The organism is Yersinia rohdei ATCC 43380 (assembly GCF_000173775.1).
Classification (GTDB): Bacteria; Pseudomonadota; Gammaproteobacteria; order Enterobacterales; family Enterobacteriaceae; genus Yersinia; species Yersinia rohdei.
The window spans coordinates 1-56747 of the sequence record NZ_ACCD01000022.1 but is presented as its reverse complement, the minus strand read 5'-3'; the positions used below and the strand labels follow the sequence as shown (position 1 = coordinate 56747).

Sequence of the window (56747 nt, the reverse complement as noted above, 5' to 3'; positions counted from 1 at the left end):
GGAGTAATAAGATGCAAAAGCTAGCTGAGTTGTATCGTGGCAAGGCGAAAACCGTCTATACCACCGAAAATCCTGACCTATTGGTATTGGAGTTCCGCAACGATACGTCAGCACTGGATGGTCAGCGCATTGAGCAGTTCGATCGTAAAGGCATGGTAAACAACAAATTTAACCATTTCATTATGGCTAAATTGGAAGAAGCCGGCATTCCTACTCAGATGGAACGTTTGTTGTCAGACACCGAAGTGCTAGTGAAAAAGCTGGATATGATCCCAGTGGAGTGTGTTATTCGTAACCGTGCTGCGGGCTCTTTGGTAAAACGCCTCGGTATCGAAGAAGGTTTGCAACTGAACCCACCGCTGTTTGATTTGTTTTTGAAAAATGACGCCATGCATGACCCGATGGTTAATGAGTCATATTGCAAAACGTTTGGCTGGGCGACAGAAGCACAATTAGCACGGATGAAAGAGCTGAGCTATTTGGCCAATGACGTACTGAGCAAGCTGTTTGATGATGCTGGTTTAATCTTGGTGGACTTCAAACTGGAATTCGGCCTGTTTAATGGTGAAGTGGTATTGGGTGATGAATTCTCTCCTGATGGCAGCCGTTTGTGGGATAAGCAAACCTTGAACAAAATGGATAAAGACCGTTACCGCCAAAGTTTGGGTGGTTTGATTGAAGCCTACGAAGAAGTTGCACACCGTATTGGCGTAAAATTAGACTAACCGCGCAATCGATTACGTTTTTGTCGTAACTGCCCGAAGGGGAGATAGCCTCTATCTCCCCTGTGTTTTCGCAGCCATGCGGTTCAAATCAGTTCCCGCCCAATTTGTCCGTCACTTGCCGTCTGGCTGCATCGCAACCGGGCCTTGAGTGCGCATCTGAAAGCAATCTCCCCAACAGTGCCAATCATTTTCGCTTTTAATGGTATTAGCCTCGCGGATTTCCTACGATAATATGTAAAGAATAATTCTGGGAGCAAAGCTATGCGTTGGCAAGGTCGTCGTGAAAGTGACAATGTAGAAGACAGACGTGGTGATTCATCCGGGGGCGGGGGGGGATTTCGCCCGCCGATCGGGGGCAAAGGTGGTCTGGTCATCTTGATTGTGGTGCTGGTGGCTGGCTACTATGGCGTTGACCTGACCCCGCTATTAAATGGCAGTGATCCAATACCACAAACCCAGACACGGCAGGGCTCACCACATTCTATTAGTGCGAAAGATGACCAAGATGCCAAATTTACTTCGGTCATTTTGGCGGATACCGAAGACACCTGGAAACCTATCTTTCAAAAGATGGGGCGTGCCTATCAGGAACCTAAATTGGTGATGTACCGTGGTGCCACCCGCACGGGCTGTGGTACGGGGCAGTCGGTAATGGGGCCGTTTTATTGCCCGGCAGACAGCACGGTTTATATCGACCTCTCTTTTTATGATGATATGAAAACGAAGCTGGGTGCTGGGGGCGATTTTGCTCAAGCCTATGTTATTGCGCACGAAGTTGGGCACCATGTGCAGCATTTAATGGGGATTGATACCCAAGTGCGCCAGCAACAGCAAGGTGCCTCTCAGGCCCAAGCCAACCGCTTATCAGTCAAGATGGAATTACAGGCGGACTGCTTTGCCGGTGTGTGGGGCAAAGCGATGGAAGAGCAAAATGTGCTGGAAGTCGGTGATTTACAAGAAGCTTTAAATGCCGCACAGGCCATTGGTGATGACCGATTACAGCAACAAAGCCAAGGGCGTGTGGTGCCGGATAGCTTCACTCACGGCACTTCGGCGCAGCGCTACACCTGGTTTAAACGCGGTTTCGACAGTGGTGATCCTAATAGCTGCAACACCTTTGCCAACCGCTAATAGCGCTAGAAGCACCGCTAAGCAGAGACTATCATAAGACCACTTTCTTTTTACCGGCGCGCTCGGTGCCGGTATTTTATTGCAAGGCAGGGATAACCATGGCCGCTCTTGATCCAACTTTATTAATCCTGTTAGTCCTGGCTGGACTGGGTATTATCAGCCACAACATGACAGTGACATTAGCTCTTCTGGCACTTATCGCCGTTCGTATTACTCCCCTAAATCAGTTTTTCCCTTGGATTGAAAAATACGGCTTAACCATCGGGATATTAATCCTGACCATTGGTGTGATGACGCCGATTGCCAGTGGGAAAATCAGCGCCAGTGAGGTATTGCACTCCTTTGTTCAGTGGAAGTCGATATTAGCTATTGTGGTCGGGGTCGCGGTTTCTTGGCTTGGCGGGCGCGGAGTCTCTTTGATGACACACCAGCCGTCAGTGGTTGCGGGCTTATTGGTCGGGACAGTCTTGGGCGTGGCGCTGTTTCGCGGGGTACCGGTCGGGCCATTGATTGCCGCCGGGTTGCTTTCGTTAGTCATCGGCAAATCCTAACGTGATGAAGGCGATGATTGCCGGCCAATCGGTGCTGGCACAGCAGGGCATTCGGCGCTTATTGGTGCTCAGTGGTGGGGCTGATTGGGCGCGGCAACAGGCGCAGATTTTGCGCCAGCAATTAGCGGGGGATTGGTTGTGGATAGGGGAAAGTTTACCGCCAGACACCACAGGTATTCTCCCGACGGCGGCCAAAACCTTGCTGGGGCAAGAAGGGTTACACGGGGTTTTTGACGCAACTGAAGGCCTGAATACTGAAGCCTTGGCGATACTGGCTGGAACATTACAGGCTGGGAGCTGGCTGGTGCTGTTAGTGCCCGAGTGGGATTGTTGGCCTCATTTGCCCGATAACGACAGTTTGCGCTGGAGTGAGCAAAGTGTGCCAATCATAACGCCGAACTTTATTCACCATTTACAGCGCCAGCTACTGGCGGATCCCGATGTTATTTTATGGCGACAGGGGCAGCCGTGCCCTCAGCCAATATGGCCTTCCCACCCCAACTGGCAGCCACCTGATGGCACTCCTACCTTGGAACAACAGGCGATTCTTCAACAGCTTATGCAGGCGAGGAAAGGCGCTTGGGTGCTGACGGCTGCCCGTGGGCGGGGTAAATCCACCCTTGCCGGAATGTTGGTGGCATCCTGGCCGGGTAACTGCTGGGTCACTGGGCCTGGCAAAGCGGCGACACAGGTTTTGAGTCAGCAAGCTGGGGAGCAAGCCCAATTTTGGGCGCCAGATGCGCTATTGGATTATTGCCGAGTAAATGATGTCAGTGATGTCGACTGGTTATTGATTGATGAGGCTGCGGCTATCCCCACCGCATTAGTTTCGGCGCTTCTGGCCTACTTCCCTCGGGCATTATTAACCACCACGGTGCAGGGTTACGAAGGTACGGGGCGCGGCTTTCTATTGAAGTTTTGCGCCACTTTGAGTGATTGGCATCATTTAACACTGACAGACCCCATTCGCTGGGCTAGTAATGATCCACTGGAGCGGGTAGTGGATGACATCATGTTGTTTAATGAACAACGCCCTGCGGCCCAGCTTCCTGGTGCCAATATCGAAATTATGGCCTGCGAGCAGCGCGATTGGTTGGAGCAACCGGCATTACTGCGGTGTTTCTATGGTTTGCTCTCCAGCGCCCACTACCGCACCACCCCCCTTGATTTACGGCGTTTATTGGATGCGCCGGGCATGCATTTTTTGCAAGCGAATGCGGCGGGTGCAGTCATTGGTGCATTGTGGCTGGTGGATGAGGGCGGCCTGAATAGCGCATTAGCTCAGGATGTGTGGGCTGGCAGGCGGCGGCCGAAAGGCAGCTTAGTGGCGCAATCGCTGGCAGCTCACAGTGGGCAATGGCAAGCGCCAACCTTACTGTCGCGACGAATTAGTCGGATAGCGGTAGCGCCATCATGGCGACGACAAGGTATTGCCCGCCAAATGATTGGCGCTGAACAGGCCCGTGCACGTCAGGATAATCTTGATTTTCTTTCCGTTAGCTTTGGTTATACCGCAGAGTTAGAGGCATTTTGGCTCGCCTGTGGGTTTCATCTGGTGCGCATTGGCAGCCATAGAGAAGCCAGTAGCGGCTGTTATGCTGCTATGGCGATATTACCCTTGAGTTGTGATGGGCATGCGCTGTGCGACTCAGCACGGCAGCAATTAGCGCGCGATTGGTATTGGTTGCAGCAATGGATTGATTTGGCTACGCCATCTTCGCTAGCCCCACCGGAATCTATCGATAGCGGCCTAAATGACGATGACTGGCGGGAACTGAGCGGATTTGCGAGTTATTTTCGCCCAATAGAGGCCAGTTTACCGGCATTGCAGCGGCTATTATTGCAGACTGAGTTACCTCTGCCAGCATTGCGGCAATATTTGCAGCAGGGTATTTCGCCAGCAGAAATTGTTGATAATCTTAGATTAACTGGGCGCAAAGCGCTGGTCACACAGTGGCGGCAGGAAGCCGCACAGGGGATGGCGGCGGTTGATGTTATTAAGGCGGAGTTAATGAAAACCTTGGCTAGCCAGTAGTTTAAGTTTTCTGGTTTGGGGGCAAACTGCATCATCAAAAATACCCACTAACTTTATCAATAAAACCCAATATCTCTATCAAACCAACCGCGTATAGTAATTTTATAGTGACTTGACGAATAAAGGTTCCCCAATGAGTCAGCAGAATATTGTGGTGCAGCAACCGGTAAAACCAGAGCACTTAATTTTATTGTTTCATGGCGTTGGTGACAGCGCCGCAGGAATGGCACCGGTCGGTAGCCATTTTGCGCAGGCTTTTCCTCTGGCCTTGGTGGTCAGTATTGATGGGCCTTTTGCCAGCGGCATGGGTAATGGCCGGCAGTGGTTTTCAGTTCAAGGGATTACTGAGCAGAGCCGTCAGGGGCGTATTGATGATGTGATGCCACAATTTATTGCGACTGTGCGCCATTGGCAGCAGCAAAGTGGTCTTGATGCAGCGCAGACCACATTAGTGGGTTTCTCACAGGGCACTATCATGGCATTGGAGGGCGTGAAGGCGCAGCCACAATTAGCTCGGCAGGTCATCGGGTTCAGTGGGCGTTTTGCCACTTTGCCACAAAAACCGCTATCTGATGTGGTGATTCATCTGATTCATGGCGAACAAGATGGGGTTATTGGGGTCGAGCATGCCAAAGCCGCAGCCAGCAGTTTACTGGCTTTAGGTAACCAGGTCACTCTAGACTTGGCAGCCCATACCGGGCACGGCATTAATCAGCCCATGTTGGAATGGGCTATCGGGCATCTGCGTCAGGATATTTCAGTCAGATAATTAGCCCTAGCGAAGGGGGATGGCCCCCTTCGTCTGATGCGACGCTACACCGACTTACTTTTTCTTGTTCTTATCCGGCCAATCTTCGTCATCATCCCATTGCGCATTATTGTCGCGATGAGGAGGTAACTCCGGCTTATTGTTCAAAAAACGTTTATGATCAAGACGGCGTAACTCTTTGACGCCGTTTAAGATAATACCCGCCAACAGGATAAGAAAAATCCACCAGTAATCTGCTAACCAATGCATAGTAAAATTCCTTTTCCCCGCCTTAATTCAAATCACAGTCATATTGACTACCGCTTGAAATCTATTGGGATATGGCTATAAATCGTGAAAAAATCATAGGTAAATGGCATGTAAGCCACTCACTGCCCGCCACATCTTGTGACTGCCAAGCTTCCAGTAGGATGGCGGGTGTCAGCAAATGTTCTGCTGTTGCTGCCAGTGGGCGGTAACTTAGATGCCAAGGCTCGGCGGCGACACCACCAGTATCCTGACTGAAGGGCCGGTAAAAACCGAATTCAGCCATATTGGCATCAAGCCATTGGGTTAGTGGATAAAAATACCCGCCAGAGAGATATTCCCAGGGTTCCAGTTGTAATTTTGCCTGCGCGGGCAGCAGTGATGGGTCGTAAATATCTAAATCACTGCCCCAATGGTGACGGCTGGCCCCCGGCAGGGCAGACCAGCGCAAAATAGCTTCACAGCGCGCGCCAGCATCTAACTGAGAAATATCTATCGGCTGACTGTCCTTATCTAATACTGGTCGCTCGCCGCGAAATTTACCATTCCAGATCGCTAATTGGCGGTCAAAATCGCGAAAAGTGCTGGCGGGCTGTAAATCAAAACCGGCCATTTTAGCCGCTTGCTGCATGGCCTGAAAGGCCGCGACGGCTTGCGGTTGCATCCGGTGGTTACCGGATAACAGGACTAAATGTTCCGTCGAGCGCCCGGTCAGCATTTGTGACGTTATCATGCAATGAGTTGCTCCATGACCCGCTGATACATCCGGCTAAGCAGTTGTAAATCAGCCGCATGAACGCATTCATTCACTTTATGGATAGTGGCATTCACGGGCCCCAGTTCAACCACTTGCGCGCCCATTAAGGCGATAAACCGGCCATCCGAGGTGCCACCGGTAGTCAGTAACTGTGGGGTGATTTCGGTGTAATGCTCAACAGCATTCACCACGGCATCAACCAGTTTGCCACGCGCGGTGAGGAAAGGTTGGCCAGAGAGCACCCAGTCTAAAGTGTAATTGAGTTGATGGCGTTCCAATAAAGCCTCAACCCGCTGTTTAATCATGCTGTCGGTCAGCTCAGTGCTAAAGCGGAAGTTGAACTGCACATAGAATTCACCGGGGATCACGTTATTGCTGCCAGTTCCGGCGTGCAAGTTGGCTATCTGCATGCTGGTGGCGGGGAAGAATTCATTGCCCTCATCCCATTGGGTGGCAACCAGTTCATTCAGGGCAGGTATTGCGCGGTGAACCGGGTTGTCAGCCAGATGAGGATAGGCCACATGTCCTTGAATACCATGAATATGTAAGTTGGCGGTAATGGAGCCGCGGCGGCCATTTTTCACCACATCGCCGACGCGGTCAGTACTGGATGGTTCACCGACCAGACAATAATCCAGCCGCTCATTGCGCGCCATCAAAGCATTAACCACTTTTACCGTGCCATTAATCGCCTTGGCTTCTTCATCCGAAGTTATCATAAATGCCAAGCGGCCTTTATGGTCAGGATGCGCGGCAACAAAGCGCTCTGCGGCAACCACCATCGCGGCCAGGGAGCCTTTCATATCGGCAGCACCACGGCCATATAGCATGCCATCGCGGATAGTTGGCTCAAATGGTGGGCTATGCCAATGGCTTTCATCACCGGTCGGCACCACATCAGTATGGCCAGCAAATGCGAGTGTTTCACCTTCACCACGCCATGCCCAGAAATTGAGGGTATCGCCAAAATTCATGGGTTCGATAACAAAACCTATCGCTTCCAGGCGCTGAATGATTATCTCCTGGCATCCCGCATCATTAGGGCTGAGCGATGGGCGCTTAATCAGTTGTTGGGCCAGGTCGATTACCGGACAAGTCATGTTATTGCACCTCAGTAGCGATTTGATTTTGTTGAATAAAATTTTGGTAAGTTTCAATACTGAAGCCCAGTAACATCGCGCCATTGGCGGCTTCCAGCAGCGGGCGTTTGATTATCGCCGGCTGTTCAAGCATCAGCACTTTAGCGGTTTGAGCATCAATAATGGCCTCACGTTGGGCTGGCGGTAATTTACGCCAGGTGGTGCCACGGGTATTCAACAGCGGCTCCCATCCCAGTTTATTGATAAAACCTTGCAGGAGATCGTCACTCAATCCATCCACGCGATAGTCGTGAAATTGATAGGCAATACCTTGTTCTTCCAGCCAGCGGCGGGCCTTTTTTATGGTGTCACAATTTTTAATGCCATAAAGGCGCAATGATGGGGTTGCTGGGTTATCAGACATGGAAAAATAATACCTCGGCTAGAATGACAAATCAGGACAGCCACTTATGCGACTGCCCAGCTCAAGGGGAGCGATTTGCCCATAATGCGGGAAAATGAGGTTTTGATCCAGACGGCGATGGGCAGATTAGTGGGTAAATAGGTAACTGCGGCCCAAGGGTTTAGCCAATGCGGTCAAGGTCAGCCGCATATTGGCGGATGGCTTTTTGGTAGAGGCTGATGTCCTGATGATTTGAGGTCTCCGCCAGCAGTAACAATAATGCCGCGACCGCTTCTTTGGATTCGCCGAGATTGTACAGCGTCATGGCCCGAAATAAGGTTATTTCTTTTGCTTGTGGGAAACAGGCCAATGCAGCATCAAAAGTATCTAAGGATGCCTGATATAAGCCCAACGCCCGGTAGGTGCTGCCCAATCCCAGATAGGCTTCCTGTAACTCCTGACCCGCTAGATTATGCTCTATAGCTGCCCGGTAAAATGGAATTGCTTGTAACTCAAGCCCTTGCACATCATAAAGGGAGGCGATTTTATACAGCAGGCTGGGGTTATCCGGTGAGCTGCGCAGTAACTTTTGCGCCATGGCCACCGCATCATCATAGCGACCCAGCTCTTTTAGCGAATCAATTGAGTGTTTCATGGTTTTGCTCTGTATGTTGCCAATAACGGGCGGGTCAAAAAATCGCATTCGCCCCTATTTATCTCAGCACGCTACTCCGTAAATCATCCAATTTCAATATTTCTGCAAGAGATCTCACTTTGATTATTAAATAGTCGGTCGCCTATTTTGAATGATCAAAAAATAGGCGTATAATTATTCGCGTTTATTAGAGAGGACGTTATGGTTGATTTCGAGTTAGGCACGTGGAAAGAGTTTATCGATGCTATGCTGCGTAAGGCATAAGTAAATAAACCAGCAGTAAGAATTATTATCTTTTTGTTGTTTTATTGATAAATATCCAGGGGGCGAGTTATCGCTCGCAGAAAGGCAGAGCTTCTAAAGTTTCTGCCTTTTTTATATCCTTCGTCCTTGAAACCACAGGGGTGTTAGCTGCGCGCACGCACCCGAATTACTGACTTGAGTCAGCTCATCGGGATGCGTTTACTTGCCGCCTACCTGTGATTCCAATGACTTTGGCTATTGTCTTTTCCCTTGAAACCACAGAGTGTTAGCTGCGCGCGCGCACCCGAATCACTGACTTGAGTCAGCTCATCGGGATGCGTTTACTTGCGTCTTTCCCTTGAAACCGCGATTTATTCTTGCTCTTTAGCCCGTGGTGGTTTGCCCGGGAAGCGGCGGCGCACCAAGACAAAGAACAGCGGGACAAAGAAAATGGCCAGCACGGTCGCAGAAATCATCCCGCCCATCACCCCGGTACCTACGGCATGCTGGCTGCCAGACCCCGCCCCCTGACTGATCGCCATTGGCAATACACCAAAGATAAATGCCAATGATGTCATCAGGATAGGTCTTAATCGCTGGCGGGAAGCTTCTAATGTCGCCTCCACCAAATCTTTGCCTTTATTGTTCAATTCACTGGCAAACTCGACAATTAAGATGGCATTTTTGGCTGATAACCCGATGATGGTCAGTAAACCCACCTGGAAATAAACGTCATTCTCCAGACCGCGCATCCAGGTGGCGGCAACCGCCCCAATCACCCCGAGTGGCACCACTAACATCACCGAGAATGGGATTGACCAACTCTCATATAATGCGGCCAAACACAAGAACACCACCAACAGCGAAATAGCATAGAGGGCAGGGGCTTGTGAGCCGGATAACCGCTCTTGATAAGACATGCCAGTCCATTCCAGACCAAACCCGGCCGGCAGTTTTTGGACCAAATCTTCCATTACATTCATGGCGGTGCCGGTACTGACGCCCGGAGCGGCTTCGCCGACGATTTCGAGTGCGGAATAGCCATTGTAGCGCTCCAGCCGTGGTGAACCATATTCCCAGCGGGTGGTAGAGAATGCGGAGAAAGGCACCATGCTGCCGTTATTATTGCGCACATACCATTTGTTGACGTCTTCCGGCAACATGCGGGCGGTGGCTTCTGATTGCACATAGACTTTTTTCACCCGACCGCGATCAACAAAGTCATTAACGTAAGTCGACCCCCACGCAGTTTTAAGTGTGTTGTTAATATCATCCAATGACACCCCCAGAGCGCGTGCTTTGTGTTGGTCAATATCGATTTGCAATTGTGGGCTATCGTCCAGGCCATTATGCCGCACCCGGGTTAGGGCCGGGTCTTGCGATGCCATTTGCAGCAGTTGGTCACGGGCGGCCATCAGTTTTTCGTGGCCCAAACCGCCGTGGTCTTGTAGCTCCATATCAAAACCGGAGGAGCCACCCAAGCCAGAAATGGCCGGTGGGCTACTGACTGAGACTCTGGCTTCGGCAATTTTATTAAAGACTTTGGTCGCGCGTTCAATAATGGCAAAGGAAGAGTCTTGGCTGTTTTTGCGCTGTTCCCAGTCGGTCAGACGAATAAACAAACGCGCCACATTTTGGCCGTTACCGCCGGGGCCAGAACCCACAGTAGCAAACACCGACAGCACGTTATCTTTCTCTGCTGTCAGGAAATAGTTTTCTACTTTCTCGACCACTCGCAGTGTTTGTTGCTGGGTTGAGCCGACGGGAAGCTGTACCTGCGCCATAAAGACACCACGGTCTTCCAAGGGTAAGAAAGAGGTTGGTAACTTGAGAAATAATAGCGCTAATCCACCTAACAGCAGTAAATACAACAGCATATAACGCAAGCTGTGGTGTAAAACACGTGCGACACCACGTTCGTAACTGCGAGCGCTGCGGTCAAATGTGCGGTTAAACCAGCCAAAGAAACCGCCTTTGGCCTGATGGTGCCCGGCTTTGATGGGCTTGAGCATAGTGGCGCAAAGTGCTGGGGTGAGAATCAATGCCACCAATACCGAGAGCACCATAGCTGAGACGATAGTAATCGAAAACTGGCGATAAATAGCGCCGGTGGTTCCCCCGAAGAAGGCCATCGGAATAAATACCGCTGACAATACCAAGGCGATACCGACCAGTGCGCCCTGAATTTGCCCCATAGATTTTCGAGTCGCTTCTCGCGGATCAAGGCCTTCCTCGCTCATGACTCGCTCGACGTTTTCGACCACCACGATGGCATCGTCGACCAGCAAACCTATCGCGAGCACAATGGCGAACAAGGTGAGGGTATTGATGCTGAATCCAAATATGGACAGGATTGCAAACGTCCCCAACAGCACTACTGGCACCGCGATGGTTGGAATTAATGTGGCGCGGAAATTCTGTAAAAACAAATACATAACAAAGAAAACCAATAAGATGGCTTCCAATAATGTTTTTACCACGTCCTTGATAGAGGCTTTTACAAAGGGTGTGGTTTCATAAGCAATTTTTGCTTCCAGGCCGTGCGGGAAAAAGGGGGTCAGCTCGGCAATGCGCGCTTTAACTAATTCATCCGTCTGCAACTCATTGGCACCGGATGCCAGCTTGATGCTCATGCCTGATGCGGCTTGCCCATTAAAGCGGCTCAGATAGTCATATTTCTCGGCCCCCATCTCGACTTTTGCCACCTCCCCCAGAGTGACCAATGAGCCGTCCTGATTGACTCGCAGGGTTATGTCTCTGAACTGTTCTGGTGTCTGTAATTGAGATTGAGCATTAATGGTGGCGTTCAGGGCCTGGTTATCAACAGAAGGTGTTCCGCCCAATTGCCCTACGGCTATCTGGCTATTTTGCGATTGAATTGCAGTGACGACATCTTGCGTAGTGAGTTGATAATTATTGAGTTTATTAGGATCAAGCCAAATACGCATGGCATATTGCGAGCCAAAGGCGTCGATACTGCCAACCCCTTCAATGCGGCTCAGTGGGTCTTGCAGATTACTGGCGACGTAGTCGGCAATATCTTGTTTATCCATGCTGCCATCGGTAGAGACAAATGCTACCATCATCAAGGTGTTATCACCTGATTTAGAAACTGAAACCCCTTGTTGTTGTACATCTTGGGGCAGTTTTTTAATGGCAGATTGCAACTGATTCTGAACCTGCTGCATGGCTTCATTAGGGTTGGTGCCCGCCTGGAAGGTCAGGGTGATTGATGCACTACCGGAGTTGCTGCTTTGCGATGACATATACAGCAGGTTATCCAGGCCAGTCATACTTTGCTCTATGACCTGGGTGACGGTATTTTCCAATGTCTGAGCAGACGCGCCAGGATATGAAGCACTGATGCGCACATTGGGGGGAGCCAGGTTCGGGTATTGCTCAACAGGCAAGGTTGAGATTGCCAATGCCCCGGTAAGACACAAAATTATCGCCAATACCCAGGCAAAAATCGGGCGGTCGATGAAAAAATTTGCCATGCAGTGCCAGCCTCTAAATATATAAAAAAATCATACGCTGCGTGCGTGAAGTTACAGGCGTGTTAGCTGTGCGCGCACACCGAAACCACTGACGTGAGTAAGCCCAGCAGGATATGTGTGCTGGCCGCTTACCTGCAACGCCAATGACGTTGGGTCAATACAGCGAAATCAACAGTGCACTTTACGCGGGAATGCGGAGGAAAACGTGAAGAAAATAAGGAGAACCTGTAAAAAACATCGATATAACTGAGTTAATTCATTTGTCGGGAGAAAAGAGGGATTAGCAGGTGTTTTTTCTGGCATCAAGTACACTGATTATACCCAACATGTTTGGCGCGAGAGCCAGTCTGTCGGCCAGCATGATTGCAATATGAAGTAGCAAAAGGATCGCCGTCATTTAACTGAGGAAAATTTTATGGAACTCAACCCGGTAATTGCCCGTCGCCTCTATATTTGCTGGTTAATCAGCCGTGGTGACGCGCTGAATGTGCCGCGTTTGATGGAATTGACTGGCTGGCCGCGGCGAACGATACAGGATGTTCTGAAAGCACTGCCCGGTTTGGGTATTTCTCTGAAGTTTGTACAACAGGGCGTGCGAAATAATGCAGGTTTTTACCAGTTAGATAACTGGGGGCCACTGAATAAAAAATGGATTTATGATAACCATGATTTTATTTTAGCGGCCATCGAGCAACCTAATCATTCAGTTGCCATTAAATAACAGTCGAAGACTAATATTTTTTATTTTCTAAAAACATAATGGTTGCCGCTACACGAGACCGCACATTCAACTTACGCAATAAATTACGGATGTGCACTTTTACGGTTTCCTCTGAAATGTGTAACTCAAAGGCCACTTGTTTATTGGACATCCCCCGCGCCACCTCTTGCAGCACATCTAACTCGCGCTCGGTTAATTCAGCAAAAGGATTAACCTGCTCGTGACGAGAGGATAAATATATCACGACCTCATTACTGAATACTTTTTCACCTTTTGCGGCATGGCGGATATTATCCAGTAATATTTCCGGTTCGCTGTCTTTGAGCAGATACCCATCAGCGCCAGCATCTATCATGGCGTATACATCACTGCGCGCATCGGAGACAGTTAGAATAATAACGCGTGCATCAATACCTTCATTGCGTAAGGCTTTCAAAGTATCCAGCCCGGTCATTCCTTTCATATTCAGGTCGAGCAGAATGACATCCGGCTGATATTGGGCTGCTTTGACAATAGCGTCACTGCCACTGTTGGCTTCAGCAACAACAGTAAAACTGCTATCAAGCTCCAGTAATTGTCTGATACCCCGACGCATTAGGGGATGATCGTCGACGATCATAATAGTGTGACTGTTGGTCATGAGTAATGTCCCTGTAACCGATAAAATTATATCCGCCATCTTTCTAGATGCGGGTTGTTGGCTGCCATTGCTCACCCAACTCATTGAGTTATCTCAACACCTTGGCGTCAATTTGTTACAGCCGACCTGCAACTCGAAATCTATTAGGTATATGTCTGGCTGTTGAACGTGGATTATTTCTGGTCTTTAATTTAGCTGACCATTTTATCCATCATTGTTAGTTAACCACGATCAAAGTGTACCTCAGTCTTACTGATTTCCTGCTGTAATTCTCCCGCATAGTATAAAAATGTTGCTGTTCGATCTTTATTTATACCCGCGAAAATAGGCGTGCTGAGTTTAAAATTCAGTCCAAAGTCATTCAACTGCAACATTTTTTCTGGAAAAATAATCACCTCTCCCTTGTTTCTTTTTGATAGTTATTCTCATTAAGAAAATCGTTGTATAAAAAAATAAATAACGCAAATAGATTTAACTGTGAGAAATCGGCTAAATAACCACTAAATTAATTGATCTTGCTCAATATCTACCCCCAATTAACCCTAAAGAGTAATTATTTTATTACTCATTATTCTGTATTTAATCTCTAAACACTGGGGAATTTTTTTATTTAAAACAAATAAGAATCATTATCATTATTCCGATGTAAATATTCGGCTTTCAAATGAACGGGTATAATAAGTACATGCGGGCGCGCCAGCAGATGTTAAGGATATCAGTATGACTGATTTATCACGGCGTAAATTGCTGACTGGCTTTTGGCAAGCAGGTAAACAACTCCCCTCAGCCACTCGACCCCCTTGGTCGGTAATGGAAGCTGATTTTGTCGCGGGTTGCACTCGCTGTCATGACTGTGTTGCCGCATGTGAAACTGGCGTATTGATTGCTGGTAGCGGCGGATTCCCCGAAATAGATTTCCAACGTGCTGAGTGCAGTTTTTGCCAGGCATGTGTACAGGTGTGTAAGGCCGAGGTTTTTACCTCAACGGCGCTGCCTGCCTGGTCACTGAAAATCAACATCTCAGAGCGCTGTTTACCTTTTCACAATATTGAATGCCGAAGCTGTCAGGACAGTTGTGAAACCCGAGCGATTACATTTCGCCCACGTCACAACGGCATTGCTCAACCCGAATTAGACCTTCCTGCCTGTAATGGCTGCGGTGCCTGCGTATCCAGTTGCCCTGTACAGGCAGTAACCCTCACCCGGAGTGAAGATGGAAGATAAAGAATGGCATGTCTGTGGATTAGTGCTGCAAGCCAAACCTGCGCGAATTGCACAGCTAATCGACAGCCTGCTGGCTATCCCGGGAACAGAAATACCCACCAGTGATGCCGCTCTGGGTAAGTTGGTGGTGGTTATGCAGGCGGCGCGCTCAGACGTGCTCCTGGATTATATTGAGTCAGCACGAAACCTGGATGGTGTGCTGGCGGTATCGCTGGTTTATCACCAGCAGGATAAGCAAGGTGAGGAAATGCCATGAAACTCAGTCGCCGGGATTTTATGAAGGCCAATGCCGCCGTTGCCGCAGCCGCCGCAGCCGGATTGACCATTCCCACAGTGGCCAAGGCTGTTGTGGGCGAGACAAGCAATGCAATCAAATGGGATAAAGCACCTTGCCGATTCTGTGGTACTGGCTGTGGTGTACTCGTCGGAACACAAAATGGCCGGATTGTGGCATCACAAGGTGACCCGGACTCACCCGTCAACCGCGGGTTGAACTGTGTGAAAGGCTATTTCCTACCGAAAATCATGTACGGCAAAGACCGCCTGACTCAGCCGCTGCTGCGAATGAAAGACGGTCAATATGATAAAGAAGGCGATTTTACCCCAATAAGTTGGGAAAAAGCCTTTGATATCATGGAACTGAAATTCAAAAATGCGCTGAAAGAAAAAGGCCCGACGGCCGTGGGCATGTTCGGTTCCGGCCAATGGACCGTGTGGGAAGGCTACGCGGCCTCTAAATTACTGAAAGCCGGTTTCCGTTCCAATAACCTTGACCCAAATGCCCGCCATTGCATGGCGTCTTCCGTGGTTGGCTTCATGCGCACCTTTGGCATGGATGAGCCAATGGGTTGTTATGATGATATTGAAGAAGCAGATGCCTTCGTGCTCTGGGGCTCTAATATGGCGGAAATGCACCCCATTTTATGGTCGCGCATGACCAGCCGCCGCCTGACGAATGAACATGTCAGGATTGCCGTGCTCTCTACATTTGAACACCGCAGCTTTGAATTGGCCGATAACCCGATAGTCTTTACCCCACAGACTGATTTGGTGATCATGAATTACATCGCCAATTACATTATTCAAAATAATGCTGTTGATCAGGATTTTCTTAACCGCCATGTGAATTTCCGCCTTGGGGCAACTGACATCGGTTATGGTTTACGCCCGACGCATCCGCTGGAAAAAGCAGCTAAAAACCCTGGTAGCGATGCCTCTGAGCCCATGAGTTTTGATGATTTCAAGGCCTTTGTTGCAGAGTACACCTTGGAAAAAGCCTCAAAAATGAGCGGCGTGCCAGAAGACCAATTGGAATCTCTGGCGCAGCTCTATGCTGACCCGAAAGTGAAATTGGTCTCCTACTGGACGATGGGCTTTAACCAGCACACCCGTGGGGTTTGGGCTAATAACATGTGCTACAACTTGCACCTGTTAACCGGCAAAATTTCTAAACCGGGTTCTGGGCCTTTCTCTCTGACCGGTCAACCTTCTGCTTGCGGTACTGCGCGCGAAGTAGGGACATTCTCCCACCGCCTGCCAGCTGACATGGTGGTGACCAATGAAAAACACCGCCAAATTGCCGAAACCAAATGGCAGTTGCCTGCTGGCACCATCCCAGAAAAAGTCGGTTTACATGCGGTGGCACAAGACCGGGCGCTGAAAGACGGCACCCTCAATGCCTATTGGGTGATGTGTAACAACAATATGCAGGCGGGGCCAAATATCAATGAAGAGCGCATGCCGGGCTGGCGTGATCCGCGCAACTTTATTGTGGTTTCCGACCCCTATCCGACCATTAGTGCACTGGCTGCTGACCTTATCTTACCCACCGCCATGTGGGTGGAAAAAGAAGGCGCTTATGGCAATGCCGAACGTCGCACCCAATTTTGGCGTCAGCAAGTCTCTGCTCCCGGTGAAGCCAAATCAGATTTGTGGCAGATAGTTGAGTTTGCCAAGCGCTTCAAAGTTGAAGAAGTGTGGCCAGCCGAGCTGATTAACCAGAAACCGGAATACCGTGGCAAAACACTGTATGACGTGCTATTTGCCAACGATGTGGTAAGCAAATACCCATTAAGTGAAATCCCTGCGGATCAACTGAATGACGAAGCTCGTGATTTTGGTTTCTATCTGCAAAAAGGGTTATTTGAAGAATATGCCGACTTTGGGCGGGGCCACGGTCATGATCTGGCACCTTTTGATGTTTACCATCAAGAGCGCGGCCTGCGCTGGCCGGTGGTGAATGGCAAAGAAACACTCTGGCGTTACCGTGAAGGTTTTGACCCCTTCGTGCCGAAAGGTGAGGAAGTGCGTTTCTATGGCAAACCTGATGGTAAAGCGGTGATATTTGCACTGCCATACGAACCCGCCGCCGAAAGTCCGGATAATGAATATGACCTGTGGCTTTCCACTGGGCGTGTGTTGGAGCATTGGCATACCGGTTCCATGACTCGCCGTGTGCCGGAACTGCATCGTGCTTTCCCAGAAGCCGTCGTATTTATTCATCCTCTGGATGCTAAAGCCCGTGATTTGCGACGCGGTGACAAAGTGAAGGTGATTTCGCGCCGTGGCGAAGTCATTTCTCTGGTGGAAACCCGTGGACGTAACCGTCCGCCACAAGGGCTGGTATTTATGCCATTTTTCGATGCCGCCCAGTTGGTGAATAACCTGACACTGGATGCCACCGATCCGTTATCCAAAGAAACTGACTACAAAAAGTGTGCAGTAAAATTGGCTCGGGTTGTCGCGTAATACGGGAGCCTGCCCTTAGGGGCAGGTTTTGCCCGTTGTTATAAAAATCATCCAGGGATACTCAGGAAAAGACGGTGTCTTTCAGGAGAGAAGAATGAATAAGCAGATAATTAAATCATTAAACCGCCGGTTTTTATCCGTAATATCGCTACTGGCGATATTGGTGATGGCGGGTGTTGCCACTGCGGCCAGCAATGTCGAGATGGATTTAAGTCAATCACCGGAAGTTTCCGCGACTGCGGAAGGCAAGGTGAAAATGCCAAAACAGCAACAGCGGATGGCACTGAATTATGTTAACCAGCCACCGCTAATCCCGCACAGTGTAGAAGGCTATCAAATCAGTAAAAACACCAACCGCTGCCTGCAATGTCACGGTGTCGAACATTACCGCACCACCGGTGCGCCGCGCGTTAGCCCGACTCACTTTATTGATCGTGATGGCAAAGTGTCGAGCGAAGTATCGCCACGCCGCTATTTCTGCTTGCAATGCCATGTGCCACAAACCGATGCTGCGCCAATTGTGGGCAACAGCTTCCAGCCAGCGCCTGGCTTTGGTCAATAAGCGAGATGGTTACTGTGAGAATAAATTATGAATGAGACTAAAAAACCCGGCGTTATTCGAAGGATATGGCAGTGGTGGCGTCGGCCTAGCCGACTGGCGCTCGGGACTTTACTGCTGATTGGCTTTGTCAGTGGCATCATTTTCTGGGGCGGCTTCAACACCGGCATGGAGATGGCGAATACGGAGAAATTCTGTATTAGTTGCCATGAAATGAAAGACAATGTTTATCAGGAATATATGGGCACCATCCACTACAGCAACCGCAGTGGAGTGAAGGCGACGTGCCCAGATTGCCATGTGCCCCACGAGTGGGGGCCAAAAATGTTGCGAAAAATCAAGGCCAGTAAAGAACTGTATGCCAAAACATTTGGTTTAATTGATACGCCACAAAAATTTGAAGCACATCGCCTGACGATGGCTGAAAATGAGTGGGCGCGCATGAAAGCCAATGGTTCGCAAGAGTGCCGTAACTGCCATAATTTCGACAATATGGATTTCACGGCACAAAAAACCGTGGCAACGAAAATGCATAATAAGGCCATTGCCGAAGGCAAAACCTGTATTGATTGCCATAAAGGTATTGCCCATAAGTTGCCAGATATGAAGGATGTGCCAACCGGTTTCTAAAATCCTTCTCCCTTGGCGCTATCGCCGCCAGCCTCCTGCCTCAAACGCTCTGTGGACATGACGTCTACAGAGCGTTTTTTAATTGCAAAATTAGCCTGCTTATTCATAATAAGACCTATTAACAGGTCTTGTTGGGGAGGTTTATGCCAAGTATCATTTTGACTGATACCAGTGCGAGTGTGAGTGAATTGAAGAAAAACCCAATGGCAACAGTCAATGCCGGGGCTGGATTTCCCGTTGCTATACTCAATCGCAATCAACCCGTCTTTTATTGCGTCCCAGCAGAACTTTATGAGCAAATAATGGGTGCACTTGATGATCATGAATTAGCTAAATTGGTTAATGAGCGCCGTCATCAACCATTGCTGGATGCAGACTTGGATAGCGAACTATGATTTATACCGTTAAGTTCAGAGAAGAAGCGCTAAAGGAATGGCACAACCTGGATAAGACGATACAACAACAGTTCGCCAATAAATTAAAGAAATGTACTGATAATCCGCATATTGAAAGCGCCAGACTGCGGGGAATGAAAGATTGCTACAATATTAAATTAGGTTCCTCTGGCTTTCGATTAGTGTATGAAGTTATCGATGATGTTTTGATCATTGCAGTGGTTGCGGTTGGAAAAAGAGATCGTAAGGCAGTTTATACACTCGCAAGTGATAGATTGCGCTAATTGTTATTAGTCAGATAAATATTTGCCAGATCAAGAAGGCCCTATGTCAGTCAAAATTGAAAATATCCAAAGCGAATTGTTATCTAAAAACTGGTTTAAACTCCACAAATATACCTTTGATTTGAAAACTGATCATGGCGTATCAGTACAACAAATTCGCGAAGTTTATGACCGAGGTAACGGCGCGACTATTCTGCTGTATAACCGCGATAATGGTACTGTCGTGCTCACCAGGCAATTTCGTATGCCAACCTATGTGAATGGTAATCCTGACGGTATGTTGCTGGAGGCCTGTGCGGGCTTGCTGGACAATGATTCACCAGAAGAATGTATTCGCCGCGAAGCTATGGAAGAAACCGGCTATCAGGTTGATAACGTACAGAAATTATTTGAAGCTTATATGTCGCCGGGGGGCGTGACTGAAATTATCCATTTCTTTGCCGCCGAATATCAGCAAGACCAGAAAATGACTGAGGATGTCGGCGTCGAAGATGAAGTCATCGAGGTGGTTGAGTTACCTTTCACCGAAGCTGTGGCGATGATGGCCGATGGCCGAATTAAAGACGGCAAGACGATTATGTTGCTGCAATATGCTCAGATCCAGAATTGGTTTAATTAGCTTTCGTCCGTAATGCCCTAGCGGCGTTAGCTTACTGTTGTTTATTTATTTCAACGCCAATACTCATTTCAACGTCGATATTCATTTCAACGCCAATGTTTACGGAGCATATATTCATTGGCGTTATTCCTAGAATAGTTAATTCCTCTGTTTTATAAGTAAATTTCTCTATTGATGCAAAAATGTTGCGCAGAGTATGGCCTGCTTCATAGATTGTGATAAATCACTCACTATACTGGTCATTCCACCTCAAAGCATAAAAGCAAAGGAAACCTACAATGGACGAACAATTAAAACAGAGCGCACTTGATTTTCACCAATATCCAACGCCTGGAAAAATTCAAGTATCGCCAACTAAGCCGCTAGCAACCCAACGGGATTTGGCACTGGCTTATTCACCAGGGGTTGCTGCGCCGTGTTTGGAAATTGCAGCAGACCCATTGGCGGCTTATAAATATACCGCTCGTGGCAATTTGGTCGCTGTTATTTCAAACGGCACTGCGGTATTAGGGCTGGGTAATATTGGTGCATTAGCGGGTAAGCCGGTAATGGAGGGGAAGGGCGTTCTATTTAAGAAATTCTCTGGTATTGATGTATTTGATATTGAAGTCGATGAGCTTAATCCGGATAAGCTGATTGATATTATCGCCTCGCTGGAGCCCACCTTTGGTGGCATCAATCTGGAGGATATCAAAGCCCCGGAATGCTTCTATATTGAGAAGAAATTACGTGAGCGCATGAAGATCCCGGTATTCCATGATGATCAGCATGGCACGGCAATTATCTGTACCGCTGCGGTGCTTAATGGCCTGCGGGTCGTGAAGAAAAACATCAGTGATGTGAAGCTGGTGGTTTCAGGAGCCGGAGCCGCCTCTATTGCTTGCTTGAACTTGTTGGTCGCGTTGGGATTAAAGCATCAAAATATCACTGTGTGTGATTCCAAGGGCGTGATTTATAAAGACCGTGAAGCCAATATGGAGCAGACCAAAGCCGCTTATGCCATTGAAGATAATGGCCAGCGCACATTGGGCGACGCTATACCTGATGCCGATATCTTCCTTGGCTGCTCTGGCCCCGGCGTGTTAACACCAGACATGGTGAAAACCATGGCGCCTCATCCGCTGATTCTGGCCCTGGCCAACCCAGAACCGGAAATTTTGCCACCCCTGGCGAAAGCGGTGCGCCCGGATGCGATAATCTGCACCGGTCGTTCGGATTATCCGAACCAGGTTAATAATGTGCTGTGCTTCCCGTTTATTTTCCGTGGCGCACTGGATGTGGGTGCAACCACAATAAATGAAGAAATGAAACTGGCTTGTGTGCATGCGATTGCTGATTTGGCGCTGGCTGAACAGAGCGATGTGGTGGCATCCGCCTATGGTGAGCAAGATCTTTCATTCGGCCCAGAATACATTATTCCTAAGCCATTCGACCCGCGTTTGATTGTGAAGATAGCGCCCGCAGTAGCGAAAGCGGCGATGGATTCCGGTGTGGCCACTCGGCCAATTGCTGATTTCAGTGCTTACATCGAAAAGCTGACGGAATTTGTCTACAAAACTAACCTGTTTATGAAGCCTATCTTCTCACAGGCGAAAAAAGAGATGAAGCGGGTGGTGCTGGCGGAAGGGGAAGAAGAGCGCGTCTTGCATGCCACTCAAGAGCTGGTTTCTCAAGGGCTGGCTTATCCCATCTTAATTGGCCGTCCAAGTGTGATTGAGACTCGTTTGAAGAAACTTGGCCTGCATATCACGGCTGGAAAAGACTTCGAAGTGGTTAATAATGAGTCTGATCCGCGCTTTAATGAATATTGGCATGAATACTATCAAATCATGAAACGCCGTGGTGTCTCACAGGAACAGGCGCGCCGTGCGGTGATTGGCAACCCAACCCTGATTGGCTCCATTATGGTGCACCGGGGCGAAGCAGATGCCCTGATTTGCGGGACAATCGGCTCTTACCATGAGCATTATGATGTGGTAGAGAAAGTGTTTGGTTTCCGCGAGGGTGCGCATGTGGCTGGCGCGATGAATGCCCTCTTGCTACCCACCGGGAATACCTTTATTGCCGATACCTATGTTAACGATGACCCCACTCCCGAGCAATTGGCCGAGATTACCTTGATGGCTGCCGAAACGGTGCGGCGCTTTGGCATTGAACCGAAAGTGGCATTATTATCCCATTCAAGTTTCGGCTCATCAGATTGCCCGGCAGCACGTAAAATGCGGCGGACTTTAGCACTGGTTAATCAGATGGCACCTGAGCTGGAAATCGACGGAGAAATGCACGGCGATGCTGCGTTAGTCCCCAGCATTCGCCATGATTTAATGCCGGATAGCCCACTGAAAGGTGCCGCTAACATACTGATTATGCCCAATATGGAAGCTGCACGAATCAGCTATAACCTGCTGCGAGTGACTTCATCTGAAGGTGTGACTGTTGGGCCGGTGCTGATGGGCGTTGCCAAACCCGTTCACATTCTGACGGCGATCGCTTCAGTTCGTCGTATTGTGAATATGGTGGCGTTAGCGGTGGTGGAAGCACAAACCCAGCCGTTGTAAACCTTCGCTCAAAAACCTCAACCGGCCTGTGCGGGTTGAGGTTGCGAGCAAATTTCACTCAGTCGAGCTAATAAGGTGAGGGCAGGTAGCAGAGTAAAACGTCCGCAAGTATTTACCGCGTCTTTACGGCCGACCTGTTCTTTCTGTTGCAGATACTTTCCGGGCTTGCTGTAGCCACTTATCCAGCTCATTGGCAAATTGCTGGCGATCGCGCTGATTTAAGGTATTGGGGCCACCGGTCTGAATGCCACTGGCGCGCATGGTATCCATAAAGTCGCGCATATTCAGGCGCTCACGGATAGTATCCGGCGTATAGCGCTCCCCACGGGGATTCAGCGCGATGCCACCTTTCTCAATTACCTCTGCCGCCAAGGGGATATCGGCGGTAATAACCAGATCGTTTTTCTCGACTCGCTGTACTATTTCGTTATCGGCGACATCAAAACCGGACGCCACTTGCACTGTGCGAATGAACTTCGACGGCGGCGTTTTCAATGGCTGATTAGCCACCAATGTCACCATTATGCCGGTGCGGTCGGCGGCACGGAATAACACGTCCTTAATAACATTCGGACAGGCGTCCGCATCAACCCAAATTTGCATCAGTGTTGTTCTCCTGCGGCAAGCCAGTCTTTTACTGGCAGAAAATCACGGTACAGTGCGGCTTCCGCGCTATCAGGTGCCGGTTGATAGTTATATTCCCAGCGCACCATTGGCGGCAGAGACATTAAAATAGACTCGGTGCGCCCACCGGTTTGCAAACCGAATAAAGTGCCACGATCCCAGACCAAATTAAATTCCACATAGCGGCCACGGCGATAAAGCTGGAACTGACGTTCGCGCTCACCCCAACTCAGTGCTTTACGCCGGGCGACAATGGGCAAGTAGGCATCAAGAAAACCATCACCCACGGCCTGTGTAAACTTAAAGCAGGTATCAAAATCCGGGCTATTAAAATCATCAAAAAACAGGCCGCCAATACCTCGGGCTTCATTACGGTGCTTGATATAAAAATAGTCATCGCACCATTTTTTATACTGTGGATAAAGATGCTCGCCAAATGGCTGGCATAACTGATAAGCGGTTTGATGCCAGTGAATGGCATCTTCGGCAAAACCATAGAAAGGCGTTAAATCAAAGCCACCACCAAACCACCACACCGGATCTTCACCGGGTTTTTCTGCAATAAAGAAACGAACATTGGCATGGCTGGTGGGCAGATAGGGGCTAAGTGGATGAATAACCAGCGATACTCCCAGCGCCTGAAAACTGCGGCCTGCTAATTCGGGACGATGTGCCGTGGCAGAGGCCGGCAGGGTAGCACCTGAAACATGTGAAAAATTCACCCCCGCTTGCTCGAATACTGCCCCGTTGGTCAATACCCGACTGCGGCCACCGCCGCCCTCTTCACGGGCCCAGTTTTCTTCCGTGAACTCAGCGCTGCCATCAGCTTCGCTCAGTGCAGCACAGATTTTATCCTGCAAATCCAGCAGGTAGGTTTTGATTTGGGCTATATCGGGTAAATTCATCAGAAGGGTTCTAGTTGCCGGGAAATTTTCAGGGGCCAAGTATACCCCGATTTACTGCCATTATTGTACTCTTAGTGCGGGCAACTATTTATATCTGGCGGGTATGGCTCAAGAATTATCTGGTTATTTTTACTGGTAAATATCACTTTTCTATTGCGTGATATAATATTGCCTAATAATCAGAATATCCATTTGACACAAAGGTTCGTAACTCCATGGAAATCCGCGTATTTCAGCAAGACGATTTTGAAGAAGTAATTCTGCTGTGGGAGCATTGCGATTTGCTGCGGCCCTGGAATGATCCGGAAATGGATATTGAACGTAAACTTAATCATGATCCGGAATTATTTTTAGTTGCAGAAGTCAGCGGCGCGATTGTCGGTTCAGTGATGGGTGGTTATGACGGTCACCGAGGTTCGGCTTATTATTTGGGCGTCCACCCAGACTTTCGCGGTCGTGGCTTTGCCAATGCGCTGATCAGCCGCCTTGAGAAGAAACTCATTGCCCGTGGCTGTCCGAAGCTCAATATCATGGTGCGTGAAGACAATGACGCGGTAATTGGCATGTATGAAAAGCTGGATTACGAAACCCAAGACACGATTATGCTGGGCAAACGGCTGATTGTGGATCAGGAGTATTGATGGTTTATCTAGTTGAATTTAAAAGAAATTAAACTGATACGCTATCGCCATAACTTTCTTCCATTATATTAATTATCTTTCATTGTATTAATATAGTTTACGTGGCGTTGAGTGTGCAAAATAGAGACGAAAGGGGTTTCAAGGGCGTATTTAAGCTATTAGAGGAAAAGGGCAGATAAAAAAACGACTAAGAAAATCAATATCGGGTGCTGAAGTTATACAGCACCCGAGAGTAGCCCAAAATTAATTAATCTTGGTTATGTTTTTCACATCAATTTCCACAGAGTTCCAGTCTTTATCAACTTTCCCTTCGATTTGCACTTTATCTTGTGGAGTAATGGTTTGGCCTTTCCAACGTTTGTTATCAATATCAACCGTAATGGTGCCGGTGCTATCGCGGAAAGTATAGGTATCGTGACCTAAGCGCTCAGTAATATTCCCTTGCAAAGTAACATGGGCATCATCGCGCATGGTTTTAACTTTATCTACTGTGGTATTGCTGGTACTAGGGCCAGAAAACCCGCCTTGGGTTGCCGGTTGAGTCTGCGTCGTTGCCGGGCCATTAAAGCCACCTTGTGCAGTATCTGTTGCACTTTGCGCCAGGAATGGTGTGCTGCATAACATAACCAAGGTGGCTGCTAAGGTGAGTTTCTTCATTTTATTGCTCCTTCAATGAATGAATCATGACATCTGAACTAGAAGCCAAATAAGCTTCGCGTTATCCAATACTAGACCAAAATGGCGTTAAACCTTGCTTAATTCTAGGATTATCAACTGTAGAATATCGCTATTTTACTCCTATATATGGGGATAAAGTCTATATTATCAACCCTGTTAGGCGTTTTTTAGCCGGCTACTTTAGTTGATTAAGTGCCCCAATTGTGGGCCTAATGATTAAAGCCTGGCGGGTTACGGCACTTTTTCATCAGTGCGGACTCCAATCACTGATTATCTTTTTTTAGCTGCCCCTTTCTGGCTTCTGCCACAGTTAGTTGCAGGAAAGCTTATTGGATGCAGTGGTTTTTTAAGGAGCTTTAGATGAATATTCGCCCACAGATTTCTGGGGTGCGCTTGTTATTACTGGGGGCCCCTTTGTTATTGGCAGGGTGCTCGAGCATGTCCGGTTTTTCTTGGTCAAGTTTGTCGCCACTCAATTGGTTCGGCAGCAGCAGTAGTATGCAGGTAAGTGATAACGGGGTTGGTGGAATAACTGCCAGCACGCCGCTGGCTGAAAATGACATCAAAGAAGGGCTAAAAGGCGATTATCGGCTACGCAGTGGTATGGCGACCAATGATGGCAAGCTGGTTTCCTTCTATCAGGCAATGAAAGAAGACCAAATTAAACTGGTTATTTCTGGCCAACCCAAGGGCAAGGTAGAACGTATCGAGGTTATGGATAAAGATATTCCGAGCCAATGGGGTGTTTCGATTGGTACGCCATTCAGCGAATTATATAAAAAAGCTTTTGGTGCCTGTCATAAAGGGACTGGCGATGACGTAGCGCAAATAGAATGTGCAGCGCCGGGAAGCAAACATGTTAGTTATTTATTTGATGGTGCCTGGCATGGCCCTGAAGGTTTAATGCCATCAGATGACCAACTGAAAAGCTGGAAAGTCAGTAAGATTATCTGGCGCGCAGCTAGCAGTGAATAAACTCCCGTAGGTCTTTGACGTTACAGCAGTATTAACAATTTTGCTGTAGCGCCAATGACGTTGGAGCCGTGATTTTTATTCTCATTTTGGCACTGAGCTCTAAATTGGTTAATAATATTCCCATCCTCTCAGTGGAAATTTATTTTGCGCTGACGCAAGGTAATTTTAATCGCTTCAGCTATCATACCCTTCATACTTAAATCCCAAATTCTTTGGGTAAATATCTTGGCAGCAATACCGACTTTTAGTGAGGAAGGAACATGACTCAAGTTCAGAGTGGCATTTTGCTGGAGCACTGCCGTTTTGCGATTTTTATGGAAGCAAAAGTGCAAGGCGAATTTGATGCCATTCGCCAGGGATGCAAAAAATTCTGTCAGGCATTACAAGAATTACAGCAAAAATATCCTAATGAGCATTTAGGTGCAGTTATTGCTTTCGGTTCAGATGTTTGGCATGACTTATCAAATGGCCAAGGTGCGAAAGAGTTAAAGCCTTTTGTGCCATTGGGCAAAGCCCCCATCATAGCCCCTGCGACTCAGCGCGATTTATTGATTCATATTCAGTCATTACGCCAAGATATTAACTTTACCTTAGCGCAAGCTGCGGTTGCTGCTTTTGGCGATGCAATTGCGGTGGAAGAAGAGACTCATGGTTTCCGCTGGGTAGAAGAACGTGACTTTACCGGCTTTATTGATGGTACTGAAAATCCGCAAGGCGAAAGTCGCCCAGAAGTGGCGGTCATTGCACAAGGCGAAGAGGATGCGGGTGGCAGCTATATATTAGTTCAGCGCTATGAGCATGACCTGAAAAAATGGAAACGCATCCCTGAGCACAAGCAAGAGCAAATTGTAGGGCGCACGAAACCCGACAGTCAGGAATTACCTTCAGATCAACGCCCTGATACTTCCCATGTAAGTCGGGTTGATCTTAAAGAAGAGGGGAAAGGGCTGAAAATTCTACGTCAAAGCTTGCCTTATGGGACGGCCAGTGGCAAACATGGCCTATATTTCATTGCCTATTGCGCGCGGTTGCATAATATCGAGCAACAATTATTGAGCATGTTTGGCTCAATAGATGGTAAGCATGATTTATTACTTGGCTTTAGTAAGCCCGTCACTGGCAGCTATTATTTTGCCCCGTCGTTGACCAAATTATTATCGCTATAACTTATTGCCGCCATCACTTATGGTCACAGTAATGTATTGGGGTAGTAAAAATAAAGAAGGCCGGATATCCGGCCTTTTGCTTTGCTCTCATTGCACCATAATGGCAATTAAGCAGGATAAATAGCATCACGCATTCTGTTCACCACAGTTTGCTTTTGTTCTTTGGTCAATGCGCGCAGTGGAAGACGCGGGTTACCGGCATCAATACCGTGTAATTGCATGGCAGCTTTACCGGCAGCAACGCCACCAAATTCAACCAATACGCGGATAAGCGCAATAACTTGATCCATACTGCGCTGAACAGCAACCTGATTACCGGCATTGAAATCAGCAATAATTTTATGGAATAGTGGAGCGGCATAGTTATATGTGCTGCCAACAGCACCAATAGCGCCTACTGCCAATCCACCGGGTAAATGCTCATCTACCCCAAATGGAATATCAAATTTACCACCACTCACCCGCAGGCAGCGCTGGAATTCATATAAATCTGCATTATTGAATTTAATTCCGGACAGATTTGGGATTTTAGATTCCGCTTTAATCAGGAATTGCTCCATATCCAAATTCACACCGGACATTCCAGAATGATAATAATAGAAGCCTTTTGATGGCGCTGCCGCTGCAATGGCCTGGCAATAAGCGATTAAATCATCCAGGTTACCTGGCTTAAAGAAGCAAGGGCCGATGGCGGAAGTTGCAAAGATATCCAGTGTTTCGGCATGGCGAGAAAGGTCAACGGCGTCTTTGATGCTCAGTGCGCCGGTATGCAAGGTAATGCTCAGTTTACCCTGTGCTGCTTTTACCCAGCGCTCGGCAATTTTTTTGCGTTCTTCAACTGAGCAATGGATACCTTCACCGGTAGTGCCGCAAACATAGACCCCTTGCACGCCGTCATTAACCAGATGTTCAGCAATTTGGTCAATAACGGAGTAATTAACCTCACCCTGTTCATCGAACGGAGTGTGAGGAGCTGCGATCAGGCCAGTTAACTTTTTCATACGCATCCTTAATAAATCAGAGATATGACCTAAGTGGTCACCATAGTATTGAGTACGATAATAATCAGTATTCGGTCATTTTGCGGTTTCGTGTTCAGCTAACGTGTGTGTCTGTTTTACTGCTGCATGCTGTTGGATAGCATCACAGAACCAACCACAAATATGTTCAATTCGGGTAATGGCGGAGCCAACGGTTACCGCATAGGCACCGGCCGCAATTGCGGCGGCGGCGGCGGCGGGCGAATTATAACGGCCCTCGGCAATCACGCGGCAACCTGCGTCGGATAGCTGTTTAACCAGTGCTAAGTCCGGTTCAGTTGGAACCGGGTCTTGGGTATAGCCAGATAGCGTGGTGCCAATAAAATCAATACCTAAGCGGTAGGCCAGCAGGCCATCTTCAAGATTGGAGGCATCTGCCATTGCCAGGCAACCTGTTGCCCGAACTCGCTGGTATAACTCGTCTACTGAGACGGGGCGCGGGCGGCGGGTGACATCAAAAGCAATGACATTGGCTCCGGCAGCACTCAGCGCATCCACATCTTCCAACCAAGGTGTAATTCTGACCTCGGAGTCGGGTAAGTCGCGTTTAATAATGCCGATGATTGGCGCATCTGTGACTCGGCGCACTGCTTCTATATTGCTAATGCCCTCAACTCGCAGGCCGACTGCGCCGCCGGCCAGTGCTGCACAGGCCATTGCTGCCACGATTTCCGGGGTATCCATCGGGCTGCCGGGCACCGGCTGGCAAGAGGCGATAAGCCCGTTTTGGAGCTTGTGGTAGAGATTACTGGTGTTACTCATAGTCAGGTCACTCGCAGTCAGATTACGCACGGTTTTTAGCTCCGATCTGTAATTTCAAATGAAGTTTAACTCCATCATGTTAGATCTTTTATTCCTGGGGTGCAATGGTCAGAAAGAGAGAAACCTCACACTTAAAAACTCTCAAGGGAGTTTTACTCCAATATTAAAATAACAATGGAGTTTTAACTAAAAAATTGCCATAGTCATCTAATCATCTTTATTACATTTATTACAGCAGCAAGAGGGCGACGCCAGATGGGAAAAATGTTGGCACTGGATATCGGTGGAACCAAAATTGCCGCTGCGGTAGTCACTGAAAGCGGCATGTTGATTGGCCGTCAGCAAGTGGCAACGCCGCGCGGCGGGGCTGAGCAGTTGGCGGCAGTGCTGGAAACACTGATAGCACCTTATCGACATCTGGTTGATGGTATTGCGGTGGCGTCAACCGGCATTATCAGCGGCGGGCGCTTGACGGCACTCAATCCGGCCAATCTTGGTGGGCTGGCTGATTTCCCATTGCAAGATTGCATCCGCTCGATTGCCGATTTGCCTTGTGTGCTGCTTAACGATGGTCAGGCCGCGGCTTGGGCTGAATATCAGGCGGTGAGTGATAATTGCAGCAATATGATGTTTGTGACGGTGTCCACCGGGGTGGGGGGCGGCATTATCTTGAATAAAAAATTACTGGTCGGTAGCCAAGGGCTGGCGGGGCATATTGGCCACACCTTAGCCGATCCCCACGGCTTGTTGTGTGGCTGTGGTCGTCGCGGCTGTGTAGAAAGTGTCGCCTCTGGTACGGCCATTGGAGCAGAAACCTTGGGCTGGAAACAACCGGTGGACGCCGCCAAAGTATTTGAAATGGCAAAACTGGGTGATGTTAAGGCTGAAAATATTATCAATCGCTCTGCCACCGCAATTGCTCAAATGCTGGCGGATATGAAAATGGCCCTAGATCTTGAGGTTGTTATTCTGGGCGGCAGTGTTGGTCTGGCGGTCGGGTATGCAGAGCGGGTTATTGGCGCACAAAAAATATTGCCAGCCATCTATCGGGTACCGGTTCAGGCGGCTCATCATCGTCAGGACAGTGGTTTGTTGGGTGCCGCGCTGTGGGCTAAAGCAACTTTATAATCAGACGGTTAAGAAATTTAGCTGAATCAAACTGCTCTCTTCGTCGGAGGGAGTTTATCAGCGAATTCATACTATATTGAGTAAAAATAGAGGCTTACCATGATAAGTGGTTCATTAACACAAACAGCATTTTTCAGTGGGTTACCAGAGCGTCTTCAATCGGTGTTAGCCTATTTGGCTAAGCAGCCACTGGCGGAATTAGCTTGCGGACGTCATGAAATAGATGGCGAGCTGCTATTTATGAATGTGATGGAGTTTGACACTCAACCGGCTGAAAATAAGAAAGCAGAAATGCACCGCACTTATGCCGATGTCCAGTTACTGATAAGTGGCGTTGAAGGTATTGAATATTCAACATTAACGCCGACCGAGCATCTGGAGCCTTATCATAGTGAAGATGACTACCAGCTGATTGCTGAGATCCCAGATAAAAGCCAATTACGGATGCTGCCGGGGATGTTTGCCGTGTTTTTACCGGGTGAACCTCATAAGCCGGGCTGCCAAATTATGGGTTCCGGTACCATCAAGAAAGTGGTGGTAAAAGTCCACAATAGCTTACTTAAATAAGCTATAACAATGATTTTTATATAATAAAATCGCACGTTATCTTTGACATCTTCCCCGGCCCTCCGGGGTTTTTTTATTGATATCGCCCCGCACTCTGCTGCCATTTTTCTTCACGAAGTGGGCCAATTATGTAATGATGCGCCCCAGCACAGTCCCCTGTCCGTCAATTCTCTTTCCCTTGAGGTATCCGCGTGAAAACTGGATCTCCCCGTTTTAAGCCAGGTAAAATTCTTGATGCCTTGGGTGCGATACAAAATAGCCTGACCCGCTCAGCACAGCGCATTGCCGCATATATTTTGGCGGAACCGGCTAAAGTTACCCAGCTTTCGATTGCCGAACTTTCAGCTCTTACCCAAGCTGGTGAGGCCACGATTATCCGATTCTGCAGGACATTGGGCTATAAAGGGTTTCAGGATTTCAAGATGGACTTGGCCATTGAAGTGGCTACCCGCCATAACAGTGAAAACAGTCTGTTAGATGCTGATGTGCAAGAGGGCGATGACCCGCTGGCGATTGGTCATAAGTTGCAGTCGGCTATCAATAATGTGTTGTCAGAAACACTGAATTTGCTGTCTATCGAGAGTGTCGAACAGGTGGTTAAATTACTGCGCCCGGCTGACCGCATCTGTATTTTTGGTGTCGGCTCTTCAGGTATTACTGCCGAAGATGCCAAAGGCAAATTAATGCGCATTGGGTTGCGGGTTGATGCCGCCACAAATAACCATTTTATGTATATGCAGGCCACTTTGATGCGCCCCGGTGATGTGGCAATCGGGATAAGTCACTCGGGTACCTCGGCTGAAACGGTGCAGGCATTAAAACTGGCGAAACAGGCCGGTGCAACCACGGTCGCGCTGACCCACAATATGGGCTCCTCAATTACGGAGCTGGCAGATTATGTGCTGATTAACGGTAATCGTCAGGGGCAACTGCAAGGGGACTCCATTGGAACCAAAATTGCGCAATTGTTTGTCCTGGATTTGATTTACGCCTTACTGGTCAAAGCGGATCCTGCTCAAGCAGAGAGTATTAAACGTAAAACCACCCAAGCCGTTAGCCAAAATGGATGACCGGCAATACATTTCCTGCTGTAATATCAAACCACTGCTGCGGTGATATTCCGCCAGCGGTGGTAAATACCTCCCCATCCTGTTGTCAGTGATGTCCTCCTCAGAATTTCGCCATCTTTGTCACGTTTTAGACACATTGTTATTGAAATAGCGGGCTGATCTTATACACTCAAATGGAGTTTTACTCCTTTGTTGTGTTTTATTTGGAGTAAAACCACATAAATATAAATGTGGCGAGAACCCGCTGGCAGTGACAGATTAAGTGTTTTTAAACAATCAGTTGCTAGGGTTAAACCTGCTGCGAGGAACATAGTTTCTGCCGGTGAAGTTAGCTGGTAGTGGAGAGAGAGCGACGATATGAGCACTTCAGTACAACCCTGTGCAGATAAAAAATCTCCTGGAGGCAAACCATTACGCTGGTATAAGCAACTGACACCTGCGCAATGGAAGGCATTTATTGCCGCCTGGATAGGCTATGCCTTGGACGGCTTCGATTTTGTTCTTATTACTCTGGTTCTGACAGATATTAAACAAGAGTTTGGTCTGACTTTGATTCAAGCCACTAGCTTGATTTCCGCTGCCTTTATTTCGCGCTGGTTTGGTGGGTTGGTGCTGGGGGCCATGGGCGACCGTTATGGCCGTAAACTGGCGATGATCACCAGTATTGTACTGTTCTCCTTTGGTACTCTGGCCTGTGGCTTAGCTCCGGGTTACACCACGCTGTTTATCGCCCGCCTGATAATTGGTATCGGGATGGCCGGGGAGTATGGCTCCAGCTCGACTTATGTGATGGAAAGCTGGCCGAAGAATATGCGTAACAAAGCCAGTGGGTTCCTGATTTCTGGTTTCTCTATCGGTGCGGTGTTAGCGGCGCAGGCCTACAGCTACGTGGTTCCAGCATTTGGTTGGCGTATGCTTTTCTACATTGGATTACTGCCAATTATCTTTGCGCTGTGGTTACGTAAAAATCTGCCTGAAGCGGAAGACTGGGAAAAAGCCCAAAGTAAACAACAGCAATCTAAGCAAACTCAAGACCGCAACATGGTGGATATTCTGTATCGCAGCAAGCTGAGTTATCTGAATATTGGCCTGACAATCTTTGCCGCTGCCGCCCTTTATGCTTGTTTTACCGGCATGGTCTCGACACCGGTTATTGTGATTCTCGGTATCCTTTGCGCGGCAGTATTCATCTACTTTATGGTTCAAACCAGTGGTGACCGCTGGCCAACGGGCGTCATGTTGATGGTGGTGGTGTTCTGCGCCTTCCTGTATTCATGGCCGATTCAAGCATTATTACCCACCTATCTGAAGATGGATTTGGGCTATGACCCCCATACTGTCGGTAACATTTTGTTCTTCAGTGGGTTTGGTGCAGCGGTAGGTTGCTGTGTTGGCGGCTTCCTTGGTGATTGGCTGGGTACCCGCAAGGCCTATGTGACCAGTTTACTGATTTCACAATTACTGATAATTCCATTGTTCGCCATTCAGGGCAGCAGCATCTTGTTCCTGGGGGGATTGCTGTTCTTGCAACAAATGCTGGGGCAGGGGATTGCCGGGTTGCTCCCGAAACTGCTGGGCGGTTATTTTGATACCGAACAACGTGCGGCAGGGCTGGGCTTTACCTACAACGTCGGGGCATTGGGTGGGGCCTTGGCACCTATTCTGGGGGCGTCGATTGCTCAGCACCTCAGCTTAGGAACGGCATTAGGTTCACTGTCATTCAGCCTGACATTTGTGGTGATTCTACTGATTGGTTTTGATATGCCATCCCGCGTGCAGCGCTGGGTGCGGCCATCTGGCCTGCGGATGGTTGATGCCATCGACGGCAAGCCATTCAGTGGCGCTATCAGTCCAGTTAATGCCAGTGTTGTGACACCGAACTAAAAATCTCGGTTTGTTATCAACTGCCAATAAAACAGTTTTATCGCCCAGCGCAGGTCGGCTGGGCTTTTTATTGGCTACGGCACCGCAATATCGGCAGGCTCACGACCTGCGTTGTTGCTGGCTTAGAGCATTTGATAATTGAACATCACTAAACGGTATATAAAAGCGTTATAGGTAAGCACCTAGTTATAAATACACTGAAGATATTAAAGGCTCATCATTCGTAATGAATGGCAAATATTTGCCGCATGAACTCAGTGAATAAGGTGCACCATGAAACAGACCTCAGTGAAGAAAAACACACATAAAGGATTAACCCGTGTCGCCTTATTAAGCGCGTTAATTTTTAGCAGTGCAACTGTCTCTGCCACTGAGTTGCTGAACAGCTCCTATGATGTTTCCCGCGAGTTATTTACCGCTCTTAATCCGGGTTTCCAGCAACAATGGGAACAACAAAACCCCGGTGACAAACTGACTATTAAACAGTCTCATGCGGGCTCTTCCAAGCAGGCGCTGGCTATCTTGCAAGGCCTGAAAGCCGACGTGGTGACCTATAACCAAGTCACAGATGTGCAAATTCTGCATGACCGTGGCAATTTGATCCCCGCCGACTGGCAGACGCGTTTGCCAAATAACAGCTCGCCGTTCTATTCCACCATGGCGTTTCTGGTGCGCAAAGACAATCCCAAGAATATTCATAACTGGGATGATTTAGTGCGCGAAGACGTCAAACTGGTCTTCCCTAATCCTAAAACCTCGGGTAATGGCCGCTATACCTATTTGGCCGCCTGGGGGGCAACACAACAAGCCAATGGCAACGATAAGGCGAAAACCCAGGATTGGATGAAACGATTCCTGGGGAATGTGGTGGTATTTGATACCGGCGGCCGTGGCGCAACCACCACTTTTGTCGAGCGCGGTTTGGGTGATGTGCTGATCAGTTTCGAATCTGAAGTGAATAACATCCGCAAAGAATATGGCAGCGACAAATATGAAGTGATTGTCCCGCCGGTCGATATTCTGGCGGAGTTTCCGGTGGCCTGGGTAGATAAAAATGTGGAAAAGAATGGCACTGAAAAAGCCGCCAAAGATTATCTCAATTATCTCTACAGCCCCGCAGCACAGCAGGTCATCACCAGCTTTAACTACCGGGTGTATGACAAAGCGGCAATGGAAGCGGCTAAATCCCAATTCCCAGAAACGAAATTATTCCGTGTTGAAGACCAATTCGGTAGCTGGCCACAAGTCATGAGCACCCATTTTGTGACTGGCGGCGAGTTGGATAAATTGCTCGCCCAAGGGCATCAGTAATGTTGTCGGCATCCAGTAAACGGGTTCTGCCCGGATTTACCCTCAGTCTTGGGAGCAGCCTGCTTTACACCTGCTTGATCTTGTTATTGCCGCTCAGCGCGTTAGTCATGCAGTTGGCACAAATGAGTTGGGCGCAATACTGGGAAGTGATTACTAACCCTCAGGTGGTTGCCGCGTACAAAGTCACCTTACTGGCTGCAGGGGTTGCCAGTCTGTTTAATGCGGTATTTGGCATGTTGATGGCGTGGATTTTAACGCGCTATCAATTCCCCGGCCGCAGCATATTAGATGGTTTGATGGATTTACCCTTTGCCCTCCCGACCGCAGTCGCGGGGCTGACACTGGCAACGTTGTTCTCCACCACCGGCTGGTATGGTGCTTGGTTAAATGAGTTTGGCATTAAAGTCTCTTTTACCTGGTTAGGAATTGCCGTCGCCATGGCCTTTACCAGCCTGCCATTTGTGGTGCGCACGGTGCAGCCGGTATTGGAAGAGCTAGGGCCAGAATATGAAGAAGCGGCAGAAACTTTAGGTGCGAGCCGCTGGCAGAGTTTCCGGCGGGTGGTGATGCCAGAATTGGCTCCGGCACTACTGGCCGGGACGGCATTATCTTTCACCCGCAGCCTGGGGGAGTTCGGCGCAGTTATCTTTATTGCCGGGAACATCGCCTGGAAAACCGAAGTGACCTCGCTGATGATTTTCATCCGCTTACAAGAATTTGATTACCCGGCAGCCAGTGCCATTGCCTCGGTTATTTTGGCGGTTTCACTGGTCTTGTTGTTTAGTATTAATACCTTACAAACCCGATTTGGTCGGCGGATAGGTGGGCACTGATGGCGGATATCACCGAATTTAATGGCGTAGCCCGCCCCCCGATCAATTGGGGAAAATGGACATTGATTGCCATTGGCGCTTTGTTTTCATTTTTACTGCTCGTTATCCCGATGGTGTGGATTTTTATCACGGCGTTCTCGAAAGGTTTTGAGGTCGTGGTGCAGAATTTATCTGACCCGGACATGCTGCATGCCATCTGGTTGACGGTCTTGGTGGCGCTGATTACGGTGCCGGTCAATCTGGTCTTCGGGGTGGTGCTGGCGTGGTTGGTTACGCGGTTTGTCTTCCCCGGCCGCCAACTATTGATGACCTTAATTGATATTCCCTTTGCCGTTTCCCCCGTGGTTGCTGGCCTGATGTATTTACTGTTTTACGGCTCCAATGGTGTGGCGGGCAGTTGGTTGGATGCGCACGATATCCAGCTCATGTTCTCCTGGCCCGGCATGGTATTGGTTACCGTCTTCGTCACCTGCCCCTTTGTGGTACGCGAGCTGGTGCCGGTGATGATGAGCCAGGGCAGTCAGGAAGATGAAGCAGCGGTGTTGCTGGGGGCATCCGGCTGGCAAATGTTCCGCCGCGTTACATTGCCAAATATCCGCTGGGCATTGCTGTATGGCGTGGTGTTGACCAATGCCCGCGCCATTGGCGAGTTTGGCGCAGTTTCTGTGGTATCCGGTTCTATTCGTGGCGAGACTTATACCTTGCCACTGCAAGTTGAGTTGTTGCATCAGGATTACAATACCGCCGGGGCATTTACTGCCGCGGCATTATTAACCCTGATGGCAATTGTGACCCTTTTTCTGAAAAGTGGCCTGCAATGGCGCGTTGCGCGTCAGGTAGTTCGTCTCGAACAGGAGCAAAAGCATGAGCATTGAGATTGATAATATCAGCAAGTATTTTGGCCGCACCAAAGTGCTGAATAACATCCAGCTTGATATTCCTTCTGGCCAGATGGTGGCCTTGCTTGGCCCTTCAGGTTCGGGAAAAACCACTCTTTTGCGCATTATTGCTGGGCTGGAGAACCAAAATGCCGGGCGTTTAAGTTTCCACGGCACGGATGTCAGCCGCCTGCATGCCCGTGACCGGCGTGTAGGATTTGTGTTCCAGCATTATGCGCTGTTCCGCCATATGACGGTGTTCGATAACATTGCTTTTGGTTTGACGGTATTACCGCGCCGCGAGCGCCCCAATGCGGCCGCTATCAAGCAGAAAGTGGCGCAGTTACTGGAAATGGTGCAATTAGGCCATCTGGCCAGCCGCTATCCATCACAACTTTCAGGTGGTCAGAAACAGCGAGTGGCTTTGGCGCGCGCACTGGCGGTCGAACCACAAATCCTGTTGCTGGATGAGCCCTTCGGCGCATTGGATGCTCAGGTGCGTAAAGAGCTGCGCCGCTGGTTGCGCCAGTTGCACGAAGAACTGAAATTCACCAGCGTTTTTGTTACCCATGACCAGGAAGAGGCGATGGAAGTGGCTGACCGCGTGGTGGTGATGAGTCAGGGGAATATAGAGCAGGTGGGGACGCCAGATGAAGTATGGCGCTACCCAGCGACCCGATTTGTACTGGAATTCCTGGGTGAAGTTAACCGCCTGAGTGGTGAAATTCGGGGTTCACAGCTGTTTATTGGTGCCCATCACTGGCCGCTGGATTTAGCGCCCATGCACCAAGGCAGTGTCGATTTATTCCTGCGCCCTTGGGAGATGGAAGTCAGCACCCAAGCCAGTGACCGCTGCCCACTGCCGGTTCAGGTGCTGGAAGTCAGCCCGCGCGGCCACTTCTGGCAATTGACGGTGCAACCTATTGGCTGGCATCAAGACCCTATCAGTGTGGTACTGCCGGAGGGGAATATTGAGGCCCCGGTGCGCGGCAATCGTTATTATGTTGGTGGATTAAATGCCCGCTTATATTCTGGCGACCAGTTATTGCAACCCATTGCGTTAGCCCAAAGCGCCTGATAAATTTTTTGTCTATAGCGAGCAGCAGTGGCGCTAACCCCAATGTCAGACTGCTGAAAAACTTAGGTGGCGCGTCGGCCACCTTTTTCTTTTATTTAATAGGTAATTAAAGTGACAACCCTTGAACACTGCATCGGCAACACTCCACTGGTAAAACTACAACGCTTGGGCCAAGAGCTGAATGCAGAAATCTGGGTCAAACTGGAAGGCAATAATCCGGCAGGTTCGGTGAAAGACCGGGCAGCACTTGCCATGATCCAGCAGGCCGAATTACGTGGAGAAATTGCCCCCGGTGATGTGTTAATTGAAGCCACCAGTGGTAATACCGGCATTGCGCTGGCGATGATAGCCGCCATGAAAGGTTATCGACTGAAATTACTGATGCCGGAAAATATGAGTCAGGAGCGCCAAACCGCCATGCGCGCCTATGGTGCCGAGCTGATTTTGGTCAGCCGCGAACAGGGGATGGAAGGCGCGCGCGACCTGGCGCTAATGATGCAGGCCGAAGGGCAAGGTAAGGTACTGGATCAGTTTAATAATACCGATAACCCTTATGCGCACTTCACCAGTACCGGCCCAGAAATTTGGGCGCAAACCGCAGGTAAAGTGAGCCATTTTGTCTCCAGTATGGGCACCACTGGCACCATTACTGGGGTGAGCGAATATCTTAAAAGTCAAAATCCGCAGGTTTCAGTCATTGGCCTACAGCCAGCGCAAGGCAGCAGTATTCCTGGGATACGCCGCTGGTCGCCGGAATATATGCCGGGGATATTTCGCCCAGAGCTGGTGGATAGTGTCTTGGATATCACCCAGCTTGCCGCCGAGCAGACTATGCGCCGCCTGGCTACCGAAGAGGGGATTTTCTGTGGCGTTAGCTCCGGTGGGGCGGTTGCAGGCGCATTACGGGTAGCGGCGGAGAACCCCGGAGCGCTGATTGTGGCGATTATCTGTGATCGCGGGGATCGGTATTTATCCACTGGGGTGTTTGGGTAAATAATGCTGATTCAGTGATGAGCGTTTAGGATCTGACTTGGGTTGATGACTTGGGTTGATGACTTGGTTGATAAATGGTTCGAAGGTTAGCTGAACTGAAAACCAACCCAATATCAACCCAATCTTACTCCCGCTCTAATGCCCGGATAGGATCCATCTCGGCTGCCCGCTTGGCGGGGAAAAAGCCAAAAATAACCCCAATTAAACTGGAGCACACAAAAGCCGTAATAATGGAGGCGGCGGAGTAAATCATCGAAAAGTTGCTGCTGAACTGGCTGAATATCAAGCCGATACCTAGTGATAAAATCACCCCGAGGCAACCGCCCAGCAAGCACACCAATACGGCTTCAATTAAAAATTGCTGCATAATATCGCTGGCGCGTGCGCCAACCGCCATGCGCACGCCAATCTCTTTGGTGCGCTCAGTAACAGAAACCAGCATGATATTCATCACCCCAATACCACCGACCACCAATGAAATAACCGCTATCATTGATACCAGCAATGTCATGGTCGAGGTGGTTTTCTCAATAGTTTGGCGGATGCTATCAGTATTCATCACAAAAAAGTCCTGTGTGCCCCCGTGGCGCTGAGTTAGCAGCTTAGTGACCCCCTGCTCAGCATTGGCCAGATTGATATCATCATTAACCCGCACCGTGATGCTTTTTAAATAAGATTGCCCGAACATGCGCTTCATTGCCGTGGTGTAGGGGATCCACACATTCAGATTCTCATCACTGCCAAATCCACTTTGCTTTTTGGCCGCGACTCCAATCACCCGACAGGGCAAGGAGCCGAGCAATATCACTTTGCCAATAGGATTTTCTCCATCAGGAAACAGCTTATTGCGCGTGTTTTCATCAATCACGGCTTCCTGCATCAGGTTATCGACACTGGTGCGGTTAAAAGCCATACCTTGGTTGAGGCTATAGCCGCGCACCAAAAAATATTGCTCGCCGACACCATTCACCGTGCCACTGACTGATTGATTGCCATAACGCAGAGTGCTGCTGCTAGACACCGCCGGTGTAACGCTGTGAATATAACCTTGCTGGGCCAGCGCATCGGCATCAGAGGCCCGCAGCGTGTGGATCGCGGCAGAGCGCATATCACCGAAATCTTTGCCGGGGAAAATCTCTAGTGTGCTGGTGCCCATCGCATTAATGTTTGCCAGAACTTGCTGTTGTGACCCCTTTCCCAGTGCGACGACAGAGACCACCGAGGCAATGCCGATAATAATCCCCAACATGGTAAGCAGAGTCCGTAAACGTTGGGCTGACATAGCCAGCAGGGCCATTTTAAACGCCTCTTGAAGGCGGCCACTGAGCGCTTTTACTCGGGATTTTGGCATTGGCTTCGCCGGGCTTGTGGCATTTTCAGCAGCACTGATGCGCAACTGAGACTCGACTGGTGCAACTTGAGGATTTTGCTGGTCAGTGATGACCTCGCCGTCTCTGAGTTCGATAACTCGCTGAGCATGTTTTGCAATCGACATATCATGAGTAACAATGACGACGGTATGACCTTGCTGGTGTAAGTCTTTGAGAATGTTTAAAACTTCATTGCCACTGTGGGTGTCGAGAGCCCCTGTGGGTTCGTCGGCCAGAATGACTTGCCCGCCATTCATCAAGGCTCTGGCAATACTGACCCGCTGTTGTTGCCCACCGGAAAGTTGGCTAGGACGATAATCCATCCGCTCTGCCAGCCCAAGGCGCGAGAGCAGGTTAGCGGCTCGCAGACGGCGCTCTTCGCGGCCAATGCCGGCATAAATGGCCGGAACTTCGACATTATCCCGCGCGTTTAAATCATTCAGCAGCTGGTAGCGCTGAAAAATAAAACCAAAATGCTCGCGGCGTAACTCAGCTAATGCATCAGTATCTAACTGTTGTAGGGCGCGCCCTGCTACCCGATATTCACCCGAACTGGGCTTATCCAGGCACCCGAGTATATTCATCAATGTTGATTTACCGGATCCCGAAGCGCCGACAATCGCCACCATCTCGCCACGGCAAATAGTCAGATTGATATTTTTCAGCACCTGAACAAGCGTTTCGCTCATTACTTTTTTGCTCATTCCTTTGCCATTAATAACTTTGTCACCAATAACAAAGCTCCGGCTAACATTTTCAAGTTGCAGCAAAATATTATCTTGGTGGTGTTGTGGCATCAGTTACATCCCCATTGGCGGGCGCATGCGCTGCGACGGGCTGTTGACGCTAGCTGTGCTGGCCTGACTGACAATCACTTGCTCCCCAGCTTGCAAACCAGAGAGAATCTGGGCATCAACATTATTATTTAACCCAACAGTTACCTTTCGAACAGTTATTTTTCCCTTCCCATCAACCACTTGAACTTGATGGTGACCATTGTTGTTTTCCAGTGCGGTGGCGGGAATAACAATGGCGTCCTCGGCTTTATTGAGCACGATATAGACCTGCGCGGTCATCGAAATACGTAATGCCCCGTTCGGGTTGGCAACATCAAACAAACCGTTATAGTAAATGGCGGTGCTGGTCGTGCTGGAGCTGCTACTGGTGCTGGATGAGGTGGTGGTTTCATCGTTGATAGAGTCCGGGGCCGGTTCAATGGCTCGCAACCTGGCGCTGAATCGCTCTCCTGGTTCACCTAAAATAGTGAAATAAACCGGCATGCCCGCTTTGACTTTGACCACGTCGGCTTCTGAAATCTGTGCTTCAACCGTCATGGTATCGAGTTGTGCCACTTTAATAATCGTCGGGGCGCTTTGTACCGCATTGACGGTTTGCCCCTCTTCAACTGGAATGGCGACCACTGTCCCGGTGATTGGCGAGTTGATTTTGGTATAACCCAGATTGAGTTTGGCGGTACTGACTGCAATTTCGGCCTGTGTAATCTGGGCATCCAGTGCATTGATTTCGGCTTGAGTGCTCTCTAATGTTGCTTTGGCGCTGTCAAAATCGGCAGGTACGCCCAAGCCTTTGGCCAAAATATGTTGTTGCCGCTGATAGGTTAATTGATTGTTTTTCTGGGTGGCAATTTTTGCTGCCCGCTGAGCGCGCACATTTTTCAGCGCTTCCTGTGCATCTTTCAGGGCATTTTGCTGAGTAAGATCATCAATTTCAGCCACTAATTGGCCTTTTTCAACCTGTTGGCCTAGGGTGACATGCAGCGCTTTGATTTGCCCTGAAACCTGCGCCCCGACAGTGACCTGTTTCTGTGCTTTGATAGTGCCGTCAGCTAATACGGTTTGTTCCAAGGTGCGAGTTTCTGCTGGGGCAGTAATAAAATTCGGCTTATCTGCCGGGGATATCCAGCTAAAAAGTAGCGCACCACCGGCGATCAGCAGCACAACAACCAGCCCGATAAAACGTCGTTTTGACCCGGTAATCTGTTGCATAATTAATCAAAGGTCCTTGAACCAAAATGAAGAAAATGGTGGCGCCAAATAACAGGGGGTAATTTACCGCCAAGGCCAACGCCTGTGAGTTAAGTGAAATTCAAGGATATGTAAGGATTGAGTAAAACCGGCTGCGTGTAAGTCAAATAGGCATGAAAATAAACAAAATCAGGCAGGAGAATGAAGATATGAAGATTTTGTTAGTCGATGATGATGCTGAACTGGGCACTATGTTGAGGGAATACCTGAGCGGAGAGGGGTTCAACGCCGAATTGGTATTAACCGGCAAAGAGGGCATTACCGCGGCCTTGTCCGGCGATTATTCCGCCTTGATCCTCGACATCATGTTGCCCGACATGAGTGGTATTGATGTATTGCGGCAGGTGCGCCAAAACAGCCGCATACCTATTATCATGCTGACAGCCAAAGGCGACAATATTGACCGGGTTATCGGCCTGGAAATGGGCGCGGACGACTATATGCCAAAACCCTGCTATCCACGCGAATTAGTGGCACGGCTGCGCGCGGTAATGCGCCGTTTTGACGAACGCCCAGATTTATCATCCACTGATGACAGTGCCATTACGCTAGGCAATTTGACGCTAAGCCCCTCAACGCGCAGCAGTTTATGGCAGGGTAAGCCATTTGATTTAACGGCATCAGAGTTCAATTTGCTGGAGCTGCTGTTGCGCTCACCGGAGCGTGTGGTGACCAAAGATGAATTATCGGATAAAGGGTTAGGGCGACCACGAGAAGCCTATGACCGCAGTGTTGACGTGCACATCAGTAATATCAGACAAAAACTCGCGGCATTGCCAGACAATAGGTTAAATATTGAAACGGTACGTAGCATTGGCTATCGCATCAGATAATGGCTATTGCTGGAGTTGATAGAATATGCGCGGACGGCTGTTTTGGAAAATCCTACTGGGTTTTTGGATCACCTTTATTTTAATGGCTCAGATGTTGTGGGTCGTGTTTTCCTTTTACGGTAATCGTCATGAGCCACCTGAGCATGAGATGGTTCGACAAATCGCTAAATTACAAGTTAATTCAGCGGCTTCAGTGCTCCAGACGGGTGGCTTACCTGCGCTGAATAGCATGATTGCCAACTGGTCAGAGTCAGATAAAAGCCACTTTTCTGTTTTACCAAAGGGCGAGCTACCCCCAGAAACCGCAGCAGTACCAGACAAGGGCAGGGCTCCTGATTTTTACCACCAAGAAGTCACCGCATGGGCGCAAAGCCCAGAGGGGCAAGACTATCGCATCAGTTACGATATTAATGGTTTACGGGATATCAACCGGCGTGGCGCAGCAGGTGAAAGCCGTCGGGAAATACTGAATGTGCCGATCCCGATGATCTGGATGGGCGTGGTCGGAGGGCTGTTTTTCAGTGCACTTTTGGCCTGGAACCTGACCCGACCTATGCGCCAGCTCCGCGCCGGTTTTGAGCGGGTAGCGCAGGGCGATTTGTCAGTACGATTGCTGCCAGTGATGCGACGTCGTCATGATGAACTGACTGAAGTGGCGCGCGATTTTGACTCAATGGCCGAGCGGTTGGAAGCTCTGGTCAGTGCCCGTGAACAACTGTTGCATGATGTCTCCCATGAATTGCGCTCTCCGCTGGCACGTTTGCAATTGGCGATTGGGTTAGCGCGGCAGAATCCGGGGAATGTCGAGAGCTCTTTGCAGCGCATTGAACATGAATCGGAACGACTGGATAAGATGATTGGCGAACTATTGGCGCTTTCTCGAGCTGAAAATCACGATATCGCCGACGATGACGAGTATTTTGATTTACATGAGTTAGTGAAAGTGGTGGTCAATGATGCCCGCTTTGAGGCTCAGGTGCCGGGGGTCGAAATCCAACTACAGGTAGCGCCATCCGTGGAGTATACCGTTAAAGGGACTGCCGAACTGATGCGGCGGGCGATTGATAATATTGTCCGCAACGCGCTGCGCTTTTCTGCCCAAGGGCAACAGGTGGTTGTGGCACTTTCTCAGAGTGATAAGAGTTATCTGGTGCAGGTGACCGACGAGGGGCCTGGGGTGGAAGAGAGCAAGTTATCCAGTATTTTCGACCCTTTTGTGCGGGTGAAATCGGCGATGTCGGGCAAAGGTTATGGCTTGGGGCTGGCGATTACACGAAAAGTTATTTTGGCTCACGGTGGGCAGGTTGAAGCCAGAAATGCGGAGCAGGGCGGGTTGGTGATTACACTGCGAATACCGCGGTGGATAGAAAAAAATCCATTTTAGAAGTCAATGGCATCATAGCCCATTAGAAAACAAAAACGGCGTCCGAGGACGCCGTTTTTCGTTCATATCAAAATTATTTTTTGATACGAATAATAGGTGTTTCACCTACGGTAACGCTGCCAGACAGTTTGATCAGTTCTTTGATCTCATCCATGTTGGAGATAACAACCGGCGTCAAGGTAGACTTGGCTTTCTCTTCCAGCAGGGCTAGATTGAACTCAATAACCACATCACCTTTCTTGACGCGTTGACCTTCTTCAGCGATGCGTTTAAAGCCTTCGCCTTTCAGTTCAACAGTATCAATACCGAAGTGGACGAACAGCTCAATGCCGCTGTCAGATTCGATAGAAAAAGCATGGTTAGTTTCGAAAATTTTACCGATGGTGCCGTCAACAGGAGCAACCATTTTATTGCCTGAAGGCTTGATGGCAATACCATCACCAACGATTTTCTCTGCAAAAACAACATCTGGAACATCTTCGATGTTGACAATCTCACCAGACAACGGAGCTACGATTTCAATAGTGCCACTGTCTTTTTTATCATCTGAAACCAGTGATTTCAGTTTGTCGAACAAACCCATGATCTTCTCCTAAGTATTTATATCGGGCAGCGTTCCAGTATCGTGGAATTAGCAGAGCGTTTTTTCTTCGATGAAAGTGGTAACCAAATCCATCAATTCTTTCGCTGTTGGTTGAGCCAATGCCTGCTCTGCCAACACCTTCACATCTTCGAAATTCGTATTACGGATAATTTTCTTGATGCGCGGGATCGAAATCGCACTCATGCTGAACTCATCCAGCCCCATGCCCAATAACAACAGTGTAGCACGTTCGTCGCCAGCAAGTTCACCGCACATACCGGTCCACTTACCTTCAGCGTGAGATGCATCAATAACCTGTTTGATCAGGCCCAATACCGATGGCGACATTGGATTATAGAGATGAGAAATCAGCTCATTGCCACGATCTACTGCCAGAGTATACTGAGTTAGATCGTTTGTCCCAATACTAAAGAAGTCAACTTCTTTAGCTAGATGGCGAGCGATGACCGCCGCCGCAGGTGTTTCAACCATTACACCGACCTCGATAGTTTCATCAAAGGCCTTATTTTCTTCACGGAGTTGGCTCTTCAGCAGTTCAAGTTCTGCTTTCAGCTCGCGTACTTCTTCAACCGAAATAATCATCGGGAACATGATACGCAATTTACCAAACGCCGAGGCACGCAAGATAGCGCGCAGCTGTGCGTGTAGAATTTCTTTACGATCCATAGCAATACGGATTGCACGCCAGCCCAGGAATGGGTTTTCTTCTTTCGGCAAGTTCATGTACGGCAGATCTTTGTCACCGCCGATGTCCATAGTGCGGACAATAACTGCCTGAGAGCCCATGGCTTCTGCAACTTCTTTATATGCCTTGAACTGTTCTTCTTCAGTTGGCAGTGAGTCGCGGTCCATGAACAGGAATTCTGTACGATACAAACCAACACCTTCAGCGCCATTACGCTCAGCACCGGCGATATCACGCACTGTACCAATGTTGGCAACCACTTCAACCTGATGTCCATCCAGAGTGATGGCAGGCAAGTCTTTCAGTTTGGCTAGATCGTTTTTCTCGGTGATGTATTGGGTATTCACCGCTTTCAACTGCTCAATAATATCAGCAGTCGGATTCAGATAAACTTTGTTGTTTACCGCATCGAGGATCAAATAGTCGCCATTTTGGACTTGCTTGGTCACATCAGATGTCCCGACGATAGCCGGTAACTCTAACGAACGCGCCATAATGGAGGTGTGAGAGGTGCGACCACCTAAATCAGTGATGAACCCTAACACTTTATCCAGATTCAGCTGTGCGGTTTCTGATGGAGTCAAATCGGTGGCAACCAGAATAACTTCATCCTGGATAGCACTTAAATCGACAATATGCAGACCGAGAATGTTCTGTAGCAGGCGCTTACCGATATCACGTACGTCAGCCGCACGTTCTTTCAGATATTCATCATCCAGCTCTTCCAGGGCTTTTGCTTGCCCTTCAATCACTGAATATGCAGCTGCATCAGCAGTGGCATGCTCATCTTTGATTAGGGCTATGATTTCCTGCTCAAGCTCTTCGTCTTCCAACAGCATGATATGCCCTTCGAAGATGGCCGCTTTCTCTTCGCCCAGGCTTATGCCAGCTTTGGTCTTAATCGCTTCTAACTGCTCAGCGGCTTTCGCCCGTCCAGTTTTGAAACGCTCGACTTCCTGCTCCACTTGGTCAGCAGAGATTTTTTTCCGGTTGATGACAATCTCATCTTCTTTCAGTAAAAGTGCTTTACCAAAAGCGATACCCGGTGATACTAAAATGCCTGAAATCATAACCCTACCTTACTCTTGACTGGTGTTAACTAAAAAAGAGCGCGTGATTACTCAAGCTCTGCCATCAGTTTTACCAGATGCTCAACAGCTTGTTTTTCATCTTCGCCTTCAGCTGAGATCGTAACAACAGTCCCTTGGGTCAGGCCCAGAGTTTGCAGTTTAAACAGGCTTTTTGCGCTGGCGCTTTTACCGTTAGAAATCACAGAAATTTCAGACGCAAAACCTTTTGCTTCTTTTACGAACTGTGCAGCAGGGCGGGTATGCAGACCATTTGGTGCAGTAATAGTAACTTCTTGCTGGAACATTGTGTTTCCCCAACTTATTGGATTTATGTTGTGGAGCTAAAGTTTAGTGTAATACCTAAACTTTAGCCTGTATTGGTGCGCGCATGACTAATCTTTCAACTCGCGCATGACTATGCCTCAATAACAGGTAAGTCACAAAAGCAGTTTCCGATGCGACCCGAATTTAGGCTTAAAATCGTTGCTGCTACCTCTAAGAATAATGCTCTCTTTGCGTTATGTCTTCAATCAGCGTTAAGTGATGACATTTTTTGTAGTGTTGCATAATTGATAAATCGATTCAGCTAGAGATTCACCTGATACGTGATTAATTTCGCGTATCAAAATAATTGTCCGGTTAAATACTAAACCCAGAGGGTAAAATCAATCTTTATGTAGTGAAAACTTTGACGTGGGCCACAAAAAAAGCACCCATAAGGGTGCTTTTTTAGCATTTTGTGCGGCACCCTGACTACTGTTGCAGCTCTTGTTCAGTGAACAAATCTGCGAACAAAGCGGTGCTTAAGTAACGCTCACCCGAGGAGGGAAGAATAACCACAATTGTTTTGTTAGTAAACTCGGGTTCTTCTAAAAGTTTGACCGCTGCCGCAACCGCGGCACCAGAGGAAATGCCGGCCAAAATACCTTCTTCATCCATCAAACGGCGAGCCATAGAGATAGCTTCGTCATTAGTCACCAAGGCGACACGGTCTACCAGGTCTAAATCGAGGTTACCGGGAATAAAGCCCGCGCCAATACCTTGAATTTTGTGCGGGCCAGGTTTGATCTCCTGACCTGCTAGCGCCTGAGTAATTACTGGGGAATCAGTAGGTTCAACCGCAACAGTGGTAATGGCTTTGCCTTTGGTATTTTTGATATAGCGGCTAACGCCGGTCAGTGTACCGCCAGTGCCGACACCGGCGATAAAGACATCGACTTCACCATCGGTATCTTCCCAGATTTCTGGGCCGGTGGTTTTCTCGTGAATTTCCGGGTTGGCCGGGTTATTGAATTGTTGCAGGATCAGGTAGCGGGCAGGGTCGGTGGCTTGAATTTCTTCTGCCTTGGCAATCGCCCCTTTCATACCTTTGGCACCTTCGGTCAGTACCAGATTAGCACCCAGCGCTTTTAATAACTTACGGCGCTCAATGCTCATGGTCTCAGGCATAGTCAGGGTTAATTTATAACCACGAGCGGCGGCGACAAATGCCAGCGCGACCCCAGTATTCCCGCTAGTTGGTTCAATCAGTTCAATGCCTTCAGTCAGAATGCCTTTATTTTCAGCATCCCAAATCATATTGGCACCGATACGGCATTTAACGCTGAAACTGGGATTGCGTGACTCAATCTTCGCCAAAATGCGCCCGTTACCGATACGGTTCAGACGAACCAGCGGCGTATGGCCGATTGTTAAAGAATTGTCTTCATATATCTTGCTCATAGCCCGTCCTTTAACTCTATGAAAATGTAGGAAACATTCAAAGCATACGCTAACAGTATGGCTATGGAAGTAAGTATTTGGTATATCGATATGTGATTAGGAAATAAGTTTTACTCCCAATAACAAGGGCGCGGTTTGCGCGCCCACTAAAAATTAGCGTGATAGCTGAATAAATTGGTCGCGGTAGCGATCAACCCACATGGCGGTGGCACCACAGACGGCAACGGGCATAATCACCAGATTCAAGAAAGGAATCATAGTGAATAAACTCACCAGAGCACCAAATTGCAGGTTGTCGACCTTATCTTGACGCAATGCACTGCGCATCTGTTGGAAACTTACTTTATGGTTATCAAAGGGATAGTCACAGTATTGGATTGACAACATCCAGGCACTAAACAGAAACCACAGCACCGGGGCCGCGGTTTGCCCGATACCCGGAATAAAATACAGCACCAGCAGCACCAGTGCGCGCGGCAAGTAATAGGCTAGTTTTCGCCATTCACGCGCCATAATTCGCGGTAAATCTTTCACTATTCCCATTATTCCGGTATCTGGCAGAGATTTACCGGTCAGACTGGCTTCCAATTGTTCGGCCAGTAAACCATTAAAAGGGGCGGCGATAAAATTGGCCAAGGTGCTGAACAAATAGCTGAACACCAATAGCACCGAAATCACCATTACCGGCCACAACAAATAACTCAGCCACTGTAGCCAGTCAGGGACATAACTCATCAATTGAGGAACCCAGTCACCTATCCGGTTGAATAACCACCAGAAAGCGCCCCCCATCAGCAGAATATTTACTAGCAAAGGTAAAATCACAAATCGCCGGATACCCGGGCGCGAAATTAATTGCCATCCTTGCGCAAAATAATGGATACCACTGACCTTTTTTACGACTTTTTGCGTATACGCCATGCCATTGAGTTCCCTGTTAGCTTATTGACCTGCCTATCATATCGGTATGATTTCCCTCTGCATAGTCACTTATTGTGCAATAAATGAGCAAAACAACTAGCATAATCATCTTTCTTCGAAGAAAATTGAGCACGGACTTGCACTTGTGTTCGTTGGGAAATAGAGTTAAAGGGTGAATGTTTGCCGCGGTGGCAATGTCTTGGAACAACAGAGATAGTAATGATGCAGGATTTGCGTCTGATATTAATCGTTGTTGGCGCGATCGCCATAATAGCGTTGTTATTGCATGGTTTATGGACCAGCCGTAAAGAACGCTCATCACTTTTTCGCGATCGCCCAGTTAAACGTCCGAAACAAGAACGTGTTGAAACCCCGATCGAGAGTCTCGATGAAGGGGTGGGAGAAGTGCGCGTCCGCACTGCTCATCCACAGGAGAAGCCTTCGTTTAGTCATATTGATGATGACGATGAAGACATGCCGGTTATTCAGCATACTGAAACTAAACCCGCACCGGTTAAGACGGAACCTCGTCACCAACCTTTTGCGCCTGTGCAAACAGAATATGATGACCCGCTCTTGGGTGGGCTATCTGCTGAGCAACCACCGCATGAGTCACATCGTGATCCTGTGTTTGGTGCGGTTGAGCCATCTTACTCACAACCGCAACACGCAGAACCACAGCAGGTGGCAGAACACGCCCCTCGGGTGGAATCACCACCAGAGGCAGTTGCTCCGGCTCCAGAAGTGAAACCGCAAAAACTGAAAGAAACTGTTTTGGTGCTGCATGTGGCAGCGCATCACGGTGGTGCTCTTGGTGGCGAATTACTGCTACAGAGTGTTCTTCAGTCTGGTTTCCAGTTTGGTGAAATGGGTATTTTCCATCGTCACCTCAGCCCGGCAGGCAGCGGCCCGGTCTTATTCAGTCTGGCGAATATGGTAAAACCGGGTTCTTTTGACCCAGATACCATGTCTGATTTCTCAACGCCGGGGGTGTCAATGTTTATGATGGTGCCGTCTTATGGCGATGCTAATCAAAACTTCAAATTGATGCTGCAATCAGCCCAGCGGATTGCCGATGATGTCGGTGGTGTCGTGCTGGATGATGAGCGCCGCATGATGACCCCGCAAAAATTGGAAACGTATAAGGCCCGCATCCGCGAAGTGTTGGATGCAAACTTAAGCGCTTGATAACGTTACCTCGCAATGAATCGAATTAACCCGAACCCCCGCATGCCGGGGGTTTTTTATCTTTGATGGTGAGCTATGGAATCGATAATTCAGCAAATTAACCAACTAAAAACCTCATTGCGCCATCACGAACATCAATATTATGTATTGGATGCGCCAGAAATCCCTGATGCTGAATACGACCGTATGATGCAGCAATTGCGTGAACTGGAAGCACAACATCCTGAACTGATTACCAATGATTCCCCCACACAACGAGTTGGCGGTGCGCCTCTTGATGCGTTTGAGCAGGTTAAGCACGAAGTGCCGATGCTGTCTCTCGATAACGTTTTTGATGAAGAAAGCTATCTGGCTTTTGACAAAAGAGTGCATGACCGGCTGAAAACCGCAGAGCCGCTGACCTTTTGCTGTGAATTGAAACTTGATGGTTTGGCCGTCAGTTTATTGTATGAAAATGGCGAGTTAGTCAGAGCGGCAACACGCGGTGATGGCACCACGGGCGAAAATATTACCGTCAATGTGCGCACCATCCGTGCCATTCCCTTGCGCCTGCACGGTGATAATATTCCTCGGCGTGTCGAGGTGCGCGGCGAGGTGTTTATGCCGCAGGCCGGGTTTGAACAGCTCAACGAAGAAGCGCGCCGCAAAGGTGGCAAGATCTTTGCCAATCCCCGCAATGCCGCGGCAGGTTCTTTGCGCCAGCTGGATCCACGAATTACGGCTAAACGCCCATTAACGTTCTTCTGTTATGGCGTCGGTTTGGTCGACGGTGGCGAACTGCCGCGCAGTCACATTCAGCGGCTAATGCAATTTAAAGACTGGGGCTTACCGGTCAGTGATCGCGTCAAATTGTGTACTGGTAGTGACCAAGTCATTGCTTTCTATCGTCAAGTTGAACAAGACCGTGCTGAGTTAGGCTTTGATATTGATGGTGTAGTTATCAAAGTTGACTCGCTCAATCTGCAAGAGCAATTGGGGTTTGTCGCACGAGCGCCGCGTTGGGCTACGGCATTTAAATTCCCGGCGCAAGAGCAGATAACGCAAGTGAGAGAAGTGGAATTTCAAGTCGGGCGCACCGGCGCTATCACTCCTGTTGCGCGTTTGGAGCCAGTGCAGGTCGCTGGGGTGATTGTCAGTAATGCCACCCTACATAATGCGGATGAAATTGAGCGCCTTGGTTTACGCATCGGCGATACTGTGATTGTTCGCCGTGCTGGCGATGTTATTCCGCAAGTGGTGGGCGTAGTGATGGAGCAACGCCCGCCAGATGCCAAAGAGATTCTGTTCCCAGACCACTGTCCGGTATGCGGTTCTGATATTGAGCGGGTCGAGGGTGAGGCGGTTGCCCGCTGTACCGGTGGGTTATTCTGCGCAGCCCAACGTAAAGAAGCTCTGAAGCACTTTGTCTCACGTCGGGCATTGGACGTCGATGGAATGGGCGACAAAATCATCGAACAACTGGTTGAAAAACAATATGTTGAAAACCCGGCTGACTTATTCACATTAACTGCGGGCAAATTAACTGGCCTTGATCGCATGGGGCCAAAATCGGCACAAAATCTGATTGTGGCGCTAGAAAAGGCGAAACAGACCACTTTTGCGCGTTTCCTCTATGCACTAGGAATTCGTGAGGTTGGGGAGGCGACAGCCGCAAATTTAGCCGCTCATTTTCGTACTCTGGCTAATCTGCGGGCGGCTGATATCGATGCGCTAAAAAGTGTGCCGGATGTCGGGGAAGTGGTGGCGAAGCACGTGCTTAACTTCCTGAATGAAGAGCATAATCAGAAAGTGATCGAAGCCCTGGAACAAGTAATTACTTGGCCGGAACCACAACGTATTATTACCGAAGAGATAGACAGCCCATTTGCCGGTAAAACCGTGGTACTGACCGGATCCTTGACGGTGCTCTCACGAGACGAAGCCAAAGATCGCCTGACCGCATTAGGGGCTAAAGTGAGTGGCAGTGTTTCTAAAAAAACCGATTTAGTCATCGCCGGTGAAGCCGCTGGTTCGAAACTGATTAAAGCCCAAGAGCTGGGAATTAAAGTTATTGATGAAGCGGAAATGATCCTTTTATTGGGTGAATAGAGGGCGCAATGGAAAAAGAAAACCTGGTTGAAATTGCCAATACCCGAATGCCCTTTGGTAAATATCAGGGGCGGGTATTAATCGATTTGCCGGAAGAATATCTACTCTGGTTCGCCCGCAAAGGGGAATTCCCGCAGGGCAAACTGGGTATGCTGATGGAAATGACATTAGCAATTAAAATCGAAGGGCTGGATAGTTTGGTTAAACCGTTAAAACAGCAATAAGATGGTATTTTAGAATATGGCGATGAGCTATCTGACATCGCCATATTGTTGTTTTATAGGGTACAAATTTTATTAAATATATACGTTTACCTGGTTTTGTTCAGAAGGGCGGTTTACCCCATCACCAGTAGGTGCGCTGACACTCTGGGTATTGCTATCGTCAACTTTTTGGTTTTTCTCTGCTTCTTTTGCCTCAATACGCGCGATTTGAGCTTGTAGTGCTGCAATTTGGCTCTGAATCTGTTGCTGCTGTTTTTGTAACTCATCAGCTGTCAAATCAGCATCTTTTAACGTGCTTAATTTTTCGGTCAGTTTTTGGATTTCTTGTTTAAGAGATTTAATCTGTGCCGCAGTGCTGCTATCTGAAGAGGCGCTACTGCTACTAACAGAAACTGATGCGGTAGAAATAGTATTCGACATCATTATTCCTTAGAAAAGCGTGGTTGGAATAATGCTTATCGACGTGGGAAAATTAACCTTTAACGTTTGCGGCGTGTTTTACGTATTCTTATCACTTACTTATCACTTGCGTTTTTATTAAGCTAAGACGCCAAGTGATATCGCTAAACGACCAAACGCAATTGCGGCCAATGTTGCAACCAACCTTTACTCTTAACTCTCTGGTTATAGGTGTCTATTTCACCATTTTTGGGGTTTAGCGTGATAGTTTTGGCAAAAAGAGCACCCAAGCCAAAAGGGGCGACTAATTCTATCTCGCCTTTGTCATTCAGTTTGGCACCAATGGCCGTTTCGATTTCAACCCAATAACTGATGGCATCTTCGGTGCTGGTATAAGGCAGTCGGCCAGTGTACAGATGCATTCTGGCTTGGTTTTTTACTGACCACGGAAATGAGGTTTGTTGAAAAGCTGGGGTTTGAAGTAGCTGTTCTTCCCGCCGTAAATCATGCTGTTCGCGGGTATCTTGCTTATCAAAATAGACCAAATCTATATCATTGAGTGGTGTGGGGGAAGCATAGCCATGCAGTTGATCCCACACGAGATTGCGAACAAATCCTGCTGCCAGACACCACTGTGGTAAGCCGAGCTCACGGGCAACAGACAATGCGCGCATGCGATAGGGATCCGCTTGTAGCCATTGAATGATTTGTTGCTGCTCCATTCTCTGTTACCTCGGTAATCAATATGTTTGCAAAATAATGATGGTTTGCCAAATGATTCGGGTTTGTCAAATGATTAAGCTGGATGCCGGAAAGCAAAAAACCGGCCAGAGGCCGGTCTTTTTAAGGGTGGTGGAGCTAGACGGGATCGAACCGTCGACCTCTTGCATGCCATGCAAGCGCTCTCCCAGCTGAGCTATAGCCCCACAAATGTGGTTGTTCGTGCAGATATATCTATGGTGCCACCCAATTTTCTTACTTGATTATGACAGCATCAAACCAGAAAATTTGGTGGAGCTAGACGGGATCGAACCGTCGACCTCTTGCATGCCATGCAAGCGCTCTCCCAGCTGAGCTATAGCCCCAATGCGCACATAATAAATCGTGTGAACGGGGCGCATGATATGAAACCACTGAAACAGTGTCAACGGCTAATTCAATTTCCTGCGTTAAGCGCTGAAAAAGCCGCCAAATCAGCAGGAAAACAGCATAATAAATGAGATGCAATTCATAGTTTGCCGCGTAGGGGCCGAAAAAAGGTGGCTTGAATAAGCCACCTGATAAGCATAATGAGACTGGATGTTATTGCTGAGCTTCGCGTTCGCTGATGAAAGCGAGTGCTTTATCAATACGCGCCAGTGTACGAGCCTGACCGATAGCATGGACGGTCACGTCCATCCCCGGTGATTGGCCAGCACCAGTGACAGCTACACGCAGCGGCATACCCACTTTGCCCATACCTACACCTAACTCATCAGCGGTGCTCTGAATGGCGTTGTGGACGTTTTCAGTCGTCCATTCAGTGATGGCTGCCAGTTTGGCTTTGACGGCTTCTAGTGGTTGGCGTGCAACAGGGCGCAAATGTTTTTTCGCCGCATCGGCATCAAACTCGTCAAACTCTTCATAAAAGTAACGGCAAGACTCAGCCATTTCTTTTAGTGTCTTACAACGTTCGCCCAGCAGCTTAACTATTTCAACCAACTCAGGGCCATTGCGGGTATCAATTCCCAGTTGCTCAATATGCCAGGACAACTGCACGGCAACATGTTCCGGTGGCAGGCTATTGATATAATGGTGATTTAGCCACTGTAATTTTTCAGTATTGAATGCGCTGGCTGATTTGCTGACGGCATCAAGAGTGAATAGCTCGGTCATCTCGGCGACTGAGAAAATCTCCTGATCACCATGCGACCACCCCAAACGAACCAGATAGTTCAGCAGGGCTTCAGGCAAATAGCCGTCATCGCGGTATTGCATTACACCCACAGCGCCGTGACGTTTAGACAGTTTTTTACCGTCATCACCCAGAATCATTGAAACGTGGGCATATTCAGGAACTGGCGCACCTAATGCTTTCAAGATATTAATCTGGCGCGGGGTATTGTTGATGTGGTCTTCACCACGGATAACATGCGTGATTTCCATATCCCAGTCATCCACCACCACACAGAAGTTATAGGTTGGAGAACCATCTGTACGGCGGATAATTAAATCATCCAATTCTTGGTTACTGAATTCGATTGGCCCACGGATTTTATCATCGAAAATGACCGAGCCTTCTTGCGGGTTACGAAAACGTACCACTGAAGGTTCATCAGCACCATGAGTACATTGGCTATCGCGACAGCGGCCATCGTAGCGAGGTTTCTCACCATTCGCCATTTGGGTTTCGCGCAACTCATCCAGACGTTCTTTAGAGCAATAGCATCTATATGCCGTGCCGTTTTCCAACATTTGGTCAATCACGGCATTGTAGCGATCGAAACGTTTGGTTTGGAAGTACGGGCCTTCATCCCAATCCAGATTAAGCCAGTTCATGCCGTCCATAATGGCGTCGATGGCTTCCTGAGTTGAGCGCTCAAGATCGGTATCTTCGATACGCAGCACAAACTCACCGCCCAGGTGACGGGTGAACAACCAGGAATACAGTGCGGTACGCGCGCCGCCTACGTGGAGATAGCCAGTAGGACTGGGTGCAAAACGGGTTTTGATTTTCATTGGAATCGATGCCTTATTACGCTACGCCGGCCAGCAGACGCTGGCAGTTGCTCGAAATTCGAAAAAGTAGGCCACATTCTATCACCCTGTGGTAATTCCTCAACGATGTTACCGGCATGCAATTGATGATTAGTGAGACAAATGACTAAAGAAGCATCTATAGCGGTGATAAATCTCGCATCCTGTTTAAATTTGCGGCGAACGATTGTTTTCGTTTTAAAAACCGTTGACTCACCTCGAACTATCCCTATAATGCGACTCCAACAACACGGCGGGGCGATTAGCTCAGTTGGTAGAGCATCTCCTTTACACGGAGGGGGTCATCAGTTCGAATCTGGTATCGCCCACCAAACTCGACGTGTTGCGCAGTAAAATGAGAGTTGCGCAGTAAAATGAGATAGATGAGGGCGATTAGCTCAGTTGGTAGAGCATCTCCTTTACACGGAGGGGGTCATCAGTTCGAATCTGGTATCGCCCACCACTTCTCTTGCTTT

General features: G+C 48.7%; 54 protein-coding genes and 4 tRNA genes. 34 read left to right on the top strand and 24 right to left on the bottom strand.

Features of this window, described 5'->3' with window-relative positions; translation table 11 throughout:
* Nucleotides 1–11 precede the first annotated feature (11 nt).
* The 5 genes from purC to ypfH all read left to right on the top strand — a co-directional run bounded on the left by purC (nucleotide 12) and on the right by ypfH (nucleotide 5211).
* Complete coding sequence (purC, locus tag YROHD0001_RS04800; RefSeq protein WP_004715725.1) at nucleotides 12–725, top strand: phosphoribosylaminoimidazolesuccinocarboxamide synthase; 714 nt, start codon at nucleotides 12–14, stop codon at nucleotides 723–725.
* Nucleotides 726–986: 261 nt separating this feature from the next.
* On the top strand, nucleotides 987–1856 hold the full coding sequence (ypfJ, locus tag YROHD0001_RS04805; RefSeq protein WP_004715724.1) for a KPN_02809 family neutral zinc metallopeptidase: 870 nt from the start codon (nucleotides 987–989) through the stop codon (nucleotides 1854–1856).
* A gap of 98 nt (nucleotides 1857–1954) precedes the next feature.
* A complete protein-coding gene (locus tag YROHD0001_RS04810) occupies nucleotides 1955–2407 on the top strand; it encodes a DUF441 domain-containing protein (protein ID WP_004715723.1) in 453 nt (150 codons plus the stop codon).
* 4 nt (nucleotides 2408–2411) lie between these two features.
* Entirely contained in the window at nucleotides 2412–4442 is a 2031-nt protein-coding gene (locus YROHD0001_RS04815) for a tRNA(Met) cytidine acetyltransferase TmcA (RefSeq protein ID WP_004715722.1), read from the top strand.
* Nucleotides 4443–4575: 133 nt separating this feature from the next.
* Nucleotides 4576–5211 (top strand): esterase, encoded by a 636-nt coding sequence (ypfH, locus tag YROHD0001_RS04820; RefSeq protein WP_004715721.1) that lies wholly within the window; start codon nucleotides 4576–4578, stop codon nucleotides 5209–5211.
* A 54-nt stretch (nucleotides 5212–5265) separates the two neighbouring features.
* Here the strand turns inward: ypfH and YROHD0001_RS04825 are convergent, their stop codons facing one another.
* The 6 genes from YROHD0001_RS04825 to acrD all read right to left on the bottom strand — a co-directional run bounded on the left by YROHD0001_RS04825 (nucleotide 5266) and on the right by acrD (nucleotide 12091).
* Complete coding sequence (locus YROHD0001_RS04825) at nucleotides 5266–5460, bottom strand: YpfN family protein (RefSeq protein WP_004715720.1); 195 nt, start codon at nucleotides 5458–5460, stop codon at nucleotides 5266–5268.
* A gap of 61 nt (nucleotides 5461–5521) precedes the next feature.
* Complete coding sequence (locus YROHD0001_RS04830) at nucleotides 5522–6175, bottom strand: M15 family metallopeptidase (protein ID WP_004715719.1); 654 nt, start codon at nucleotides 6173–6175, stop codon at nucleotides 5522–5524.
* 11 nt (nucleotides 6176–6186) lie between these two features.
* On the bottom strand, nucleotides 6187–7314 hold the full coding sequence (dapE, locus tag YROHD0001_RS04835; protein ID WP_004715718.1) for a succinyl-diaminopimelate desuccinylase: 1128 nt from the start codon (nucleotides 7312–7314) through the stop codon (nucleotides 6187–6189).
* A gap of 1 nt (nucleotide 7315) precedes the next feature.
* Nucleotides 7316–7717, bottom strand: a complete 402-nt coding sequence (locus YROHD0001_RS04840) for an ArsC family reductase (protein ID WP_004715717.1) — start codon at nucleotides 7715–7717, stop codon at nucleotides 7316–7318.
* Between the two features lie 160 nt (nucleotides 7718–7877).
* Nucleotides 7878–8351, bottom strand: a complete 474-nt coding sequence (locus YROHD0001_RS04845; protein WP_032817473.1) for a tetratricopeptide repeat protein — start codon at nucleotides 8349–8351, stop codon at nucleotides 7878–7880.
* Between the two features lie 614 nt (nucleotides 8352–8965).
* The gene (acrD, locus tag YROHD0001_RS04850) at nucleotides 8966–12091 is read right to left on the bottom strand and encodes a multidrug efflux RND transporter permease AcrD (protein ID WP_004715715.1); all 3126 of its coding nucleotides are present in this window, start codon (nucleotides 12089–12091) and stop codon (nucleotides 8966–8968) included.
* A 415-nt stretch (nucleotides 12092–12506) separates the two neighbouring features.
* Between acrD and YROHD0001_RS04855 the strand changes: the two genes are divergently transcribed.
* On the top strand, nucleotides 12507–12812 hold the full coding sequence (locus YROHD0001_RS04855) for a winged helix-turn-helix domain-containing protein (RefSeq protein ID WP_004715714.1): 306 nt from the start codon (nucleotides 12507–12509) through the stop codon (nucleotides 12810–12812).
* A gap of 10 nt (nucleotides 12813–12822) precedes the next feature.
* Here YROHD0001_RS04855 and YROHD0001_RS04860 read toward each other — a convergent pair whose 3' ends face one another.
* Complete coding sequence (locus tag YROHD0001_RS04860; RefSeq protein WP_032817471.1) at nucleotides 12823–13452, bottom strand: response regulator; 630 nt, start codon at nucleotides 13450–13452, stop codon at nucleotides 12823–12825.
* 720 nt (nucleotides 13453–14172) lie between these two features.
* Between YROHD0001_RS04860 and napF the strand changes: the two genes are divergently transcribed.
* From napF to maeB, 9 genes are all read left to right on the top strand, one after another.
* Nucleotides 14173–14676, top strand: coding sequence for a ferredoxin-type protein NapF (gene napF / locus YROHD0001_RS04865; RefSeq protein WP_004715711.1), 504 nt, complete (start codon nucleotides 14173–14175; stop codon nucleotides 14674–14676).
* Nucleotides 14666–14932 carry a chaperone NapD gene (napD, locus tag YROHD0001_RS04870; protein WP_032817452.1) on the top strand — a complete coding sequence of 89 codons (267 nt, stop codon included), beginning with the start codon at nucleotides 14666–14668 and terminating at the stop codon, nucleotides 14930–14932. The genes napF and napD overlap by 11 nt, the downstream gene beginning before the upstream one ends.
* Nucleotides 14929–17424 (top strand): nitrate reductase catalytic subunit NapA, encoded by a 2496-nt coding sequence (gene napA / locus YROHD0001_RS04875; RefSeq protein ID WP_032817450.1) that lies wholly within the window; start codon nucleotides 14929–14931, stop codon nucleotides 17422–17424. Before napD ends, napA begins: the two co-directional genes overlap by 4 nt.
* A gap of 94 nt (nucleotides 17425–17518) precedes the next feature.
* Nucleotides 17519–17986: a nitrate reductase cytochrome c-type subunit gene (napB, locus tag YROHD0001_RS04880; RefSeq protein WP_004715708.1), complete on the top strand. Its 468-nt coding sequence runs from the start codon at nucleotides 17519–17521 to the stop codon at nucleotides 17984–17986.
* A gap of 27 nt (nucleotides 17987–18013) precedes the next feature.
* Nucleotides 18014–18613, top strand: coding sequence for a cytochrome c-type protein NapC (napC, locus tag YROHD0001_RS04885; protein ID WP_004715707.1), 600 nt, complete (start codon nucleotides 18014–18016; stop codon nucleotides 18611–18613).
* Between the two features lie 143 nt (nucleotides 18614–18756).
* Entirely contained in the window at nucleotides 18757–19008 is a 252-nt protein-coding gene (locus YROHD0001_RS04890; protein ID WP_004715706.1) for a type II toxin-antitoxin system Phd/YefM family antitoxin, read from the top strand.
* Nucleotides 19005–19292 carry a type II toxin-antitoxin system RelE family toxin gene (locus YROHD0001_RS0118355; RefSeq protein ID WP_032817448.1) on the top strand — a complete coding sequence of 96 codons (288 nt, stop codon included), beginning with the start codon at nucleotides 19005–19007 and terminating at the stop codon, nucleotides 19290–19292. The genes YROHD0001_RS04890 and YROHD0001_RS0118355 overlap by 4 nt, the downstream gene beginning before the upstream one ends.
* Before the next feature lie 43 nt (nucleotides 19293–19335).
* Nucleotides 19336–19911 (top strand): GDP-mannose pyrophosphatase NudK, encoded by a 576-nt coding sequence (gene nudK, locus YROHD0001_RS04895; protein ID WP_004715705.1) that lies wholly within the window; start codon nucleotides 19336–19338, stop codon nucleotides 19909–19911.
* A gap of 278 nt (nucleotides 19912–20189) precedes the next feature.
* The gene (maeB, locus tag YROHD0001_RS04900; protein WP_004715704.1) at nucleotides 20190–22469 is read left to right on the top strand and encodes an NADP-dependent oxaloacetate-decarboxylating malate dehydrogenase; all 2280 of its coding nucleotides are present in this window, start codon (nucleotides 20190–20192) and stop codon (nucleotides 22467–22469) included.
* A gap of 123 nt (nucleotides 22470–22592) precedes the next feature.
* On the opposite strand, the gene YROHD0001_RS0118350 is transcribed toward maeB, so the two are convergent.
* Together YROHD0001_RS0118350 and hemF are read right to left on the bottom strand one after the other, a co-directional pair.
* Complete coding sequence (locus YROHD0001_RS0118350) at nucleotides 22593–23072, bottom strand: YaiI/YqxD family protein (protein WP_032817446.1); 480 nt, start codon at nucleotides 23070–23072, stop codon at nucleotides 22593–22595.
* Nucleotides 23072–23998 (bottom strand): oxygen-dependent coproporphyrinogen oxidase, encoded by a 927-nt coding sequence (gene hemF, locus YROHD0001_RS04905; protein ID WP_004715703.1) that lies wholly within the window; start codon nucleotides 23996–23998, stop codon nucleotides 23072–23074. Before hemF ends, YROHD0001_RS0118350 begins: the two co-directional genes overlap by 1 nt.
* 215 nt (nucleotides 23999–24213) lie before the next feature.
* Here hemF and YROHD0001_RS04910 point away from each other — a divergent pair, with 215 nt between their 5' ends.
* Complete coding sequence (locus YROHD0001_RS04910; RefSeq protein ID WP_004715702.1) at nucleotides 24214–24639, top strand: GNAT family acetyltransferase; 426 nt, start codon at nucleotides 24214–24216, stop codon at nucleotides 24637–24639.
* 243 nt (nucleotides 24640–24882) lie between these two features.
* Here the strand turns inward: YROHD0001_RS04910 and YROHD0001_RS04915 are convergent, their stop codons facing one another.
* Entirely contained in the window at nucleotides 24883–25296 is a 414-nt protein-coding gene (locus YROHD0001_RS04915) for a YgiW/YdeI family stress tolerance OB fold protein (RefSeq protein WP_004715701.1), read from the bottom strand.
* A gap of 381 nt (nucleotides 25297–25677) precedes the next feature.
* On the opposite strand from YROHD0001_RS04915, the gene YROHD0001_RS04920 reads away from it, so the two are divergent.
* Both YROHD0001_RS04920 and YROHD0001_RS04925 read left to right on the top strand, forming a co-directional pair.
* Entirely contained in the window at nucleotides 25678–26292 is a 615-nt protein-coding gene (locus YROHD0001_RS04920) for an RpoE-regulated lipoprotein (RefSeq protein ID WP_004715700.1), read from the top strand.
* Nucleotides 26293–26552: 260 nt separating this feature from the next.
* Nucleotides 26553–27458, top strand: coding sequence for a Dyp-type peroxidase (locus YROHD0001_RS04925; protein WP_004715698.1), 906 nt, complete (start codon nucleotides 26553–26555; stop codon nucleotides 27456–27458).
* 107 nt (nucleotides 27459–27565) lie between these two features.
* Here YROHD0001_RS04925 and YROHD0001_RS04930 read toward each other — a convergent pair whose 3' ends face one another.
* Entirely contained in the window at nucleotides 27566–28459 is an 894-nt protein-coding gene (locus YROHD0001_RS04930; protein ID WP_032817444.1) for a dihydrodipicolinate synthase family protein, read from the bottom strand.
* A 75-nt stretch (nucleotides 28460–28534) separates the two neighbouring features.
* Nucleotides 28535–29260 (bottom strand): N-acetylmannosamine-6-phosphate 2-epimerase, encoded by a 726-nt coding sequence (locus YROHD0001_RS0118345; protein WP_071817898.1) that lies wholly within the window; start codon nucleotides 29258–29260, stop codon nucleotides 28535–28537.
* A gap of 255 nt (nucleotides 29261–29515) precedes the next feature.
* Between YROHD0001_RS0118345 and YROHD0001_RS04935 the strand changes: the two genes are divergently transcribed.
* The 9 genes from YROHD0001_RS04935 to cysM all read left to right on the top strand — a co-directional run bounded on the left by YROHD0001_RS04935 (nucleotide 29516) and on the right by cysM (nucleotide 39002).
* A complete protein-coding gene (locus YROHD0001_RS04935; protein WP_004715695.1) occupies nucleotides 29516–30388 on the top strand; it encodes an N-acetylmannosamine kinase in 873 nt (290 codons plus the stop codon).
* A gap of 99 nt (nucleotides 30389–30487) precedes the next feature.
* Nucleotides 30488–30955, top strand: a complete 468-nt coding sequence (nanQ, locus tag YROHD0001_RS04940; RefSeq protein WP_004715694.1) for an N-acetylneuraminate anomerase — start codon at nucleotides 30488–30490, stop codon at nucleotides 30953–30955.
* Between the two features lie 191 nt (nucleotides 30956–31146).
* Nucleotides 31147–32025: a MurR/RpiR family transcriptional regulator gene (locus tag YROHD0001_RS04945; RefSeq protein ID WP_004715693.1), complete on the top strand. Its 879-nt coding sequence runs from the start codon at nucleotides 31147–31149 to the stop codon at nucleotides 32023–32025.
* Nucleotides 32026–32382: 357 nt separating this feature from the next.
* Nucleotides 32383–33909, top strand: coding sequence for an MFS transporter (locus tag YROHD0001_RS04950; RefSeq protein ID WP_004715692.1), 1527 nt, complete (start codon nucleotides 32383–32385; stop codon nucleotides 33907–33909).
* Nucleotides 33910–34182: 273 nt separating this feature from the next.
* Nucleotides 34183–35220, top strand: a complete 1038-nt coding sequence (locus YROHD0001_RS04955) for a sulfate ABC transporter substrate-binding protein (RefSeq protein WP_004715691.1) — start codon at nucleotides 34183–34185, stop codon at nucleotides 35218–35220.
* The gene (gene cysT, locus YROHD0001_RS0118340; RefSeq protein ID WP_032817442.1) at nucleotides 35220–36053 is read left to right on the top strand and encodes a sulfate/thiosulfate ABC transporter permease CysT; all 834 of its coding nucleotides are present in this window, start codon (nucleotides 35220–35222) and stop codon (nucleotides 36051–36053) included. Before YROHD0001_RS04955 ends, cysT begins: the two co-directional genes overlap by 1 nt.
* On the top strand, nucleotides 36053–36928 hold the full coding sequence (gene cysW / locus YROHD0001_RS04960; protein ID WP_004715690.1) for a sulfate/thiosulfate ABC transporter permease CysW: 876 nt from the start codon (nucleotides 36053–36055) through the stop codon (nucleotides 36926–36928). The genes cysT and cysW overlap by 1 nt, the downstream gene beginning before the upstream one ends.
* Nucleotides 36918–38009 (top strand): sulfate/thiosulfate ABC transporter ATP-binding protein CysA, encoded by a 1092-nt coding sequence (gene cysA / locus YROHD0001_RS04965; RefSeq protein ID WP_032817440.1) that lies wholly within the window; start codon nucleotides 36918–36920, stop codon nucleotides 38007–38009. Before cysW ends, cysA begins: the two co-directional genes overlap by 11 nt.
* A gap of 111 nt (nucleotides 38010–38120) precedes the next feature.
* On the top strand, nucleotides 38121–39002 hold the full coding sequence (gene cysM, locus YROHD0001_RS04970) for a cysteine synthase CysM (RefSeq protein WP_032817439.1): 882 nt from the start codon (nucleotides 38121–38123) through the stop codon (nucleotides 39000–39002).
* A 124-nt stretch (nucleotides 39003–39126) separates the two neighbouring features.
* On the opposite strand, the gene YROHD0001_RS04975 is transcribed toward cysM, so the two are convergent.
* Complete coding sequence (locus YROHD0001_RS04975) at nucleotides 39127–41169, bottom strand: MacB family efflux pump subunit (protein WP_004715687.1); 2043 nt, start codon at nucleotides 41167–41169, stop codon at nucleotides 39127–39129.
* Nucleotides 41170–41172: 3 nt separating this feature from the next.
* On the bottom strand, nucleotides 41173–42378 hold the full coding sequence (locus tag YROHD0001_RS04980) for an efflux RND transporter periplasmic adaptor subunit (RefSeq protein WP_004715686.1): 1206 nt from the start codon (nucleotides 42376–42378) through the stop codon (nucleotides 41173–41175).
* 188 nt (nucleotides 42379–42566) lie between these two features.
* On the opposite strand from YROHD0001_RS04980, the gene YROHD0001_RS04985 reads away from it, so the two are divergent.
* Both YROHD0001_RS04985 and YROHD0001_RS04990 read left to right on the top strand, forming a co-directional pair.
* A complete protein-coding gene (locus tag YROHD0001_RS04985) occupies nucleotides 42567–43250 on the top strand; it encodes a response regulator transcription factor (protein ID WP_032817437.1) in 684 nt (227 codons plus the stop codon).
* A gap of 25 nt (nucleotides 43251–43275) precedes the next feature.
* The gene (locus YROHD0001_RS04990) at nucleotides 43276–44634 is read left to right on the top strand and encodes an ATP-binding protein (RefSeq protein ID WP_004715684.1); all 1359 of its coding nucleotides are present in this window, start codon (nucleotides 43276–43278) and stop codon (nucleotides 44632–44634) included.
* A 73-nt stretch (nucleotides 44635–44707) separates the two neighbouring features.
* Here the strand turns inward: YROHD0001_RS04990 and crr are convergent, their stop codons facing one another.
* The 5 genes from crr to cysZ form a co-directional block, all read right to left on the bottom strand.
* The gene (gene crr / locus YROHD0001_RS04995; RefSeq protein ID WP_004392561.1) at nucleotides 44708–45217 is read right to left on the bottom strand and encodes a PTS glucose transporter subunit IIA; all 510 of its coding nucleotides are present in this window, start codon (nucleotides 45215–45217) and stop codon (nucleotides 44708–44710) included.
* 48 nt (nucleotides 45218–45265) lie between these two features.
* Complete coding sequence (ptsI, locus tag YROHD0001_RS05000; protein WP_004715683.1) at nucleotides 45266–46993, bottom strand: phosphoenolpyruvate-protein phosphotransferase PtsI; 1728 nt, start codon at nucleotides 46991–46993, stop codon at nucleotides 45266–45268.
* A gap of 47 nt (nucleotides 46994–47040) precedes the next feature.
* Entirely contained in the window at nucleotides 47041–47298 is a 258-nt protein-coding gene (gene ptsH, locus YROHD0001_RS05005) for a phosphocarrier protein Hpr (RefSeq protein WP_004715682.1), read from the bottom strand.
* Nucleotides 47299–47746: 448 nt separating this feature from the next.
* Entirely contained in the window at nucleotides 47747–48715 is a 969-nt protein-coding gene (gene cysK, locus YROHD0001_RS05010; protein ID WP_004715681.1) for a cysteine synthase A, read from the bottom strand.
* A 153-nt stretch (nucleotides 48716–48868) separates the two neighbouring features.
* Complete coding sequence (gene cysZ, locus YROHD0001_RS05015) at nucleotides 48869–49636, bottom strand: sulfate transporter CysZ (protein ID WP_004715680.1); 768 nt, start codon at nucleotides 49634–49636, stop codon at nucleotides 48869–48871.
* Between the two features lie 219 nt (nucleotides 49637–49855).
* Between cysZ and zipA the strand changes: the two genes are divergently transcribed.
* The 3 genes from zipA to YROHD0001_RS05030 all read left to right on the top strand — a co-directional run bounded on the left by zipA (nucleotide 49856) and on the right by YROHD0001_RS05030 (nucleotide 53136).
* On the top strand, nucleotides 49856–50824 hold the full coding sequence (gene zipA, locus YROHD0001_RS05020) for a cell division protein ZipA (protein WP_004715679.1): 969 nt from the start codon (nucleotides 49856–49858) through the stop codon (nucleotides 50822–50824).
* 75 nt (nucleotides 50825–50899) lie between these two features.
* Nucleotides 50900–52912: an NAD-dependent DNA ligase LigA gene (ligA, locus tag YROHD0001_RS05025; RefSeq protein WP_004715678.1), complete on the top strand. Its 2013-nt coding sequence runs from the start codon at nucleotides 50900–50902 to the stop codon at nucleotides 52910–52912.
* Between the two features lie 8 nt (nucleotides 52913–52920).
* Nucleotides 52921–53136: a DUF3820 family protein gene (locus YROHD0001_RS05030; protein WP_004715677.1), complete on the top strand. Its 216-nt coding sequence runs from the start codon at nucleotides 52921–52923 to the stop codon at nucleotides 53134–53136.
* Between the two features lie 72 nt (nucleotides 53137–53208).
* On the opposite strand, the gene YROHD0001_RS05035 is transcribed toward YROHD0001_RS05030, so the two are convergent.
* The 5 genes from YROHD0001_RS05035 to gltX form a co-directional block, all read right to left on the bottom strand.
* Nucleotides 53209–53556 carry a FlxA-like family protein gene (locus tag YROHD0001_RS05035; RefSeq protein ID WP_032817434.1) on the bottom strand — a complete coding sequence of 116 codons (348 nt, stop codon included), beginning with the start codon at nucleotides 53554–53556 and terminating at the stop codon, nucleotides 53209–53211.
* A gap of 143 nt (nucleotides 53557–53699) precedes the next feature.
* Complete coding sequence (locus tag YROHD0001_RS05040; RefSeq protein ID WP_004715675.1) at nucleotides 53700–54257, bottom strand: nucleotidyltransferase family protein; 558 nt, start codon at nucleotides 54255–54257, stop codon at nucleotides 53700–53702.
* Nucleotides 54258–54385: 128 nt separating this feature from the next.
* Nucleotides 54386–54461: transfer RNA gene (locus tag YROHD0001_RS05045), tRNA-Ala, on the bottom strand.
* An 83-nt stretch (nucleotides 54462–54544) separates the two neighbouring features.
* Nucleotides 54545–54620: transfer RNA gene (locus tag YROHD0001_RS05050), tRNA-Ala, on the bottom strand.
* A 217-nt stretch (nucleotides 54621–54837) separates the two neighbouring features.
* Nucleotides 54838–56253: a glutamate--tRNA ligase gene (gene gltX, locus YROHD0001_RS05055; protein WP_004715674.1), complete on the bottom strand. Its 1416-nt coding sequence runs from the start codon at nucleotides 56251–56253 to the stop codon at nucleotides 54838–54840.
* Nucleotides 56254–56527: 274 nt separating this feature from the next.
* On the opposite strand from gltX, the gene YROHD0001_RS0118330 reads away from it, so the two are divergent.
* Nucleotides 56528–56603: transfer RNA gene (locus YROHD0001_RS0118330), tRNA-Val, on the top strand.
* A 55-nt stretch (nucleotides 56604–56658) separates the two neighbouring features.
* Nucleotides 56659–56734, top strand: a tRNA-Val gene (locus YROHD0001_RS0118325).
* Nucleotides 56735–56747: the final 13 nt, after the last annotated feature.

What these genes read in the sequence shown, in the direction of transcription:
- YROHD0001_RS0118350 (WP_032817446.1), bottom strand. Translation starts at nt 23,072, where the DNA reads ATGCAAATTTGGGTTGATGCGGACGCCTGTCCGAATGTTATTAAGGAC.
- nanQ (WP_004715694.1), top strand. Translation starts at nt 30,488, where the DNA reads ATGATAAGTGGTTCATTAACACAAACAGCATTTTTCAGTGGGTTACCA.
- YROHD0001_RS04915 (WP_004715701.1), bottom strand. Translation starts at nt 25,296, where the DNA reads ATGAAGAAACTCACCTTAGCAGCCACCTTGGTTATGTTATGCAGCACA.
- gltX (WP_004715674.1), bottom strand. Translation starts at nt 56,253, where the DNA reads ATGAAAATCAAAACCCGTTTTGCACCCAGTCCTACTGGCTATCTCCAC.
- YROHD0001_RS04825 (WP_004715720.1), bottom strand. Translation starts at nt 5,460, where the DNA reads ATGCATTGGTTAGCAGATTACTGGTGGATTTTTCTTATCCTGTTGGCG.
- dapE (WP_004715718.1), bottom strand. Translation starts at nt 7,314, where the DNA reads ATGACTTGTCCGGTAATCGACCTGGCCCAACAACTGATTAAGCGCCCA.
- YROHD0001_RS04855 (WP_004715714.1), top strand. Translation starts at nt 12,507, where the DNA reads ATGGAACTCAACCCGGTAATTGCCCGTCGCCTCTATATTTGCTGGTTA.
- YROHD0001_RS04890 (WP_004715706.1), top strand. Translation starts at nt 18,757, where the DNA reads ATGCCAAGTATCATTTTGACTGATACCAGTGCGAGTGTGAGTGAATTG.
- zipA (WP_004715679.1), top strand. Translation starts at nt 49,856, where the DNA reads ATGATGCAGGATTTGCGTCTGATATTAATCGTTGTTGGCGCGATCGCC.
- ptsH (WP_004715682.1), bottom strand. Translation starts at nt 47,298, where the DNA reads ATGTTCCAGCAAGAAGTTACTATTACTGCACCAAATGGTCTGCATACC.
- napC (WP_004715707.1), top strand. Translation starts at nt 18,014, where the DNA reads ATGAATGAGACTAAAAAACCCGGCGTTATTCGAAGGATATGGCAGTGG.
- YROHD0001_RS04920 (WP_004715700.1), top strand. Translation starts at nt 25,678, where the DNA reads ATGAATATTCGCCCACAGATTTCTGGGGTGCGCTTGTTATTACTGGGG.
- nudK (WP_004715705.1), top strand. Translation starts at nt 19,336, where the DNA reads ATGTCAGTCAAAATTGAAAATATCCAAAGCGAATTGTTATCTAAAAAC.
- YROHD0001_RS04930 (WP_032817444.1), bottom strand. Translation starts at nt 28,459, where the DNA reads ATGAAAAAGTTAACTGGCCTGATCGCAGCTCCTCACACTCCGTTCGAT.
- YROHD0001_RS04840 (WP_004715717.1), bottom strand. Translation starts at nt 7,717, where the DNA reads ATGTCTGATAACCCAGCAACCCCATCATTGCGCCTTTATGGCATTAAA.
- ligA (WP_004715678.1), top strand. Translation starts at nt 50,900, where the DNA reads ATGGAATCGATAATTCAGCAAATTAACCAACTAAAAACCTCATTGCGC.
- YROHD0001_RS04950 (WP_004715692.1), top strand. Translation starts at nt 32,383, where the DNA reads ATGAGCACTTCAGTACAACCCTGTGCAGATAAAAAATCTCCTGGAGGC.
- cysK (WP_004715681.1), bottom strand. Translation starts at nt 48,715, where the DNA reads ATGAGCAAGATATATGAAGACAATTCTTTAACAATCGGCCATACGCCG.
- YROHD0001_RS04830 (WP_004715719.1), bottom strand. Translation starts at nt 6,175, where the DNA reads ATGCTGACCGGGCGCTCGACGGAACATTTAGTCCTGTTATCCGGTAAC.
- crr (WP_004392561.1), bottom strand. Translation starts at nt 45,217, where the DNA reads ATGGGTTTGTTCGACAAACTGAAATCACTGGTTTCAGATGATAAAAAA.
- ypfJ (WP_004715724.1), top strand. Translation starts at nt 987, where the DNA reads ATGCGTTGGCAAGGTCGTCGTGAAAGTGACAATGTAGAAGACAGACGT.
- cysA (WP_032817440.1), top strand. Translation starts at nt 36,918, where the DNA reads ATGAGCATTGAGATTGATAATATCAGCAAGTATTTTGGCCGCACCAAA.
- YROHD0001_RS04975 (WP_004715687.1), bottom strand. Translation starts at nt 41,169, where the DNA reads ATGCCACAACACCACCAAGATAATATTTTGCTGCAACTTGAAAATGTT.
- YROHD0001_RS04810 (WP_004715723.1), top strand. Translation starts at nt 1,955, where the DNA reads ATGGCCGCTCTTGATCCAACTTTATTAATCCTGTTAGTCCTGGCTGGA.
- YROHD0001_RS04985 (WP_032817437.1), top strand. Translation starts at nt 42,567, where the DNA reads ATGAAGATTTTGTTAGTCGATGATGATGCTGAACTGGGCACTATGTTG.
- napA (WP_032817450.1), top strand. Translation starts at nt 14,929, where the DNA reads ATGAAACTCAGTCGCCGGGATTTTATGAAGGCCAATGCCGCCGTTGCC.
- maeB (WP_004715704.1), top strand. Translation starts at nt 20,190, where the DNA reads ATGGACGAACAATTAAAACAGAGCGCACTTGATTTTCACCAATATCCA.
- YROHD0001_RS04955 (WP_004715691.1), top strand. Translation starts at nt 34,183, where the DNA reads ATGAAACAGACCTCAGTGAAGAAAAACACACATAAAGGATTAACCCGT.
- YROHD0001_RS04935 (WP_004715695.1), top strand. Translation starts at nt 29,516, where the DNA reads ATGGGAAAAATGTTGGCACTGGATATCGGTGGAACCAAAATTGCCGCT.
- hemF (WP_004715703.1), bottom strand. Translation starts at nt 23,998, where the DNA reads ATGAATTTACCCGATATAGCCCAAATCAAAACCTACCTGCTGGATTTG.
- YROHD0001_RS04845 (WP_032817473.1), bottom strand. Translation starts at nt 8,351, where the DNA reads ATGAAACACTCAATTGATTCGCTAAAAGAGCTGGGTCGCTATGATGAT.
- YROHD0001_RS04860 (WP_032817471.1), bottom strand. Translation starts at nt 13,452, where the DNA reads ATGACCAACAGTCACACTATTATGATCGTCGACGATCATCCCCTAATG.
- cysZ (WP_004715680.1), bottom strand. Translation starts at nt 49,636, where the DNA reads ATGGCGTATACGCAAAAAGTCGTAAAAAAGGTCAGTGGTATCCATTAT.
- YROHD0001_RS04990 (WP_004715684.1), top strand. Translation starts at nt 43,276, where the DNA reads ATGCGCGGACGGCTGTTTTGGAAAATCCTACTGGGTTTTTGGATCACC.
- cysT (WP_032817442.1), top strand. Translation starts at nt 35,220, where the DNA reads ATGTTGTCGGCATCCAGTAAACGGGTTCTGCCCGGATTTACCCTCAGT.
- YROHD0001_RS0118345 (WP_071817898.1), bottom strand. Translation starts at nt 29,260, where the DNA reads ATGAGTAACACCAGTAATCTCTACCACAAGCTCCAAAACGGGCTTATC.
- purC (WP_004715725.1), top strand. Translation starts at nt 12, where the DNA reads ATGCAAAAGCTAGCTGAGTTGTATCGTGGCAAGGCGAAAACCGTCTAT.
- ypfH (WP_004715721.1), top strand. Translation starts at nt 4,576, where the DNA reads ATGAGTCAGCAGAATATTGTGGTGCAGCAACCGGTAAAACCAGAGCAC.
- YROHD0001_RS05035 (WP_032817434.1), bottom strand. Translation starts at nt 53,556, where the DNA reads ATGTCGAATACTATTTCTACCGCATCAGTTTCTGTTAGTAGCAGTAGC.
- acrD (WP_004715715.1), bottom strand. Translation starts at nt 12,091, where the DNA reads ATGGCAAATTTTTTCATCGACCGCCCGATTTTTGCCTGGGTATTGGCG.
- YROHD0001_RS04925 (WP_004715698.1), top strand. Translation starts at nt 26,553, where the DNA reads ATGACTCAAGTTCAGAGTGGCATTTTGCTGGAGCACTGCCGTTTTGCG.
- YROHD0001_RS05030 (WP_004715677.1), top strand. Translation starts at nt 52,921, where the DNA reads ATGGAAAAAGAAAACCTGGTTGAAATTGCCAATACCCGAATGCCCTTT.
- YROHD0001_RS05040 (WP_004715675.1), bottom strand. Translation starts at nt 54,257, where the DNA reads ATGGAGCAGCAACAAATCATTCAATGGCTACAAGCGGATCCCTATCGC.
- YROHD0001_RS04815 (WP_004715722.1), top strand. Translation starts at nt 2,412, where the DNA reads ATGAAGGCGATGATTGCCGGCCAATCGGTGCTGGCACAGCAGGGCATT.
- YROHD0001_RS0118355 (WP_032817448.1), top strand. Translation starts at nt 19,005, where the DNA reads ATGATTTATACCGTTAAGTTCAGAGAAGAAGCGCTAAAGGAATGGCAC.
- ptsI (WP_004715683.1), bottom strand. Translation starts at nt 46,993, where the DNA reads ATGATTTCAGGCATTTTAGTATCACCGGGTATCGCTTTTGGTAAAGCA.
- napB (WP_004715708.1), top strand. Translation starts at nt 17,519, where the DNA reads ATGAATAAGCAGATAATTAAATCATTAAACCGCCGGTTTTTATCCGTA.
- YROHD0001_RS04980 (WP_004715686.1), bottom strand. Translation starts at nt 42,378, where the DNA reads ATGCAACAGATTACCGGGTCAAAACGACGTTTTATCGGGCTGGTTGTT.
- YROHD0001_RS04910 (WP_004715702.1), top strand. Translation starts at nt 24,214, where the DNA reads ATGGAAATCCGCGTATTTCAGCAAGACGATTTTGAAGAAGTAATTCTG.
- napD (WP_032817452.1), top strand. Translation starts at nt 14,666, where the DNA reads ATGGAAGATAAAGAATGGCATGTCTGTGGATTAGTGCTGCAAGCCAAA.
- napF (WP_004715711.1), top strand. Translation starts at nt 14,173, where the DNA reads ATGACTGATTTATCACGGCGTAAATTGCTGACTGGCTTTTGGCAAGCA.
- cysW (WP_004715690.1), top strand. Translation starts at nt 36,053, where the DNA reads ATGGCGGATATCACCGAATTTAATGGCGTAGCCCGCCCCCCGATCAAT.